50 protein-coding genes and 2 tRNA genes are annotated in these 48,421 nt (G+C 65.0%); 24 read left to right on the forward strand and 28 right to left on the reverse strand.

The features are described 5' to 3' along the window. From Q0082_RS11290 to Q0082_RS11310, 5 genes are all read left to right on the forward strand, one after another. The coding region (locus tag Q0082_RS11290) for a thiamine pyrophosphate-dependent enzyme (RefSeq protein WP_298192549.1) at window positions 1–318 on the forward strand (318 nt) is incomplete at its 5' end. Window positions 319–331: 13 nt separating this feature from the next. Beyond that, window positions 332–853, forward strand: a complete 522-nt coding sequence (gene ilvN / locus Q0082_RS11295; RefSeq protein ID WP_298192552.1) for an acetolactate synthase small subunit — start codon at window positions 332–334, stop codon at window positions 851–853. Between the two features lie 41 nt (window positions 854–894). Next, window positions 895–1,914 carry a ketol-acid reductoisomerase gene (gene ilvC / locus Q0082_RS11300; RefSeq protein ID WP_298192555.1) on the forward strand — a complete coding sequence of 340 codons (1,020 nt, stop codon included), beginning with the start codon at window positions 895–897 and terminating at the stop codon, window positions 1,912–1,914. A gap of 131 nt (window positions 1,915–2,045) precedes the next feature. Then, window positions 2,046–2,339 (forward strand): I78 family peptidase inhibitor, encoded by a 294-nt coding sequence (locus tag Q0082_RS11305; RefSeq protein WP_298192558.1) that lies wholly within the window; start codon window positions 2,046–2,048, stop codon window positions 2,337–2,339. A gap of 71 nt (window positions 2,340–2,410) precedes the next feature. Next, a complete protein-coding gene (locus tag Q0082_RS11310; protein ID WP_298192561.1) occupies window positions 2,411–3,076 on the forward strand; it encodes a YceI family protein in 666 nt (221 codons plus the stop codon). Between the two features lie 3 nt (window positions 3,077–3,079). On the opposite strand, the gene Q0082_RS11315 is transcribed toward Q0082_RS11310, so the two are convergent. After that, the gene (locus tag Q0082_RS11315; RefSeq protein WP_366522551.1) at window positions 3,080–4,222 is read right to left on the reverse strand and encodes an epoxide hydrolase; all 1,143 of its coding nucleotides are present in this window, start codon (window positions 4,220–4,222) and stop codon (window positions 3,080–3,082) included. A 190-nt stretch (window positions 4,223–4,412) separates the two neighbouring features. Between Q0082_RS11315 and leuA the strand changes: the two genes are divergently transcribed. The 3 genes from leuA to Q0082_RS11330 all read left to right on the forward strand — a co-directional run bounded on the left by leuA (window position 4,413) and on the right by Q0082_RS11330 (window position 8,520). Next, window positions 4,413–6,083, forward strand: a complete 1,671-nt coding sequence (gene leuA / locus Q0082_RS11320; protein ID WP_298192563.1) for a 2-isopropylmalate synthase — start codon at window positions 4,413–4,415, stop codon at window positions 6,081–6,083. A gap of 323 nt (window positions 6,084–6,406) precedes the next feature. Continuing rightward, on the forward strand, window positions 6,407–7,453 hold the full coding sequence (locus Q0082_RS11325; protein WP_298192565.1) for an amidohydrolase family protein: 1,047 nt from the start codon (window positions 6,407–6,409) through the stop codon (window positions 7,451–7,453). Window positions 7,454–7,542: 89 nt separating this feature from the next. After that, a complete protein-coding gene (locus Q0082_RS11330; RefSeq protein ID WP_298192567.1) occupies window positions 7,543–8,520 on the forward strand; it encodes a nitronate monooxygenase family protein in 978 nt (325 codons plus the stop codon). Here the strand turns inward: Q0082_RS11330 and Q0082_RS11335 are convergent. From Q0082_RS11335 to Q0082_RS11350, 4 genes are all read right to left on the reverse strand, one after another. After that, on the reverse strand, window positions 8,517–9,038 hold the full coding sequence (locus tag Q0082_RS11335) for an AHH domain-containing protein (protein ID WP_298192569.1): 522 nt from the start codon (window positions 9,036–9,038) through the stop codon (window positions 8,517–8,519). The two genes, Q0082_RS11330 and Q0082_RS11335, sit on opposite strands and share 4 nt — an antisense overlap. A 100-nt stretch (window positions 9,039–9,138) precedes the next feature. After that, entirely contained in the window at window positions 9,139–9,876 is a 738-nt protein-coding gene (locus tag Q0082_RS11340; RefSeq protein ID WP_298192572.1) for a hypothetical protein, read from the reverse strand. A gap of 110 nt (window positions 9,877–9,986) precedes the next feature. Beyond that, complete coding sequence (locus Q0082_RS11345; protein ID WP_298192575.1) at window positions 9,987–10,466, reverse strand: NAD(P)H-dependent oxidoreductase; 480 nt, start codon at window positions 10,464–10,466, stop codon at window positions 9,987–9,989. A gap of 7 nt (window positions 10,467–10,473) precedes the next feature. After that, window positions 10,474–11,757 carry a hypothetical protein gene (locus Q0082_RS11350; protein WP_298192577.1) on the reverse strand — a complete coding sequence of 428 codons (1,284 nt, stop codon included), beginning with the start codon at window positions 11,755–11,757 and terminating at the stop codon, window positions 10,474–10,476. 261 nt (window positions 11,758–12,018) lie between these two features. On the opposite strand from Q0082_RS11350, the gene recJ reads away from it, so the two are divergent. From recJ to Q0082_RS11410, 12 genes are all read left to right on the forward strand, one after another. Continuing rightward, complete coding sequence (recJ, locus tag Q0082_RS11355; protein WP_298192579.1) at window positions 12,019–13,806, forward strand: single-stranded-DNA-specific exonuclease RecJ; 1,788 nt, start codon at window positions 12,019–12,021, stop codon at window positions 13,804–13,806. A 103-nt stretch (window positions 13,807–13,909) separates the two neighbouring features. Continuing rightward, window positions 13,910–13,984 (forward strand) — tRNA-Glu (locus tag Q0082_RS11360). Window positions 13,985–14,058: 74 nt separating this feature from the next. After that, window positions 14,059–14,133: transfer RNA gene (locus Q0082_RS11365), tRNA-Glu, on the forward strand. 52 nt (window positions 14,134–14,185) lie between these two features. Next, the gene (locus Q0082_RS11370) at window positions 14,186–14,413 is read left to right on the forward strand and encodes a hypothetical protein (protein WP_298192581.1); all 228 of its coding nucleotides are present in this window, start codon (window positions 14,186–14,188) and stop codon (window positions 14,411–14,413) included. Window positions 14,414–14,592: 179 nt separating this feature from the next. After that, on the forward strand, window positions 14,593–15,777 hold the full coding sequence (locus Q0082_RS11375; protein ID WP_298192583.1) for an ATP-binding protein: 1,185 nt from the start codon (window positions 14,593–14,595) through the stop codon (window positions 15,775–15,777). Between the two features lie 56 nt (window positions 15,778–15,833). Then, on the forward strand, window positions 15,834–16,880 hold the full coding sequence (locus Q0082_RS11380; protein ID WP_298192585.1) for a substrate-binding domain-containing protein: 1,047 nt from the start codon (window positions 15,834–15,836) through the stop codon (window positions 16,878–16,880). Window positions 16,881–16,898: 18 nt separating this feature from the next. Then, window positions 16,899–18,281 carry a phosphate ABC transporter permease subunit PstC gene (pstC, locus tag Q0082_RS11385; RefSeq protein WP_298192587.1) on the forward strand — a complete coding sequence of 461 codons (1,383 nt, stop codon included), beginning with the start codon at window positions 16,899–16,901 and terminating at the stop codon, window positions 18,279–18,281. Between the two features lie 12 nt (window positions 18,282–18,293). Continuing rightward, window positions 18,294–19,562 (forward strand): phosphate ABC transporter permease PstA, encoded by a 1,269-nt coding sequence (gene pstA / locus Q0082_RS11390; RefSeq protein WP_298192649.1) that lies wholly within the window; start codon window positions 18,294–18,296, stop codon window positions 19,560–19,562. A 1-nt stretch (window position 19,563) separates the two neighbouring features. Further along, the gene (pstB, locus tag Q0082_RS11395; protein ID WP_298192589.1) at window positions 19,564–20,391 is read left to right on the forward strand and encodes a phosphate ABC transporter ATP-binding protein PstB; all 828 of its coding nucleotides are present in this window, start codon (window positions 19,564–19,566) and stop codon (window positions 20,389–20,391) included. Window positions 20,392–20,402: 11 nt separating this feature from the next. Further along, window positions 20,403–21,089: a phosphate signaling complex protein PhoU gene (phoU, locus tag Q0082_RS11400; protein WP_298192591.1), complete on the forward strand. Its 687-nt coding sequence runs from the start codon at window positions 20,403–20,405 to the stop codon at window positions 21,087–21,089. 122 nt (window positions 21,090–21,211) lie between these two features. Continuing rightward, entirely contained in the window at window positions 21,212–21,901 is a 690-nt protein-coding gene (gene phoB, locus Q0082_RS11405) for a phosphate regulon transcriptional regulator PhoB (protein WP_298192594.1), read from the forward strand. Between the two features lie 96 nt (window positions 21,902–21,997). After that, window positions 21,998–22,951, forward strand: coding sequence for a hypothetical protein (locus Q0082_RS11410; RefSeq protein ID WP_298192596.1), 954 nt, complete (start codon window positions 21,998–22,000; stop codon window positions 22,949–22,951). Window positions 22,952–22,960: 9 nt separating this feature from the next. On the opposite strand, the gene Q0082_RS11415 is transcribed toward Q0082_RS11410, so the two are convergent. From Q0082_RS11415 to Q0082_RS11520, 22 genes are all read right to left on the reverse strand, one after another. Then, a complete protein-coding gene (locus tag Q0082_RS11415) occupies window positions 22,961–23,233 on the reverse strand; it encodes a DUF1467 family protein (RefSeq protein ID WP_298192597.1) in 273 nt (90 codons plus the stop codon). 4 nt (window positions 23,234–23,237) lie between these two features. Next, complete coding sequence (locus Q0082_RS11420; RefSeq protein WP_298192600.1) at window positions 23,238–24,890, reverse strand: ribonuclease J; 1,653 nt, start codon at window positions 24,888–24,890, stop codon at window positions 23,238–23,240. Between the two features lie 39 nt (window positions 24,891–24,929). Continuing rightward, window positions 24,930–25,715, reverse strand: a complete 786-nt coding sequence (locus Q0082_RS11425) for a type III pantothenate kinase (protein WP_298192601.1) — start codon at window positions 25,713–25,715, stop codon at window positions 24,930–24,932. Next, window positions 25,699–26,454: a biotin--[acetyl-CoA-carboxylase] ligase gene (locus Q0082_RS11430; RefSeq protein ID WP_298192603.1), complete on the reverse strand. Its 756-nt coding sequence runs from the start codon at window positions 26,452–26,454 to the stop codon at window positions 25,699–25,701. Before Q0082_RS11430 ends, Q0082_RS11425 begins: the two co-directional genes overlap by 17 nt. 15 nt (window positions 26,455–26,469) lie before the next feature. Then, complete coding sequence (gene nuoN, locus Q0082_RS11435) at window positions 26,470–27,933, reverse strand: NADH-quinone oxidoreductase subunit NuoN (protein ID WP_298192605.1); 1,464 nt, start codon at window positions 27,931–27,933, stop codon at window positions 26,470–26,472. Further along, the gene (locus tag Q0082_RS11440) at window positions 27,933–29,513 is read right to left on the reverse strand and encodes an NADH-quinone oxidoreductase subunit M (RefSeq protein ID WP_298192607.1); all 1,581 of its coding nucleotides are present in this window, start codon (window positions 29,511–29,513) and stop codon (window positions 27,933–27,935) included. Before Q0082_RS11440 ends, nuoN begins: the two co-directional genes overlap by 1 nt. After that, window positions 29,510–31,558, reverse strand: a complete 2,049-nt coding sequence (nuoL, locus tag Q0082_RS11445; protein WP_298192608.1) for an NADH-quinone oxidoreductase subunit L — start codon at window positions 31,556–31,558, stop codon at window positions 29,510–29,512. Before nuoL ends, Q0082_RS11440 begins: the two co-directional genes overlap by 4 nt. A 7-nt stretch (window positions 31,559–31,565) precedes the next feature. Continuing rightward, entirely contained in the window at window positions 31,566–31,871 is a 306-nt protein-coding gene (gene nuoK / locus Q0082_RS11450) for an NADH-quinone oxidoreductase subunit NuoK (RefSeq protein WP_298192610.1), read from the reverse strand. Further along, on the reverse strand, window positions 31,868–32,485 hold the full coding sequence (locus Q0082_RS11455; protein WP_298192611.1) for an NADH-quinone oxidoreductase subunit J: 618 nt from the start codon (window positions 32,483–32,485) through the stop codon (window positions 31,868–31,870). Before Q0082_RS11455 ends, nuoK begins: the two co-directional genes overlap by 4 nt. A gap of 12 nt (window positions 32,486–32,497) precedes the next feature. Next, window positions 32,498–32,983 carry an NADH-quinone oxidoreductase subunit NuoI gene (nuoI, locus tag Q0082_RS11460; protein ID WP_054120871.1) on the reverse strand — a complete coding sequence of 162 codons (486 nt, stop codon included), beginning with the start codon at window positions 32,981–32,983 and terminating at the stop codon, window positions 32,498–32,500. Continuing rightward, the gene (gene nuoH, locus Q0082_RS11465) at window positions 32,980–34,023 is read right to left on the reverse strand and encodes an NADH-quinone oxidoreductase subunit NuoH (protein WP_298192614.1); all 1,044 of its coding nucleotides are present in this window, start codon (window positions 34,021–34,023) and stop codon (window positions 32,980–32,982) included. Before nuoH ends, nuoI begins: the two co-directional genes overlap by 4 nt. Continuing rightward, window positions 34,020–36,029: an NADH-quinone oxidoreductase subunit NuoG gene (nuoG, locus tag Q0082_RS11470; RefSeq protein ID WP_298192615.1), complete on the reverse strand. Its 2,010-nt coding sequence runs from the start codon at window positions 36,027–36,029 to the stop codon at window positions 34,020–34,022. Before nuoG ends, nuoH begins: the two co-directional genes overlap by 4 nt. Further along, window positions 36,022–36,666 (reverse strand): hypothetical protein, encoded by a 645-nt coding sequence (locus tag Q0082_RS11475; protein ID WP_298192617.1) that lies wholly within the window; start codon window positions 36,664–36,666, stop codon window positions 36,022–36,024. Before Q0082_RS11475 ends, nuoG begins: the two co-directional genes overlap by 8 nt. Next, window positions 36,663–37,949: an NADH-quinone oxidoreductase subunit NuoF gene (nuoF, locus tag Q0082_RS11480; protein WP_298192620.1), complete on the reverse strand. Its 1,287-nt coding sequence runs from the start codon at window positions 37,947–37,949 to the stop codon at window positions 36,663–36,665. The genes Q0082_RS11475 and nuoF overlap by 4 nt, the downstream gene beginning before the upstream one ends. After that, window positions 37,936–38,112, reverse strand: a complete 177-nt coding sequence (locus Q0082_RS11485; protein WP_298192622.1) for a hypothetical protein — start codon at window positions 38,110–38,112, stop codon at window positions 37,936–37,938. Before Q0082_RS11485 ends, nuoF begins: the two co-directional genes overlap by 14 nt. After that, complete coding sequence (locus Q0082_RS11490; protein WP_298192624.1) at window positions 38,112–38,780, reverse strand: NAD(P)H-dependent oxidoreductase subunit E; 669 nt, start codon at window positions 38,778–38,780, stop codon at window positions 38,112–38,114. Before Q0082_RS11490 ends, Q0082_RS11485 begins: the two co-directional genes overlap by 1 nt. Beyond that, window positions 38,780–39,112, reverse strand: coding sequence for a nuclear transport factor 2 family protein (locus Q0082_RS11495; protein ID WP_298192626.1), 333 nt, complete (start codon window positions 39,110–39,112; stop codon window positions 38,780–38,782). Before Q0082_RS11495 ends, Q0082_RS11490 begins: the two co-directional genes overlap by 1 nt. Continuing rightward, window positions 39,109–40,320: an NADH-quinone oxidoreductase subunit D gene (locus tag Q0082_RS11500; RefSeq protein WP_298192628.1), complete on the reverse strand. Its 1,212-nt coding sequence runs from the start codon at window positions 40,318–40,320 to the stop codon at window positions 39,109–39,111. The genes Q0082_RS11495 and Q0082_RS11500 overlap by 4 nt, the downstream gene beginning before the upstream one ends. Beyond that, window positions 40,317–41,246 carry an NADH-quinone oxidoreductase subunit C gene (locus Q0082_RS11505; RefSeq protein WP_298192630.1) on the reverse strand — a complete coding sequence of 310 codons (930 nt, stop codon included), beginning with the start codon at window positions 41,244–41,246 and terminating at the stop codon, window positions 40,317–40,319. Before Q0082_RS11505 ends, Q0082_RS11500 begins: the two co-directional genes overlap by 4 nt. Window positions 41,247–41,259: 13 nt before the next feature. Then, window positions 41,260–41,817, reverse strand: coding sequence for an NADH-quinone oxidoreductase subunit B (locus Q0082_RS11510; protein WP_298192632.1), 558 nt, complete (start codon window positions 41,815–41,817; stop codon window positions 41,260–41,262). Continuing rightward, window positions 41,814–42,188, reverse strand: a complete 375-nt coding sequence (locus tag Q0082_RS11515; RefSeq protein ID WP_298173075.1) for an NADH-quinone oxidoreductase subunit A — start codon at window positions 42,186–42,188, stop codon at window positions 41,814–41,816. Before Q0082_RS11515 ends, Q0082_RS11510 begins: the two co-directional genes overlap by 4 nt. Window positions 42,189–42,534: 346 nt before the next feature. Beyond that, a complete protein-coding gene (locus tag Q0082_RS11520) occupies window positions 42,535–43,278 on the reverse strand; it encodes an A24 family peptidase (protein ID WP_298192652.1) in 744 nt (247 codons plus the stop codon). Window positions 43,279–43,403: 125 nt separating this feature from the next. On the opposite strand from Q0082_RS11520, the gene Q0082_RS11525 reads away from it, so the two are divergent. Further along, window positions 43,404–44,600, forward strand: a complete 1,197-nt coding sequence (locus tag Q0082_RS11525; RefSeq protein ID WP_298192635.1) for an acetyl-CoA C-acyltransferase — start codon at window positions 43,404–43,406, stop codon at window positions 44,598–44,600. 34 nt (window positions 44,601–44,634) lie between these two features. On the opposite strand, the gene Q0082_RS11530 is transcribed toward Q0082_RS11525, so the two are convergent. After that, entirely contained in the window at window positions 44,635–45,084 is a 450-nt protein-coding gene (locus tag Q0082_RS11530) for an SH3 domain-containing protein (RefSeq protein ID WP_298192638.1), read from the reverse strand. A gap of 141 nt (window positions 45,085–45,225) precedes the next feature. Between Q0082_RS11530 and Q0082_RS11535 the strand changes: the two genes are divergently transcribed. From Q0082_RS11535 to Q0082_RS11545, 3 genes are read left to right on the forward strand one after another with little or no spacing between them, the layout of a single operon-like run. Next, window positions 45,226–46,260: a D-glycerate dehydrogenase gene (locus Q0082_RS11535; RefSeq protein WP_298192640.1), complete on the forward strand. Its 1,035-nt coding sequence runs from the start codon at window positions 45,226–45,228 to the stop codon at window positions 46,258–46,260. 32 nt (window positions 46,261–46,292) lie between these two features. Continuing rightward, window positions 46,293–47,600, forward strand: coding sequence for an ammonium transporter (locus Q0082_RS11540; protein ID WP_298192642.1), 1,308 nt, complete (start codon window positions 46,293–46,295; stop codon window positions 47,598–47,600). 1 nt (window position 47,601) lies between these two features. Then, window positions 47,602–48,027, forward strand: a complete 426-nt coding sequence (locus Q0082_RS11545; protein WP_298192643.1) for an ester cyclase — start codon at window positions 47,602–47,604, stop codon at window positions 48,025–48,027. The last annotated feature ends 394 nt before the right edge of the window (window positions 48,028–48,421 follow it).

The raw sequence follows: 48,421 nt of genomic DNA on the forward strand, positions 1-48,421 counted from the left end.
ATGGGCATGGTCCGCCAGTGGCAGGAACTGACCTACGAGAGCCGCTATTCGAACTCCTATTCGGACAGCCTCCCCGATTTCGTGAAGCTCGCCGAAGCCTACGGCTGGAAGGGCATCCGCATCACCGACGAGAGCGAGCTCGATGCCGGCATTCAGGCGATGATCGACCATCCCGGCCCGGTTTTCGTGGATTGCCTCGTCGCCAAGGAAGTGAACTGCTACCCGATGATCCCCTCCGGCGCCGCGCACACTGACATGATCCTCTACGGCGACAGCGTGTCCGGCACGATGGACGACGCCGCCAAGGCGCTGGTCTGAGGGGAGCCGAGCCATGACTGCCGAAACCACCATCGCCGCTGCCGAGCGCCATGTCCTCACCATCACCGTCGATAACGAAGCGGGCATCCTCGCCAAGATCGCGGGGCTTTTCACGGCGCGCGGCTACAATATCGACAGCCTGACCGTGGCCGACATCACCGATGGCCACGATGTCAGCCGCATCACCATCGTCACCCACGGCCCGCCCGAGGTGATCGACCAGATCCGTGCGCAGCTCGAACGCCTCGTGCCCGTGCACAAGGTCGTCGATCTCACCGAAGTAGGCCCTTACGTCGAGCGTGAGCTGGCCCTCATCAAGGTCGCCGGCAAGGGCGAGAACCGCGTCGAGGCGCTGCGCCTTGCCGATGTGTTCCGCGCCAAGGTCGTCGACACCACCACCGCCAGCTTCGTCTTCGAACTGACCGGCGCACCCGAGAAGATCGACAGCTTCGTCACCCTGATGAAGGAGCTCGGCCTCGTCGAGGTTGGCCGCACCGGCATAGTCGGCATGATCCGCGGCGCCCAAGCCGCCTGATACCCTATTCCTTTTCAACGACTTAGAGAACGGAACTGAGAATGAAGGTCTATTACGACGCCGATTGCGATCTGAACCTCATCAAGGACAAGAAGATCGCTGTCCTCGGCTATGGCTCGCAGGGCCACGCCCATGCCCAGAACCTGCGTGACAGCGGCGTCAAGGACGTCGCCATTGCGCTGCGCGCCGGCTCGGCCACCGCCAAGAAGGCCGAAGCTGCCGGCTTCAAGGTCCTCTCGAACGCCGAGGCCGCCTCGTGGGCCGACATTCTCATGATCCTCGCGCCCGACGAGCACCAGGCCGCGATCTACGCCGAGGACATCCACGCCAACATGAAGCCTGGCGCGGCGCTCGCCTTCGCCCACGGCCTCAACGTCCACTTCGGCCTGATCGAGCCGCGCGCCGATATCGACGTGATCATGATCGCGCCCAAGGGCCCGGGCCACACCGTCCGCAGCGAGTACGTGCGCGGCGGCGGCGTGCCATGCCTCATCGCCGTCCATCAGGACGCTACCGGCAACGCACATGATGTCGGCCTCGCCTATGCCTCGGGCGTCGGCGGCGGCCGTTCGGGCATTATCGAGACGAACTTCAAGGAAGAGTGCGAGACCGACCTGTTCGGCGAACAGGCTGTGCTTTGCGGCGGCATCACCCACCTCATCCAGGCCGGGTTCGAAACGCTGGTCGAAGCCGGCTACGCGCCGGAAATGGCCTACTTCGAGTGCCTCCACGAAACCAAGCTGATCGTCGACCTGCTCTATGAGGGCGGCATCGCCAACATGCGCTATTCGATCTCGAACACCGCCGAATACGGCGACATCAAGACCGGTCCGCGCATCATCACCGACGAGACCAAGAAGGAAATGAAGCGCGTTCTGGCCGACATCCAGTCGGGCCGCTTCGTCAAGGACTTCGTGCTCGACAACCGCGCCGGCCAGCCGGAACTCAAGGCTGCCCGCAAGGCCGCTGCCGCGCACCCGATCGAGAAGACCGGTGCCCAGCTGCGTGCGATGATGCCGTGGATCGGGGCCAACAAGCTGGTCGACAAGTCGAAGAACTGATCTGGCGTACAGGGGCGGGCCTTGCCGGGTCCGCCCCTCGACGAACGACATACGACAGCCGCTGACTGGCGGTTGTAGATTTACCGCGAACCCGATACCTCCATTTTCGAAGTATCGGGGAAGCAACACCAATGACATTCCGGTTTGGCGCGGCGGCGCTATCAGTTCTGCCGCTGTGCGCCGCATGGGCCGCACCGCTCGCGGCAGAGCCTGCTGCACCCGATACTTGCAGCCTCGCCCTCACTGCCCGCTTCATCGGCGCCCGCGCGGTACCCGAGGTGCGCCGCACGATCGGACAGGTCGCGCGGCCCCATCCGGTTCGCTGGATTACCCCTGGGCTGGCAATCACGCTCGATCACAACCCCGAGCGCCTCAACGTGATCATCGATGAGGACGGCCGCATAGCGGGCATGCGCTGCGGCTGATCGACACGCGCTTGCCATGCGGCGGCCTCCTGTGGCAGCCCCCCTCTCGCCCCCCAGATCGGAGACCGTCCATGATCCGCTTCCCCCGCGCTGCCCGAACCGCCCTGTCGCTTGCCCTGCCCGCCGCACTTGTCGCGCTGGCGGCGCCCTCGTTCTCGCAGATGCCGAGCACGCCGCCGGGCGCGCCCGACAAGTCGCGCGTCACGGCCGGCAACTACACCGTCGATGCCACCCACTCGATGATCGCCTGGCGGGTCAACCATCTCGGTTTCAACGATTATTTTGGCCTGTTTGGCCAGCTTGGCGGATCGATGTCGTTCGATCCGGCGAACCCCGCCGCTACGAAGCTGACCGCGACGATCCCCGTCTCGAAGGTCGTCACCGTCGATCAGGGGCTGACTGCGCACCTCCTCAAGCCCGGCGCTGATGGCGGGAAGGCCGATTTCTTCGGCGCCAACGCGGCGGACGCGGTATTCGTCTCGACCAAGGTTAGCCCCGGCGCAGACGGCACAAGCGCCACGGTCGATGGCAACCTGACCCTGAACGGCGTTACCAAGCCCGCCACCTTCACCGCGCAGTTCACCGGCGCTGGCGTCAATTTCTTCAACAAGGCGCAGACGATCGGCTTCCACGGCCAGTCCACGATCAAGCGCAGCGAATTCGGCCTCGGCTTCTTCGCCCCGCTGGTGGCGGACGAAGTGAAGCTCGACATCACCATTGCCTTCGAAAAGAAGTAAGCCTCACCGCATCAGGGCAAACGCAGTCCGCAGCTCTCCCACGAAAGCTGCGGGCTGCTCCCACGCGGCAAAGTGCCCGCCCTTGGCCATTTCGCCCCAGTGGACGATATTGGAGCAGTGCCGCTCCATCCACTTGCGCGGCGTCGGCAGCACTTCCTTCGGGAACGCGCTGACCGCCACCGGCATCGCGATATCCCCGCCACCCGCGCTGCCAAAGCTTTCCCAGTAGAGCCGCGCCGAAGATGCACCCGCCGCCGGCAGCCAATAGAGCATGATATTGTCGAGCATCGCATCGCGGCTCAGCGCGCTTTCGGGCATGCCATCATTATCGGTCCAGGCCCACATCTTCTCGTAGATCCAGCCCGCCAGCCCCACCGGCGAATCGACCAGCGAATAGCCGATAGTCTGCGGCCGCGTGGATTGCTCCTTGGAATAACCCGAATCCCAGTCCTGATAGTACTTCAGCGCCCCCAGCGCCTTGAGCTCGGCGGGCGAAGGGTTCGCCAGATCCTCCGGCAGCGGCCTCGATATCGGCATGTTGAGGTGGATGCCCGCACAGCCCTCGATGGCCTGAATGCCGATCTGCGTCGTCACGATCGAGCCCCAGTCGCCGCCTTGCGCAAACCACCGCGCATAGCCGAGACGCGCCATCAGCACGCCCCATGCCCGCGCGATCTTTTCAACGCCCCAGCCATGTTTCTCCGGCTTCCCCGATAGGCCAAAGCCCGGCAGGCACGGGATCACCAGATGGAAGGCATCCGCCGCACTGCCGCCATGCGCTTCAGGATCGGTCAGCGCATCGATCACACCGCGAAACTCGAGGATCGAGCCCGGCCAGCCATGCGTCATGATCAGCGGCACGGCACCCTCGTGCTTCGATTTCAAATGCAGGAACCGGATTGCAACCCCGTCGATGTCGGTGGTCCAGAGCCCGAGCCCGTTCAGCCACGCCTCGCACTTGCGCCAGTCATATGTATGCCGCCAATGGTGCACGAAATCCTGCAAGGCCGCCAGCGGCACACCTTGCGTCCAGTCGTCCACCGCCTCCTTTTCGGGCCAGCGCGCCATGTCAAGGCGCGTATTGAGGTCATCCAGCACCGCCTGCGGCACCCGGTAATCAAACGGCTCGACAGCTTCGGACATCATGCTCTCCTTTGCTTTCATTCTGGACAAGCGCGGCGTCCTTCACCATAGGCAAAAACATGATCCGCGCTCTGGACCTTACCCTGCGACTTATCCGCCCTTGGGCGTGAAGCAAGGCGGCTACCCGGCGCGCCTTTAGCGCCCAAGGGTTTCCCGTCACGAAGTCGCAATTGCCAGATCCGAAAGCAGTCCCATGTCCATGCTGAAGAATCCCTCGGTCAAGTACCGCCCTTTCCCGCAGGTCCCGCTGGAAAACCGCCAGTGGCCCAGCCGCACGATCACCCAGGCCCCGCGCTGGCTCTCCACCGATATGCGCGATGGCAACCAGTCGCTGATCGATCCGATGGACGCCGACAAGAAGGCCCGCTTCTTCGATCTGCTCGTCAGCCTCGGCCTCAAGGAAATCGAAGTCGGCTTCCCCAGCGCCGGCGCTACCGAGTACGATTTCATCCGCGGCCTCGTCGATAGCGGCAAGATCCCCGACGATGTGTTCATCCAGGTGCTGACACAGTCGCGCGAGGACCTGATCAAGACCTCGTTTGAGAGCCTCGCCGGCGCCAGGCAGGCCATAGTCCACGTCTACAACGCGGTCTCGCCGCTGTGGCGCAAGGTCGTCTTCGGCATGGAACCTGCCGAGATCAAGGAAATCGCCCGCGCCGGCGCCACTTACCTGCGCGATCAGGCCGCGCGCTTCCCGCAGACGGACTGGCACTTCGAATACAGCCCCGAGACTTTCTCTACCGCCGAACTCGATTTCAGCATCGAGTGCTGCGAGGCGGTGATGGAAGTCCTCCAGCCGACCGTGGACAAGCCGATCATCCTCAACCTCCCTGCGACGGTCGAGGCGGCAACGCCCAACATCTACGCCGACCAGATCGAATACTTCTCCCGCAACCTTCCGAACCGCGACCGCGCGGTGATCTCGCTGCACACTCACAACGACCGCGGCACCGGCGTCGCTGCCGCCGAGCTTGGCCTGATGGCCGGCGCGGACCGCGTCGAGGGCTGCCTCTTTGGCAACGGCGAGCGCACTGGCAACTGCTGCCTCGTTACCGTTGCTCTCAACATGTACACGCAGGGCGTCGATCCCGGCCTCGATTTCTCGGATATCGACAAGGTCATCCAGACGGTCGAGTACTGCAACCAGCTCCCCGTCCACCCGCGCCACCCCTACGGCGGCGAACTCGTCTTCACCGCCTTCTCCGGCAGCCATCAGGACGCGATCAAGAAGGGTTTTGCCGCGCGGGAAACGCAAAACGACGAGATGTGGGCGGTGCCCTACCTCCCTATCGATCCCGCCGATCTTGGCCGCAGCTACGAAGCGGTGATCCGCGTCAACTCGCAGTCCGGCAAGGGCGGTTTCGCCTGGGTGCTCGAACAGGACCAGGGCCTCAAGCTGCCCAAGAAGATGCAGGCGCACTTCTCGCGCCACGTGCAGGAACTCGCCGATGAACTGGGGCGTGAACTTCACGCCGGCGATATCTGGGCCGTCTTCCAGAAGACCTACCACCTCGGCGAAGACCAGCGCTTCACGCTCGTCGACTACGAGGAAGCCCGCGCGCCCGATGGCACCCGCGTCTTCGCCGGCAAGATCGCCGTCGATGGCGAAGTCCGCTCGGTCTCGGGCCGCGGCAACGGCCTGATCTCCTCGGTCGTCGCCACGCTCCGCGACGGCTTCGGCATCAGCATCGACGTGCGCGATTACGCCGAACACGCCCTGCAAGCCGGCAGCGACGCCCGCGCCGCCGCCTATGTCGAATGCACCGGCCCGGACGGCAAAGTCATCTGGGGTGTCGGTATCGACGAAGACGTCGCCACCGCCAGTGTCCGCGCAATCCTGAGCGCCGCCAACGCGGCGGGCTGAACCCGCTCCTCCCCATTTTCACGAAGTGCAAATGGGGAGGTGACCCGCCACAAGCGGGTCGGAGGGTTGATCAAAGAAATTAGCCTCCAGGATGCAAGGGCCATCGCCCTTGCATCCCGAAGCGCGACCTCACCAAAAGCCCTGCGTCTATCCCGCCCTTTGCGTGGTCATTCGCGCCCACCCCCCTCGTCATTCCCGCGAAGGCGGGAATGACGAGGACGGGGAATGAAGAGGGGGTAGTGAGGTCGCCCCCTTCCCTTTCCTACCCCATGCTGCATACTCCCTCGGCGCGCCCGCCAAGAGGCCGACCACGAGAGAGAGCCATGCCAGAAGAAATTCTCGAACCCGATCTGCCGATCATCGACCCGCACCATCACCTCTGGGATCTGCGCCCGCTGGTCGCCTCCTTCCCGCAGCCGCTGCATCCCTTTGTCGAGACGCTGGTGCCGGCGGCCTACTACACCTTCGATGCACTCCACGCCGATACGCACAGCGGGCATAACGTCGTCGGCACCGTGTTCATGGAATGCGGCGCGTTCTACCGCAGCGGCGCCGAACATGCGCTGAAGCCAGTGGGCGAGGTCGAGTTCGTGAACGGCGTCGCAGCCCAGGGCGCGAGCGGGCTCTATGGCGACTATCGCCCCTGCGCCGGGATCATCGGCCATGCCGACATGACGCTGGGCGATGACGCGGTTCCAGTTCTCGAAGCCCTGATCGCTGCCGGGAACGGGCGCTTCAAGGGCATCCGCCATCAGGCCGCGTGGGATGCCGATCCCGAAGTGCTCGGCCCCCCGTTTCACGCGCCTTCCGGTCTTTACACCAGCGACGCCTTCCGCGCCGGGTTCAAGCACCTCGGCACAATGGGCCTCACCTTCGACGCCTGGCTGCTTGAACCGCAGCTGCCCGATGTGATCAGCCTCGCCCGCGCCTTCCCCGATCAGCCGATCGTGCTCGATCACTGCGGTACCCCGCTCGGCACCGCGAGCTACAAGGGCAAGCTCCACGAACGCTTCGACGTCTGGCGCGACAACATCCGGGAGCTCGCCAAGTGCCCCAATGTCTCGGTGAAGCTCGGCGGCCTTGCCATGGCCTTCTGCGCCATGCCTGAGCAGGGACCAGCCGCCGGGATCGGCTCGGAAACGCTGGCGGCGATGTGGCGCCCTTATATCGAGACCTGCATCGATGCCTTCGGGCCGGAGCGGGGGATGTTCGAAAGCAACTATCCCGTGGACCGTTGGGGCGCGACCTATCCGGTACTGTGGAACACCTTCAAGCGCCTCGCCCACGGCGCCTCGGCGGCAGAAAAGCACGCGCTCTTTGCCGGCAACGCGGCGCGGGTCTACGGCATCGAGCACGTGCTCGCGGCCTAGCCTTTAAGGTAGCGGCGCTGTGGTTTGACAGCGCCGCTTCTCCTGCTAAAGCTCCGTTTAACCGCTCGCTTAAAACCGGAGCTTTCAGGATGCCGCTTCCCCCGCTGTTCAAGAACCTGCGCCTCCCCGTCATCGGTTCGCCGCTGTTCATCATTTCCGGCCCCGAACTCGTCATCGCGCAGTGCAAGGCGGGCATCGTCGGCAGCTTCCCCTCATTGAACGCCCGGCCGATCAGCCAACTCGACGAGTGGCTGCACGAGATCACCGAGACGCTGGCGGCGCACAACCGCGACAATCCAGACAGCCCCGCCGCGCCCTTCGCGGTCAACCAGATCGTCCACAAGACCAACAACCGCCTGGATGAGGACATGGCGCTTTGCGAAAAGTGGCAGGTGCCCATGCTCATCACCTCCTTGGGCGCGCGCGAGGATATCAACCAGGCCGCACACCGCTGGGGCGGCATCGTGCTGCACGACGTGATCAACGATCGCTTCGCCCGCAAGGCGATCGAAAAAGGCGCGGACGGACTCATTCCCGTAGCCGCCGGTGCAGGTGGCCATGCCGGCGCGCTCTCGCCCTTCGCGTTGATGCAGGAAATCCGCCAGTGGTTCGATGGGCTGGTCGCGCTTTCGGGCGCCATCGCGCATGGGCGCTCGATCCTCGCCGCGCAGGCCCTCGGTGCCGACTTCGCTTATATCGGCTCCGCCTGGATCGCCACCGCCGAAGCCCGCGCTGCCGAAGGCTACAAGCAGGAAATCGTCGAAAGCCGCGCGCAGGATATCGTCTATTCAAACCTCTTCACCGGCGTGCACGGGAATTACCTGCGCGGCTCGATCGTCAAGGCCGGGCTCGATCCGGACAACCTGCCCGTCAGCGATCCTTCGGCGATGAACTTCGGCTCGGGCGGGAACACCGAAGCCAAGGCTTGGAAGGACATCTGGGGCTCGGGCCAGGGCATCGGCGCGGTCGACAAGGTCGAGACGGTGGCCGAGCGTGTTGCCACGCTCACCGCGCAGTACCGCGAAGCCGCCGCCAGCCTTTCGGCCGACAGCGCGCCTTTCCTCTAAAGCCTGCTCTCCGTCGCTTCCCACAGCATCTCGGCCATCCGGTCGAGGTGGCTGTAATCGAGCGCCGGATCGTGCTTGTTGAGCACGATCTCCTCGCCCTTAGGCGGGCTCAGCAGGCGGCGGCGCAACGCGCGCTGCAGCAGGTCTAGCCGCATCAGTGCCTCCATCCCCGCCAGTTCAGGATCGTCGTTACGTGTGCGGCTCCAGCCGAGCTCGATCTGGCCGACCCGCTCGGTGACCATCTCCGAATAGGTCCCATGCGGCCCGCGGTGTAACGGGAGCCCGATCCGCAGCGCCCCGCTCTCGGTGGCCGGCAGCAGCAGCCCGTTGGCGCGAAAATCGTGAAAGCCGATCCGTTCCGGCGTCAAGGCGCCGATCATGCGGTGGAAAGCACGACGATGGAGCAGGGCGCGGGGCAGCAAATGATGACGCTGCAGGCCCGGCGTATAGCCGGCTTTTCCCGGTACATTCACCGAGCGGAAGGAAATGCGTCCCCGGGCCAATCCAGCAGATACCATGGCCCCATGCTCGCGCGCTGGCCTTAACGCGGCGCTCGCAAGCGTCCTTTCGGCCGGGCTGCCAAACGTGCTTTAATTCACTTTGGCAGGCATCCTTTACCTAGCGCGGCGTCACGTTAAGCCTGTCTTGGCCTTCCGGCTCGAGCCAGACCGCGCCGACCCCGGAGAGCACGACCTCGCGCGCGGTATCCACCCGCCCGTGCGTGACCAGCCAATCGGTCAGGCGCACAGCGATGCGGCTGTCTTCCCGGTTCGGCCCGCCGCTGCGCGCGTGCAGGCTGAATTCCTGCCCCGTCAGGAAGGCAAGGCCTTCGCTGCCGATGCCGCGTTCGCTTCGCGCCAGTGCGGTCAGTGCCAGTGCGGGGAACGGACCGCCCGCGAGCCAGACGCCGACCGCTTCGGCGAACCAGGCCGGAGACATCACGATCCGCGCCGGACGCCAAACGATGGCCTGCAATCCGGCAAGCCCGGTCATGTGGCGCAGGATCGTGGTGGCGACCCGCAGCACCGGCAGCAGGCTTTCCGCACCTGCGAGATGCGGGCCAACCATGAACCAGGCAGCTTCCAGCGCATCGAAACTGAAATCATTGGGTAAAGCCACGCGGTGCACCGCCGCGGGTACCCCACGCTGCGGTGCGGGAGCGAGACCGGAAAGATCGAAGGTCAGCCCGTCGCGCAGCAGTTCGGCGCTGCCGGGCGGTGCCGAACCCGGGTTCAGCAGCGAGAACCCGTCGGGACCCGCAGCGAGGTCGGCAATCGCATCCGCAGCCGGTCGACCTTCCCGGCCGAACAGCAGCGCGGCAAGCGGCTCACGCCCTGCTGCACGCTCGATTACCACCAGTTATGCTCCCTCAAGACGGGGCCATCAGAGACACCAATGTAGGGCAATCGTCGAGTCCTGTGCGCCCATTCCGGCACGGAATCGGACCATCCCGGCGTTTCGCCACCCTAGAACAGGCCCATCTCCAGCCCGGCGCCGAAGGACTGTCCCAAATCGTGGCACTTTTGCAGGGCCTGCTGCGGCACGATCTTGGGCGCAAGTATCGCCTCCGGCGTCTGCGCTTCCAGGTTCACGATAAGCCCTTCAGCGATTCGCCGCAGCCGCCAGCCGTTAACGATTCGCTCGATCTGCCGCTCTGCACCCGATCCATCCGATCCCGCCGCGATCGCTGTGGCAAACGGGCGGCCTTCGATCTGCCCGAGCAGCGCATAGTAGCACCGATCGAAGACGTCCTTCATGGCCCCGCTCATCGTGCCGAGGTTTTCAGGGCACACGAAGAGATAGCCTTGCGCGCCAAGCAGATCCTCAGCGCGCGCTTCTGAAGCAGCCAGCAGCCGCACCGGCCCCTCGCGCGCCGCGCCCTGCCGTGCTGCCTCCGCCATGGCGCGCGCTGCCCCGGTGCGGCTGTGCCAGATGATCAGCAGCATGTCCGGATCAGCAGCCGTCCCCGTTGCCGCCGACACCGCTCACCGCGCCGCCCAGAGCGCCGCCGATCAGGCCGCCAAGCCCGCCCAGCCCGCGCTTCTTGGGTTTGGGCTGACATTGCTGCTTGTCCTGCTGATCGCCGCGACTGCGCCCATTGTCCGATGCCGCCTCGTCCATTCCCGGCATGCCGAGCAGGAAACCGGTCATCGAGCGATGGCGGATATCGGCGGTCCATTCCGGCTTCCACGGCGTCTTGGGATTGGCCGGGCGCGGCGGATAGACGAAGGTTTCCTCCGGCCCGAAGGCATAGAGCGAGACCATCTGGAACTGCGGTGCGGCGGCCTTCACTTCGGCCGGAACCATGCAGGTCGTCGTCGCGGGCGCGAGCACCGTCTTGCTCGCCACCAGCTTCGCCACGGTTGCGGGCGAAAGCCAGTCCGAAAGCCCGCCGCCGAATTCGCGCGTCATGCTCGAAGACCACCACACCATGTCGGTCATGTCGCTGCCCTTGTCCATCTTCCCGCCGATCAGCGAGGCGTGATAGCCCGTCGCATCGGGCAGCGGGTTCCAGCGCAGCAGGGTTGCCCCGCTTGGCTGCGCAAAGGTCGATGTCCTCAGCGCGCCCATGAAGTCCTTGGTCAGGGTGAAGTTCATTTCGGGCGAGTAATTGCCTGCGACCTTGTGCGCGCCGATCAGCGAGCTGTCGGTCTTGACCGACGTCTTGCCCTCGTCATTGGGCCACGAACCATACGTCTTGCTGCTCGAATAGGAGACGCGGCGCTCCATCGGCACGCTGCTTGCCCACAGCCCCGGCGGCATCTGCCCGGCGGCAATCTTGGCGAAATCGAACACCACTGGCTGACCGGCAGGCGCGTGTTCGCCGCAGCCCCAGAAGATCAGGATGCGCCCCTTCGGCCGCTTGAAATCACGCCTCTCGGCCGGCTCCTCCGGGCCGGTCGGCACCTTGACCGGGGTCTTGAGCGGCACCGAAAGCCCGAGCTTGGCGCCTGCGGGCATGAAATGATCGGCCTTGGGCGGACTGCCGGCCGGAGCCCGGCTCGACCCCAGTTCCAGCCACAGCTCGTGCTGCGGCGCGTTGCGATTGCCGCCGCCGAAGGCCATGCTCATCGCGGCGCCCTTCATTCCCGCCATGCCGCCGAGCAGGCCCGACGTGGTCCCTGCGCGCATTTCATAGCGGGCGATCGGGGCCGCTGTCTGGGCGATACCCCACCCGGCGAGCACCACGCTCGCGCCGCCCGCCGCCACCATCAGACGCATGCTGTTCCTGGTCATGTGCTCAACCCCTTTTTGCAGCAGCGGCGCTTCAGCCCCACTCTGCCTGTTCGTATGGCGCGACCGGATATCTCTTTTGCCCGATGCGACCATATCCGGAGCCCTTCTGTCAATCGCGCTGCGCCAGTGCGATGATCTGGCGCACAGCAAGACCGCGAATGTGGGTAGCTGCCGCGCTGCCCTTCCCCGCGCCGCCGGTATCGGTTAGCGCCCGTCACCCCGGACTTGATCCGGGGTCCCGCTTCTTCGAAGACTCCGCCCATGATCCCGGTCACCGCCATCACCCGTTCGCTGTCCGGCCTCGCCTGGCGCTGGCGCGGCGGCAACATGGACCTTTCCACCGGCGGGTTTGGCAGCCATGCGGGCCAGCTAGAGAGTCTGGTCGATCAGCTGCTCATGGCCCGCGGCGTGGAACGCCACGATCTCGAACGCCACCGCCGCCCCACCTTGCGCGATTTCCTCCCCGATCCGTCAATCTTCAATGATATGGACGTGGCCGCCGAACGCTTCGCCGAAGCGATCACCCGGGGCGAGGCTATCGCGATCTACGGCGACTATGACGTCGACGGGGCGACCAGCGCAGCACTCCTGATCCGTTTCCTCGCCAGCCTCGGCGTCTCCGCACGGCCCTATATCCCCGATCGTCTGCTTGAAGGCTACGGCCCTTCCGCCGAAGGACTGGTCAAGCTGGCGCGCGAGGGGGCGCAGCTCATCGTCACGGTCGATTGCGGCGCGATGGCCTATGAAGCGCTCGCCGCCGCGCGCGCCGAGGGTGTCGACGTGATCGTCGTCGACCATCACAAGTGCAATCCCGAGCTTCCGCCCGCCAGCGCGCTGGTCAATCCCAACCGGCTGGATGAAAGCGACGAGGCGGCCAGCCACGGGCACATGGCCGCAGTGGGCGTCGCCTTCCTGCTCGCGGTCGCCACCTTGCGGACCTTGCGTGCGCAGGGGTTTGTGGATGGCAAGGCCGTGCCTGATCTCATGGGCCTGCTCGATCTCGTCGCGCTCGGCACGGTTGCGGATGTCGCGCAGATTCGCGGCGTCAACCGCGCGTTCGTGGCGCAGGGTCTCAAGATCATGGCGCGCCGCGCCAATGTAGGCCTTGCTGCGCTGATCGATGCCAGCCGCCTTACCCGCGCGCCCACCTGCAGCGATCTCGGCTTCGCGCTCGGCCCGCGCATCAATGCCGCGGGGCGTATCGGCGATTCGGGCCTCGGCGTGCGGCTCCTCACCACCGCTGATACGGAGGAGGCGCGCGCCATCGCCGCGCGCCTGTCCGAGCTCAACGACGAGCGCCGCGCGATCGAGCAGGCGGTGCAGGAAGCGGCTGAGGCGCAAGTCGAGGCGCAGCACAATCGCAGCGTCGTCGTTGTGCACGGCGCGGGCTGGCACCCCGGCGTGATCGGCATCGTTGCGGGCCGTATCAAGGAAAAGACCGGCCGGCCCGCGCTGGTCATTGCCGAGAATGGGGATGCGGAGGGCAACGGCAAGGGCTCGGGCCGCTCGATCCCGGGCGTCGATCTGGGCGCGGCGATCATCGCAGCGCGCGCAGCCGGCCTGCTGATCGCGGGCGGCGGCCATGCCATGGCCTGCGGCCTCACCGTGGCTGCAGGCGGTACCGAGCGATTGGCCGACTTCCTCGACGACCGGCTGGCGCGCGATGTAGCGGCGGCGCGGCAGTCGCAGTCGCTGCTGCTCGATCTCAGCCTCGCACCCGGCGGGCTCACCCCCGACCTCGTCGAGCGGCTGGAAGCCGCAGGCCCCTTCGGCATGGGCTGGCCCGGCCCGCGTGTCGCAGTGGGTCCGGTGCGCCTCATCAAGTGCGATATTGTCGGCGCTGATCACGTGCGCATGATCGCGGGTGGTGCGGACGGCCGCTCGTTCAAGGCGATGGCCTTCCGCGCTGCCGAAACCGAGATGGGCCAGGCCCTGCTCCATGGCGCCCGCGGCCGCCAGTTCTGGCTTGCCGGCCGCGCAAAGATCGATGACTGGGGCACGCGCCCGGCGGCCGAACTCCATGTCGAGGATGCCGCCTTTGCGGACTAGACCCTACCCCTTTGGCCATGCCCGCAAAGCGGGTCAGTCAGGGGGTTGACCTGATCCGCTTCTCGCCCTAGTTGCGCGGGCCTGCCACGCGGCCCAAGCCAGTGGCCCCTTCGTCTAGCGGTTAGGACGCGGCCCTTTCACGGCTGAAACACGGGTTCGATTCCCGTAGGGGTCACCAACTTGCAAGCCGGGCTTCGCTGCCGGGCAGGAACACGACAACCGGGGCGAAACCGCCGACCCGGTTCACGGCAAGGCCCCTTCGTCTAGCGGTCAGGACGCGGCCCTCTCACGGCTGAAACACGGGTTCGATTCCCGTAGGGGTCACCAGCCGCACCGCATCAGCCATCGCGGCTTGAAAGCACCTTCGGCCCGGAATGCGATGGACTTCGATTCGCTCAGCTACACCGCCGAATTTGCCGCAACGGGCGGGGCCGCGCTCGTCATCGGCCTGCTCGCCGGCCTGCACGAGCGCAAGGAACGCCGCCGACGCGATCTCGATCGCATCAGCACTGTGCCGTGGGGCATGATCTCGGCGCTCTTCACGCTTCTTGCCATCATCCTGATCGCCACGGCGGCCCGGACCTGGTTCCTCCCTGGCCCCGGCTGACCTGCGCCGATATGACACTGCTGTGTCAATCGCTCGTCCGGAGCCGAAAAATTGTTTCATCGATCGACACAAAAGCGCAGTCTTTTGCCGTAAAGAGATGAAGCTGCAGGGCGGCAAGGCCCTGCATTCGCAAAGGTTTGAAGCGGCTTTTCCATGCACCGCAGTTCGGCACTCCTGTCATGACCAAGTCCCCGCTTCCGTGGCCCAGCATGATCGTGGCGATCGGCACATGTCTTGCCATGATCATCGTCGGCGCCACCCCCGGCCTGGCCGTAGCCGTCCTGATCCTGTGGCTCGGCACGCTGTGGCTTTCGCGGCCCGAACCGGTCGTCGAGGTGCGCATGCCCGATGAAGGCTCCGTCTCGCGCCAGGCCATGGTGGAACTGGTCGAACCCTTCAGCGTGCCGGTCCTGATGCTCGACAACCAGCGTATCGCCGCCGCCAATGCCGCCGCGCGCGAGGCGCTGGGCCCGCACATCGTCGGCCAGGACGCGCGCGTCGCGCTGCGCCATCCCGAGGCGATCACTCTGCTGGACAAGCCGCAGGGCAGCGCCATGGTGCGCGGGCTCACCGGCGCGCGCAGCATCTGGCAGGTGCGCCGTGTCAGCATCGACCAGCGCTTCTCGCTGATCGAAATGGTGAACCGCACCGCAGAAGCTGACATCAGCCGCTCGCATACCGACTTCGTGGCCAATGCGAGCCACGAACTGCGCACGCCGCTCGCCTCGATTATCGGCTATATCGAGACGCTGGCCGATCCCGATGCGAAAGTCGATACCGCCACCGCGGCGCGCTTCCACAACACCGTGCTGCGCGAGGCACGGCGGCTGCAGAGCCTTGTCGAGGATCTCATGTCGCTTTCGCGCATCGAGGCGGAAAAGCACGATCTGCCGCGCGAACAGATTGACCTTGCCATGCTCGCGGCGAGCATCGGCTCCGAAGTGGCGGCGACGGTCGGCGAGGACCGCGTGATCGTGCGTGTGGCCGATGCCAAGGTCACCGGCGATCGCCAGCAGCTGGATCAGGTCATCCGCAACCTCATCGACAACGCCCTGAAATACGGTGATTCCAGCCAGCCTGTCCGCGTCGAAGTCGCGCGGGACGGCGCCGAAGCCGTGTTCTCGGTCACCGACCGGGGCGACGGCATCCATCCCGATCACCTGCCCTATCTCACTCGCCGCTTCTATCGCACCGATCCCGGCCGCAGCCGCGGCGTTGGCGGGACCGGGCTTGGCCTTGCCATCGTCAAGCACATCGTCGAAAGGCATCGCGGAAAGCTCGATATCACCAGCAAGCTTGGCGAGGGGACGACCGTCACCGTGCGCCTTGCGCTTGCGGTGACACCGGCGAAAGAACTGTCATAGGCCTGTCATTCCGTGGTCGCATTGCCCCGGCTAGAGGCGCGTAAGGGAAATTAACGATGCGTTCGAATCGTCTTGTTGCCGGATCGGTGCTGGTCTTTGCCACGCTTGGCCTTGGTGCGTGCGGCGGCGGGCAAAGCGCGACCCGCGATCAGGTCCGCGCCGTCGGCTCGTCCACGGTCTATCCCTTTGCCAAGGCGGTGGCGGAATCGCTCGCCAAGTCTGATGCCACGATCAAGGCCCCGATCATCGAATCGACGGGCACGGGCGCTGGCATGAAGCTGTTCTGCGCTGGCGTCGGCCCGCAGCACCCCGATATCGAGGATGCCTCGCGCCGCATGAAGAAGTCCGAATTCGACGAATGCGTGAAGAACGGCGTGAAGGAGATCGTCGAGATTCAGGTCGGTCTCGACGGCGTCGCCTTTGCCGAAGGCAGCAATGGCCCCGGCATCGCGCTGACCACTGAAGACGTCTACAAGGCGCTCGCCAAGAACCCGTTCGGCAAGCCCAACACTGCCAAGAGCTGGAAGGACATCAACCCGGCCCTCCCCGACGAGCCGATCGTCGTCTATGGCCCGCCCTCCACCTCGGGCACGCGCGATGCGCTCAAGGAATTGATCCTCACCAAGGGCTGCGAAAGCGATCCGGCGATGAAGGCGCTCAAGGAGAGCGACAAGTCCAGGCACGATGCCATCTGTGGCGAAGTGCGCGAAGACGGCGCCTATGTCGATGCGGGCGAGAACGACAACCTCATCGTTCAGAAGATCGAGGCGAACCCCAAGGCCATTGGCGTGTTCGGCTTCTCCTATCTTGAGGAGAACCGTGACCGGCTCAAGGGCCTGACGATGAGCGGGGTGCAGCCGACGTACGAGACGATCACCGACTTCTCCTATCCCGGCGCCCGCCCGCTTTACATTTACGTCAAGAAGGCACACCTCAAGGCGATCCCGGGTCTGCAGGCCTATGTGGGCGAATGGGCGAAGCTCTGGAGCAAGGGCGGCGTACTCGCCAAGGCCGGCATGGTAGTTGCGCCCGATGATGTGCTTGCCGCCAGCGCGAAGGCGGCCAGCGAGCTGCCCGTGCTCGATGGCGCGCAGCTGAAGTAAGGGACCGGGCAAAGGGCCATGTCGCCAGGCATTCTGTTCTTTCTGGCTTTCGGGCTGGGTCTGGTTGGCTGGCTGGCAGGGCGCTCGCGGGCCTGGACCTTTCGCAAGGCTGCGCCCGGTGGCCGCATCCATTCGCTCCCCGATTTCCACGCCTGGTACGTCGGGTTGTGGGTCGCGGTCCCCACCCTGCTGTTCGCGCTGCTGTGGGATGCGATCAGCCCCGCGCTGGTGCTCCAGCACGTGCTTGCCGATCCCGCAGCCGCTGCCCTCCCCGCCTTCGGCTTCGAGCGCGAGGCCATGATGGGCGAGGCCCGCGCCGTCGCCACCGGCGCCGCGCGCGCGGTGTTCAACAGCGAGGCCGAAGGGCTGGTCGAGCCCTACCGCATAGCGCTCACGCGCTACAACATGATCGGTCTCGTCGTGACGCTGGTGATCGCCTTTGCGGGCGGCGCCTTCTCGTTCCTGCGCCTGCGGCCCGATTTCACCGCACGCACGCGGGTCGAACGCGCGGTCATGGCTCTGCTGCTGCTCGCTTCGCTGGTGGCCATCCTCACAACGATCGGCATTGTCGCGAGCCTCGTGTTCGAGACGGTGCGCTTCTTCGGGATGGTCTCCCCGGTCGATTTCCTCTTCGGCACCCACTGGGCGCCCGATCCGATGAGCACCGGCACACCCAATGGCAGCGCCTTCGGGGCCATTCCGCTGTTCTGGGGAACAATCTACATCGGCGCGATCATCGCCATGGCTGTGGCGATCCCGCTCGGGCTGATGAGCGCGATCTACCTCACCCAGTATGCCGACAATTCGGTCCGCCGCATCGTCAAGCCGCTGCTCGAGATCCTCGCCGGTGTGCCGACCGTGGTCTACGGCTATTTCGCCGCGCTCACCGTTGCGCCGGCCGTGCGCGACGCGGCGCAGGCGATCGGCATTTCCAATGCCTCGACCGAAAGCGCGATGGCCGCCGGTCTCGTCATGGGGGTGATGATCATCCCCTTCGTCTCCTCGATGGCCGACGACAGCATTGCCGCTGTCCCACAGGCGATGCGCGACGGCAGCCTTGCGATGGGTGCCACCCGCTCCGAGACGATCCGCAAGGTGCTCATACCGGCAGCGCTTCCTGGTATTGTCGCAGGCATCATGCTCGCCATCAGCCGCGCGATCGGTGAAACGATGATCGTGGTCATGGCCGCCGGTGCCGCCGCGAATCTTTCGGCCAACCCGTTTGAATCGATGACGACGGTGACCTTCCAGATCGTCGCCATGCTCACCGGCGAGGGCAGCTTCGATCACCCCGCCACGCTGTCTGCCTTCGCACTTGGCATGGTGCTGTTCCTCGTCACGCTCACCCTCAATTTCATCGCGCTGCGCGTCGTCAAGCGCTACCGCGAAGCCTATGAGTAACCGGCCATGAGCATGACACGCGATCCTGCCGCGCTCGAGGCAATGCGCCAGACCCGCCAGGCCCGGATGCAGGCCGGCCTTGCCCGGCGCTATCGCTCCGATGCGCTGTTCCGCTGGGCAGGCTTCGGCGCCGTCAGCTTCTCCGCGCTCATTCTGGTCCTGCTGCTGGTCTCGATGGCGTCAAGCGGCTGGGCCGGCTTCCATCGCAGCGAAGTCCGGATGACGGTGCCGATCCGCGGGCACATGCAGATCGATCCGGCGCGCCTTGCCCAGCCCGATCCGCTCGGCGGGCTCGAAGTCGCCGGCCTTCCCGCGCTGGTCAAATCGGCGGCGACCAAGTCCTTCGGGCCGGAGGGCGATGCGCTGCTGGCCGATGGGGCCTGGCGCGAAGTCGGCCAGAAGCTGGTTGGGGATCCCACGCTGCTGATGGCCGGCGAGATCAAGGTCTCCGTCCCCGCCAGCGATGATCTTGCCAATGCCATGCGCGGTGGCGGTGATCCGGCGCTCCGGCAGCGCGCCGCCAATCTCGCACGCGAAGGCACACTGGTGCGCGCCTTCGATACCGGCTTCCTCGTCCGCGCCGATGCCACCAATCCGCAGAGCGTGGGCATCTGGGGCGCGCTCAAGGGCTCGATGATGACGATGTTCGTCACGCTCGTGCTCGCCTTCCCGGTCGGCGTGCTCTCGGCGCTCTACCTTGAGGAATACGCGACGCGGAACCGCTGGACCGACATCATCGAGATCTCGATCAACAATCTTGCCGCAGTGCCCTCGATCATCTTCGGCCTGCTCGGCCTCGCCGTGTTCCTCGCGGCATTTCCGAACTTCCGCTCGGCCCCGCTGATCGGCGGCATGACGCTGGCGCTGATGACGATGCCGGTCATCGTGATTTCGGGCCGCAATGCGATCAAGGCGGTGCCACCGTCGATCCGCGACGCCGCGCTCGCGATGGGGGCAAGTCCGGTGCAGGTCGTTTTCCACCACGTCCTCCCGCTTGCCCTGCCGGGCATCCTCACCGGCACGATCATCGGCATGGCGCGCGCATTGGGCGAAACCGCGCCGCTGCTGATGATCGGCATGCGCGCCTTCGTCGCCAGCCCGCCGAGCGATTTCACCTCGCCTGCTACGGTGCTGCCCGTACAGATCTTCCTGTGGTCCGACGAGATCGACCGAGGCTTCGTCGAACGCACCAGCGCGGCGATCGTCGTCCTGCTGATCTTCCTGCTCGTGATGAACGGCATCGCGATCTACCTGCGCAACCGCTTCGAGAAACGGTGGTAACATGAACGCTCCTGTCACGGCTGCTGAAGCGGCGAACCCATCTGCGGACCCCGTGTTCCCCGAACCGGTCGGCCCCTCCAAGATCAGCGCGCGAAGTGTTTCCGTCTTCTATGGCCAGAAGCGCGCGATCGACGATGTCTCGATCGAAATCCCGCAGAACTACGTGACGGCGTTCATCGGCCCTTCGGGCTGCGGCAAATCGACATTCCTGCGCAGCCTCAACCGCATGAACGACACGATCCCGAGCGCGCGCGTGGAAGGCGAGATCCTGCTCGACGGAGCCGATATCTACCGCTCGGGCATGGACGTGGTGCAGCTCCGCGCACGCGTCGGCATGGTGTTTCAGAAGCCGAACCCCTTCCCCAAGTCGATCTACGAAAACATCGCCTACGGGCCGCGCATCCACGGCATCACCGGCAGCAAAGGCGAGCTTGACGGCATCGTCGAGCTGTCGCTCCAGCGCGCGGGGCTGTGGGACGAGGTCAAGGACCGGCTGACCGACAGCGGCACCGCGCTCTCGGGCGGTCAGCAACAGCGCCTGTGCATCGCGCGCGCGATTGCGGTCGATCCCGAAGTGATCCTGATGGACGAGCCCTGCTCGGCGCTCGATCCCATCGCCACCGCGCGCATCGAGGAGCTGATCGACGAACTGCGCGGCCGCTATGCCATTGTGATCGTTACCCACTCGATGCAGCAGGCCGCACGTGTTTCGCAGCGGACCGCATTTTTCCATCTCGGCAAGATCGTCGAATACGGTACAACCTCGGATATCTTCACAAACCCTCGGGAAGAGAAGACCAAGGACTACATCACCGGCCGATACGGCTGAGGTAAGGAACGATGATGGCCGAACATACCGTCAAGGCGTTCGATGAGGACATCACCAGGCTGCGCGGTCTCGTTGCGGAAATGGGCGGCCTGGCCGAGCTTTCGGTGGCGGAGGCCATGGATGCGCTCGTCAGCGGCAACCAGGACCTCGCCGAAGGCGTGATCGCGCGCGACAAGCGGATCGACCATCTGGAGGGCGAGGTTGACCGCCTCGCGGTGCGCGTGCTCGCGTTGCGCGCGCCGATGGCGGATGATCTGCGTGAAGTGATCGCGGCGCTCAAGATCGCCGGCGTGATCGAGCGGATCGGCGATTATGCCAAGAACATCGCCAAGCGCGTCGGGCATATCGAAGGCCGCAAGCGCTTCGAGCCGCTTACCCTCCTCCCGGTGATGAACGAACTCGCGGGCGACATGGTCCACGATGTGCTCACCGCCTATGCCGCGCGCGATCCCGTCGCTGCCGCCGAGATCGTCAAGCGTGATGCCAAGGTAGATGCCTTCTACGACAGCGTGTTCCGCAACTTCGTCTCCTACATGGTCGAGAACCCGGCGACGATCAGCTCGGTCGCCCAGCTCATGTTCGTCGCCCGCAATATCGAGCGGATCGGCGATCACGCCACCAACATTGCCGAGATGGTGCATTATGCTGCCACCGGCACCTATATGCCCGAACGCGACGACGTGATCCCACCGGTCTGAGCGGGTTGGTCCTGCGCACGACAGCGCGCCATGACAGCGCGTCACGACGGCGTAACAATTGTCGTGCTTGCGCAATGTGACTGTCATGTCCGGCGGTCGGGAAGTTTCATCAGGGGTTTTCGATGTCCGCGCCGAAGCTGCTTCTGGTTGAGGATGATACCGCGCTGGCCGAACTGGTCGAATACCGGTTTCGCGGCGAAGGCTACGACGTTCGCACCACCGACGACGGCGACGAGGCCCTGCTCCTCGCGGCCGAGGACACGCCCGATCTGGTCCTGCTCGACTGGATGATCGGCGGTACCAGCGGCATTGAAGTCTGCCGCCGCCTGCGCCGCAGCAAGGCGACCGCGCATGTCCCCATCATCATCCTCACCGCCCGCAGCGATGAGGACGACCGCGTGCGCGGGCTCGAAACCGGCGCGGACGACTATGTCACCAAGCCGTTCTCCCCGCGCGAGCTGATCGCCCGCGTCGGCGCCGTGCTGCGCCGTGTGCGCCCCGCCCTTGCTGGTGAGACGATCACCGTGGGCGACCTTTCGCTCGATCCGACCGCGCACCGCGTCACCCGCCGCGGGCAGGCGATCAAGATCGGGCCGACCGAGTTCCGCCTGCTGCGCCATTTCATGGAGCATCCGGGCCGCGTCTTCTCGCGCGGGCAGCTGCTCGATGCTGTCTGGGGCAGCGGCAGCGATATCGAACTGCGCACGGTCGACGTCCACATTCGCCGCCTGCGTCAGGCCATCGCGATCCCCGGTGCCGCCGATCCGGTCCGCACCGTCCGCTCGGCGGGGTATGCGCTCGAAGGCGTGTAATCCGTCGCCTCGTCAGGCTTTGCTTGGCGGCCTTGCTTAATCCGGCTTAAAGTATACACTCCCCTTCTGAACAGAAGAATTGGGGGGACGGTTTCGATGGCTACAGCCACTATCAAAGGACTTGCCGGTACTTCGGCGAGCAACTTCTTCACCGATTCAACGCTGCAGATTCTCCTTTATGATCAGTCCTCTAATCCGACCTTCAGTCCTGACAACCTGAGTGTCACCTATACACTCAATTCGGACTACCTGACTTTCAAGTCCCTTGATGGCCTCAATCTCTTCACGCTTACCGGCACAGTAATCGGCGTTTCCAACCCGTTCTATACCGTTGAAGGGCTCAATATCGCTTTTCGCGATTTGGGCATTGCCGCTGGCAATGGTGATGTCGGCGCACTCAATGATCTGATCTGGGCCGGAAACGACAAGATCACCGGCGGCGCGAGCAACGATGAATTGCGCGGCTTTGCCGGAAACGATTACATCTTCGGCGGCGCGGGCAACGACAAGATCTATGGCGATGACGGCGCAGATCGTCTGTTCGGCAGTTTCGGCGATGATCGGCTCTACGGTGGTGCCGGAAATGACAGCCTCGACGGTGGCGGCGGAAACGACCGCATTCTGGGCGGCGCCGGAGATGATCGCATTATCGGCAGCAAGGGGCTCGATAACGTCTATGGCGGCCAGGGCGCCGATACCTTCGTTTTCAATTCCTTGGCTGATTTTGCTCCGTACAACCCGAAGGCAGCCATCTCGTTTGACATCATCCGCGATTTCAACCACGCGCAGGGCGACTTGATCGACCTGCAGCGGATCGACGCCGATGCAACGCGTGACGGCAATCAGGCCTTCCAGTTGATCGACGGTACCGCTTTCACGGAAAACGCGCCCGGAACAGTGCTGGTCGAAACCTTCGCCAGCAACATTTTTGTGGTGCGATTGAACACCGACAATGACGCTTCAGCTGAAGTGGTGCTCATTGTTGTCACACCATCGACGCTTGCAAATCCAACTGGACTTGCGCCAACCGCAGCAGACTTCATCCTCTGAGGCTGCCACTCAAATCCCCAGCAGGGGCGCGATATCAAGGTCCTGAATCGTGATCCAGCGGTTCACGTAGTTCGCGTAGTAGAGCCAGAACAGTACTGTCGAGAGCACCGTCGCGCGCAGCAGAATGCGGCGCGGGTTGAAGTTCGCCGGTGCGCTCGGCGCCTGTCCCGGCACCTTGTCCACGCCAAGCTCATCCGCCGTGCGCACGCCGAAGGGCATGACGAGGAACGCCGAAAGCACCCAGAACAGCGCCCAGATCGCGGCGATCGATGTCCACTTCATCGCCTCAGCCTTCCCGCAGCATGACCTGGACGACCGGCTTCTTGCCCGACCAGCGCTGCGCCGCGCGTCGCACTGTCAGCCGTACAGTCTCGGATATCGCTGCCCGGTCGCGCTTCTTGTCGCCCTTGATCGCGGCCACGGCCTTTTCGACGTCGCCCTGCGCCTCGGCGATGAACTCGTCCATGTCCTCCTCGAGCGGCAGGCCGACCGCAGCGATCTCCACCGCCGAGGTGAGCTTGCCCGCGGCCGAAACCGCCAGCGCGGCGACCACCAGTCCGCTTTCGGCAAGCTTGCGCCGCTGCCCCATTGCGCTGCCGTCAGCGGGCGCGATGATATCGCCGTCGAGGACCAGCCGGCCATTGCGCACTTCCGAAAGCTTGGCCGGCCCGTCCGGTGCCAGCCGCACCACATCACCGTTCTTCTGGACGATGGTGCGCGGGATGCCGCTCGCCTTGCCCAGCCGCGCCTGCTCGGCCATGTGGCGCATCTCGCCGTGCACCGGCACCAGGATTTCGGGCCGGATCCAGCTGTAGAGCGCCTCCAGCTCCGGCCGCCCCGGATGGCCTGAAACGTGGATCATGCCCTGCCGGTCCGTCAGGAGCTCGACCCCCTTTGCCGCCAGCTGGTTCTGCACGCGCCCGATCGCCAGCTCGTTGCCGGGGATCTGGCGGCTCGAAAAGATCACCGCATCGCCCTTCTCGAGCCGCACGGGATGCGAATCCGAAGCGATCCGCGCCAGTGCCGCACGCGCTTCGCCCTGCCCGCCGGTCGCCAGCACCAGCACCTGCCCGCGCGGCAGATCCATCGCCTCGTCCATGCTCACCGTGTCGGGAAAGTCCTTCAGGTATCCGCTCGCCTGCGCCACGCCGATGATCCGGTCGAGCGAGCGCCCCGCCACGCAGAGCTTGCGCCCGGTCGCGAGTGCCACTTCGCCCAGCGTCTGCAGCCGCGCCACGTTGGAGGCAAAAGTGGTGACGACCACCCGCTTGCCGTTGAGACCAGCGACCATCTCCATCAGCCCGGCGCGCACCGCGCCTTCGGAGCCGGAGGGCTTGGAATTGAACACGTTGGTCGAATCGCAAACGAGCGCCAGCACGCCCTCGTCGCCCAGTGCCCTCAATTCGCCCTCGGTTGCCGGCACGCCGATCAGCGGTTCGTCATCCAGCTTCCAGTCGCCGGTGTGGAACACGCGCCCGTGCGGCGTCTCGATCACCAGCGCGTTGCCCTCGGCAATCGAGTGCGCCAGCGGCACGTAGCGCACGTCGAACGGCCCGAGGCTCAGCGACGAATCGTTGGGAATGGTATTGAGCGTCACCTGCTTCGAGATGCCCGCCTCGGCCAGCTTCTCGGCCACCAGCCGCGCGGTGAACGGCGTCGCATAGAGCGGCACGCCCAGATCGAGCGCGAAATAGGGCACCGCGCCGATATGGTCCTCGTGCGCATGCGTCAGCACCACGCCCACCAGATCGTCGAGCCGCTCCTCGATGAAACTGAGGTCCGCAAACACGAGGTCGACCCCCGGATAGTACGGGTCGGCGAATGTCATGCCGAGATCGACCATCAGCCACTTGCCATTGCAGCCGTAGAGATTGACGTTCATGCCGATCTCGCCCGATCCGCCGAGCGCGAGAAACAGCAATTCCTTACCGGGTTTCACACAGATTCCAGTTCACTTGGGGCCCTCGAGCCCGAAAAATCAGGACTTGCCGACGCGCTCGGCCAGAATGGCAATGCCGTCCAGCGTCAGGTCGGTGTCGACGTGATCGAAGATCGTCGTGTGCTCGTCGAACAGGACGGCGAGCCCGCCGGTGGCAACCACCTTGGCGGGTCGGCCGATTTCGGCGCGCAGTCGGGATATCAGGCCTTCCATCATCGCCACATAGCCCCAGAACACCCCGATCTGCATCTGATCTTCGGTGTTACGGCCGATCACACTGCGATTGTTGCCCTGCGGCGGCGCGATGGCGATGCGCGGCAGCTTGGCCGCCGCCGTCACCAGAGCATCGAGCGAAAGATTGATGCCCGGCGCGATGATCCCGCCCTTGTAGGACCCGTCTGCGTCGACAACGTCGAAGGTCGTCGCCGTCCCGAAATCGACGACGATCAGATCGCCCTCATACTTCGCATGCGCCGCCACGGTATTGACCGCACGGTCTGCCCCCAGCGAGCGCGGCTGCTCGACATCGGCGACAAAGCCCCACTCCACCGGCGGCTGACCGGCGATCAGCGGATCGATGCCAAAGTACTTCTGCCCCAGCACCTGCAAGTTGTGCAGCGCGCGCGGCACCACGGTGGAAATCAGGATCTGCCGCACGCGTTCGGGATCGAAGCCCTGCAGCTTCATCAACTGGAGCAGCCAGACCGCATATTCATCCGCCGTGCGCCGCGGATCGGTCGCCACCCGCCAACGCGAGCGGATTTCGCGGCCATCGAACAGCGCGAACACGACATTGGTGTTGCCGACGTCAACCGCCAGAAGCATCGCTCTCTCCACTTGCGCCGATCAGTTCGACATCGCCGGCGTGGATGGCACGGACCGTGCCGTCCGCCAAGCGCAGAAGCACCGCGCCATCGGGCTCGAGCCCGGCGAAACCGCCGATCACGTGGCCTTCCTCGGTGAGGTTAACCCCCAGCAGCGTGCCCTTCGGCAGCGTGCGCGCCAGCCAGTCCTCGCGCAGTATCGGCCAGGACCCGGCGTGCCACGCGGTGAGATCCTCGGCCCACGTCGCCGCCAATGCCGAGGCAAATGCATCGCGGCTGACCGAATACCCCAGCGCAGCAAGCGAGACCGTCTTGCGCCCCGCCACCTCCGGCGCCCCCGCCAGATTGACCCCGATGCCGACAATCACCGCGTCGCGCTGCCGCTCGAGCAGAATGCCGCCCAGCTTGGCCTCACCCACCAGCAGGTCGTTGGGCCACTTCAGCGCAAGGCCCGAAAGCGCCGGCACGACCTGCATCAGCGCGCGGTGCACGCTCACCCCGGCCACCAGCGCCAGCGTCTGCGGCAGAGTCTCGCTGTCGCGCAGGGCAACCGCAGTCGAGCCCATGAAGTTGCCGAAGCCGTCGGACCAGGCGCGCCCGGCGCGCCCCCGCCCAGCGGTCTGCCGGTCGGCGACCAGCCAGTGCCCTTCCGCCGGAGCCTCGCCTTCAGCCAGCCGGGCCAGCAGGGCGGTGTTGGTCGAGGCAATCTCCGCGACGACCTTGATCAGCGGGTCCGGCACAGCCCGCTCAGCACATCATGCAATGTGGAACAGCGCGGCGGCGGCATGGCCGGCCAGCACGCCCAGCGACTTCGTCAGCAGGTAGCCCAGCGGCGAGATTGCAACGACCGACACGAACAGCAGCACGCGCTGCGCCATGTCACTCTGGCCCGTCACCACTTCAGCGGCCTCGTCGAAGTACATCACCTTGACGACCTTGATGTAGTAGAAAGCGCCGATCACTGAAGCCGCAATACCGATGGCCGCGAGTGAAAGCAGGTTCGCCTGCACCGCCGCCTGGAACACCACGAACTTGCCCCAGAACCCGAACAGCGGCGGAATACCCGCAAGGCTGAACATGACCGCCGCCAGCGCGAGCGCCAGCATCGGCCGGGTCTTGGAAAGGCCTGCCATCGCCGCGATCGATTCCACCGGCGCGCCGTCCGCATCGCGCAGCATCAGCACCGCGACGAAGCCGGCGACCGACATCGCGACATAGATCGCAAGGTAGACCAGCATCGCCGCTGCGCCCGCCTGATTGGCGCAAGCAAGGCCGATCAGCATGAAGCCGACGTTGTTGATCGACGAATAGGCCAGCAGACGCTTGATGTTGTCCTGCCCGATCGCGCCGAGTGCACCGATCACGATCGAGAGCAGCGCCACGAAGATGACGATCTGCTGCCACGCCCCTGGCTGCGCGCCGAAAGCAAACAAGCTCACGCGCATCAGCAGCGCGAGCGCGGCCACCTTGGGTGCGGTCGCGAAGAAGGTCGTCACCGGGGTCGGCGCGCCTTCATAGACGTCGGGTGTCCACATGTGGAACGGCGCGGCGCTCACCTTGAAAGCAAGGCCCGCGAGCACGAACACGATCCCGAAGGTCGCTCCCATCGAAAGCGGCCCGGCCAGCGCGGCGTGGATGCCGCCAAAGCTCGTGGCGCCGGTGAAGCCATAGGTCAGGCTGATGCCGTAAAGCAGAATGCCCGAAGCGAGCGATCCCAGCACGAAGTACTTGAGGCCCGCTTCTGCCGAGCGCTCGTCGCTGCGAAGGAACGAAGCCATGACGTAGGCGGCAAGGCTGTTGAGCTCGAGCCCGATATAGAGCGCAAGCGTGTCGGTCGCCGAAACCATCATGCCCATGCCCATCGAAGCGAGCAGCACGAGCAGCGGGAATTCGGCGCGCATCGCATTCTCGCGCTCGAAGAAGGCGGGTGCGACGATCAGCGTGACAGCAGCACCGACATAGATCAGCAGCTTGCCGAAGGCAGCAAAGGCATCGCCGCTGAACTGCCCGTTCCACGCACTGACGGCGGGGCCCATCGCAGCCCCGCTCAGCGCCGGCACGGTGAGCACGGCGCAGACGGTCAGCGCGGCCACCGCCGCAATCGAAATCGCGCGGCTCGCCTTGTCACCGCCCCATGCGGCGGCAAGCAGCAGGATCAGACCCGAGATGCTGAGGACTTCCTCGGTCCCGGTGATCGCCAGAGAGCGCAGCAGTTCCATCAGCGTGCTCCCTCGTGAACGGCCTGAGCCTCGGCCTTGGCGCCGTGTTCCATTGCATCCCCATGTTCATGTGTCGCCGCGGCCGGCGGGATCGCCGCCAGCTGCACATCGGCGTCGCCCTTGGGCCGCGCCTGCGCGAGCCGCGCTTCAAGGCCTGCGATATCCTTGCGCATCGGCGCGAGGAAGGTTTCCGGATAGACGCCCATCCACAGCACCGCGAGCCCAAGCGGGATCATCATGGCCCATTCGCGCGCATCGAGATCGGGCATCGCCGCCGCGTCCGCGTTCTTCTGCACCCCGAACACCACGCGGCGATAAAGGTAGAGCATGTAGGCCGCGCCAAGGATGATACCAGTGGTGCACACCAGTGCCACCCAGCTCGATTGCGCGTAGATGCCCATGAGCGAGAGGAACTCGCCGACGAAGCCGCTCGTGCCCGGCAGGCCGACCGAGGCCATCGTGAACAGCATGAAGAACAGCGCATAGGCTGGCATGTTGATCGCAAGGCCGCCGTAACGGTCGATCTCACGGGTGTGCAGCCGGTCGTAGATCACCCCGACGGCAAGGAACAGCGCGCCCGAGACAATGCCATGGCTCAGCATCACGATCATCGAGCCTTCCAGCCCCTGCCGGTTGAAGGCGAACAGCCCCACTGTCACGATCGCCATGTGCGCAACCGAAGAATAGGCTATCAGCTTCTTCATGTCGTGCTGCACCAGCGCGATCAGCGAGGTGATGACGACTGCCGCCATCGAAAGCCCATAGATCAGCGGCGCGAACTGCGCGGAGGCCTCTGGGAACATCGGCAGCGAGAAGCGGATGAAGCCGTAGCCGCCCATCTTGAGCAGCACGCCCGCAAGGATCACCGAGCCTGCGGTTGGCGCCTGCACGTGTGCGTCGGGCAGCCAGGTATGCGTCGGCCACATCGGCATCTTCACCGCAAAGCTGGCGAAGAATGCCAGCCACAGCCAGGTCTGCGCGTGCGGCGGAAAGTTGTACGACATCAGCGTCGGGATATCGGTCGTGCCCGCCTCGTTCGCCATCCACATCATCGCGATCAGCATCAGCACCGAGCCGAGCAGCGTGTAGAGGAAGAACTTGTAGCTGGCGTAGATGCGGTCTGCCCCGCCCCAGATGCCGATGATCAGATACATCGGGATCAGGCCAGCCTCGAACATGATGTAGAACAGGAACAGGTCCTGCGCTGCGAAGACGCCGATCATCAGCGTCTCCATGATCAGGAAGTTGGCATAATACTCGCCCGCGCGCTTCTCGATCGCGTTCCAGCTCGCGCCGATGCAAATAGGCATGAGGAACACGGTGAGTGCAATCAGCAGCAGCGCGATCCCATCGATGCCAAGCTTCCACTCGAAGCCGGCGAACACCGAGGCGTGTTCCTGGAACTGCCACTGCGGGCCGCCGATCTGGTAGTGCGACCACAGCACCGCGCCGAGCACCAGATCGATCAGCGTCGCCACCAGCGCGATCATGCGCGCCTGCTCGCGCCCTGCCATGAGGCAGGCCACCGCGCCGACCAGCGGCACGAGAAGCATGAGGCTCAGGATAGGAAAGCCGCTCATTTCGCAATCACCCAGCTGACCGCGCCGACAAGGCCGACGAGCATGACCAGCGCATAGCTGTTAAGGTATCCGGACTGCAGGCGCACCGCGATCCGGCTGCTGCGGGCGACCAGCGCGGCCGCGCCATTGGGGCCGAAGCGGTCGATGATCCCGATATCACCCTGCTTCCAGAACAGGCGGCCGAGCACCATCGCAGGCTTCACGAAGACCGCGTTGTAGAGTTCGTCGAAGTACCACTTGTTCAGCACGAAGCGGTACAGCGGCCCGATGGCGCCCGCAAACGCAGCAGGCAGGCCCGGATTGGCGATATAGGCGACATAGGCCGCGAGAAGGCCGGTGGCCATGACCGCGAACGGCGCCCACTTCACCCACTCCGGCACTTCATGCATCGCGTGGATCAGGTGCTCGCTGAACGCGACGCTGCCCTTCCAGAACTCCCCGCCGCCCTCGCTGATGAAGGCGTGGTGGAACACGAAGCCAGCCAGCACCGCGCCGACCGACAGCAGCGCCAGTGGCAACAGCATCGAAAGCGGGCTCTCGTGCGGGTGATAGCCCGCCGTGCCGTCGTGGCTATGGGCGTGGCTGTGCGCATGATCATCATGGCCATGCGCGTGATCGTCATGCCCATGCCCGTGCGCATCATGCACGGCATGCTGGATATGCTCGGACTGCTCCCAGCGCGGCTTGCCCCAGAAGGTCAGGAACATCAGGCGCCATGAATAGAAGCTCGTCAGCAGCGCAGCGGTGATCCCCATCCAGAAGCCGAAGTGGCCGCTGGCCGTGCCAGCGCCGTAGGCCGCCTCGAGGATCGAGTCCTTCGAATAGAAGCCCGCGAACCCGAACACATCGACAATGCCGACCCCGGTGATCGCCAGCGTGCCCATCATCATTGCCCAGAACGTGAGCGGGATGTGCTTCCGCAGGCCGCCGTAGTACCGCATGTCCTGCTCGTGGTGCATCGCATGGATCACCGAGCCCGCGCCAAGGAACAGTAGCGCCTTGAAGAACGCGTGGGTGAAGAGGTGGAACATCGCCGCTCCCGGCGCGCCCACGCCCGCCGCCACGAACATGTAGCCGAGCTGCGAGCAGGTCGAATAGGCGATGACGCGCTTGATATCCCATTGCGTCGTGCCGATGGTCGCCGCGAAAAACAGCGTCGCCGCGCCGACATAAGTCACCACATGCATCGCGGTTTCGCTCGCCTGGAACATCGGCGAAAGACGGCAGACCATGAACACCCCCGCAGTCACCATGGTCGCGGCGTGGATCAGCGCCGAAACCGGGGTCGGGCCTTCCATCGCGTCCGGCAGCCAGGTGTGGAGGCCCAGCTGCGCCGACTTGCCCATCGCGCCGATGAACAGAAGGATGCAGAGCACCGTCATCGTGTCGAACCGGTGGCCGAGGAACCCGATCGTGCTGCCCGCCATGCCCGGCGCTGCTGCCAGGATCGCCGGGATCGAAACGGTGCCGAACACCAGGAACGTGCCGAAAATGCCCATCATGAAGCCAAGGTCACCCACGCGGTTGACCACGAAGGCCTTCATCGCGGCGGCGTTGGCCGAGGGCTTCCTGAACCAGAACCCGATCAGGAGGTACGAGGCGAGGCCCACCCCTTCCCAGCCGAAGAACATCTGCACGAGGTTGTCTGCCGTCACCAGCAGCAGCATCGCGAAGGTGAACAGCGAAAGGTAGGCGAAGAACCGCGGCTGATCCGGGTCCTCGTCCATGTAGCCCCAAGAGTACAGGTGGACGAGCGCCGAGACGCTGGTGATAACCACCAGCATGATCGCGGTCAGCGTGTCGACCCGCAGCGCCCATGCAAAGTCGAGATCGCCCGAACGCACCCACTGCAGCACCGGCACGACCGAAGCCTCGGCGCTGCCAGACAGGAACGAAAGGAAGATCGGCCACGACAGCGCGCAGGATGCGAACAACGCCCCCGTCGTCACGAGCTTGGCCGGCACCTTGCCGATCAGCCGGGCGCCCAGCCCTGCGACCAACGCTGCCAGCAGCGGCAGGAAAACGATAAGTTGGATCGGATGCACGGTCCGCTTACCCCTTCATCCGATTGACGTCATCGACTGCGATCGTGCCGCGGCCGCGGAAGAAGATGACGAGGATGGCAAGGCCAATCGCCGCCTCGCCCGCCGCCACCGTCAGCACGAACATCGCGAAGATCTGGCCGACAAGGTCGTGCAGGAACGCGCTGAACGCGACGAAATTGATGTTCACCGCGAGCAGGATCAGCTCGATCGCCATGAGGATGACGATCACGTTCTTGCGGTTGAGGAAGATCCCCAGCACGCCGAGCACGAACAGGATCGAGCTCACCGCGACATAATGTTCAATGCCAATCACAGCGTCACCCCTTGGCCCACGGCGGGCTTGACGTTGACCGTCGCGTCCTCGGGACGCCGCGCGACCTGCCGGCCCACGTTCTGCCCGCGCGTGTCGCTGCGCTGGCGGTGCGTCAGCACGATGGCGCCAATCATCGCGACGAGCAGAATGATCCCCGCCGCCTCGAACAGGAACAGGTAGCGCGTGTAGAGCAGCGCGCCGATCGCGGCCGTATTGGAAAGCCCGTCCGGCGTCGCCGCAGCGCCGCTCGCGGTGCCCAGCTGCAGCGCGCCGGTCTTCCACGCGCCAAGGCCCATGCCAAGCTCGGCCAGCAAGACCACCGCAATCAGCAGCCCCAGCGGCGCATTCCTGATGAAACCCGCGCGCATTTCCGAAAAGTCGATGTCGAGCATCATCACGACGAACAGGAACAGCACCGCGACCGCGCCAACGTAGACGATGACCAGCAGCATCGCGATGAATTCCGCGCCGACCAGCACCATCAGCCCCGCCGCGTTGAAGAACGCGAGGATCAGCCAGAGCACCGAATGGACCGGATTGCGGGCGAAGATCACGGAAACCGCGCTGAACAGCATGATCGCCGTAAACAGATAAAAGGCAAAGGCCTGGATCATGTTGCGGGGCCCCTAGCGGTACGGTGCATCGGCTTCAAGGTTCGCGGCCAGTGCCCGCTCCCACTTGTCCCCGTTGGCGAGCAGCTTGGCCTTGTCGTACAAGAGCTCCTCGCGCGTTTCGGTGGCGTATTCGAAGTTCGGACCCTCGACGATGGCATCGACCGGGCAGGCTTCCTGGCAGAAGCCGCAGAAGATGCACTTGGTCATGTCGATGTCATAGCGCGTGGTGCGGCGGCTGCCGTCCTCGCGGGGCTCCGCCTCGATGGTGATCGCCTGCGCCGGGCACACCGCCTCGCACAGCTTGCACGCGATGCAGCGCTCTTCGCCGTTGGGATAACGGCGCAGCGCGTGTTCGCCGCGAAAGCGCGGGGAGAGCGGGTTCTTCTCGAACGGGTAGTTGATCGTCGCCTTGGGCTTGAAGAGGTACTTCAAGGTCAGCCAGTGCGCCTTGACGAACTCCCACAGCGTGAAGCTCTTGATGATCTGCGAGACGGTCATGCGAAATGTCCGGTGGCCATGAGGTATCCGCTGATCGCGAACACGAAGAACAGCGAGAGCGGCAGGAAGATCTTCCAGCCCAGCCGCATCAGCTGGTCATAGCGGTAGCGCGGCACCGTCGCCTTGACCCAGCTGAAGATGAAGAAGAAAAACAGGATCTTGAGCAGCAGCCAGACAAGGCCGGGCACCAGATAGAGCACCGGAATGTCGAGCGGCGGCAGCCATCCGCCCCAGAACAGCGTGGCGTTGAGCGCGCACATCAGCAGCACGTTGGCATATTCGCCCAGCCAGTAGAGCGCGAAGGCCATCGACGAGTATTCGGTCTGATAGCCCGCCACGAGCTCGCTTTCCGCCTCGGTCAGGTCGAACGGCGCGCGCGCGGTTTCGGCCATGCCCGAGATCAGGAACATCACCCAGACCGGGAACAGCAGCGGGTTCGCCACGAAGCCGTTGATGATCCAGACGTGGTCCTTCTGCGCCTTGACGATCTCGTTCAAGTTGAACGAGCCCGCCCACAGCACCACGCAGATGAGGATGAAGCCGATCGAGACTTCATAGGAAATCATCTGAGCCGAGGCGCGCATCGCACTGAAAAACGGGTATTTCGAGTTCGACGACCAACCCGCGATCACCACCCCGTAAACCCCCAGCGACGATATCGCGAGGACATAGAGCAGGCCGACATTGATATCCGCCAGCACCGCGCCCGAATTGAACGGGATCACCGCCCAGGCCATCAGCGCGACCGTGAACGTGATGATCGGCGCGATCAGGAACAGGCCCTTGTTCGCCGCCGAAGGGATGATGGTTTCCTGCAGGAAGACCTTGAGGCCGTCCGCGAACGACTGGAGGATGCCGAACGGCCCCACCACATTCGGCCCGCGCCGCAGCGCCATCGAAGCCCAGATCTTGCGGTCGGCATAGATGACGAGCGCCACCGCCAGCATCACCGGCAAGGCGATCAGCAGGATTTCCGCAATCGTCGAGACGGTCCAAGCCGCCTCGAACGAGAGGCCCCGCGCTTCAAAAAACGGGATCATTCCGCGGCCTCCGCAAAGCTTTCACCGTGGAGCAATTCCGCCGAACAGCGCTGCAAAGTCGGGCTAGACCGCGCGATGGCGTTCGTCAGGTAGTGATCCTTGATCGGGTACCCTGCAATCAGCCCTTCCGCCTTTGCCCCCTTCGGAGCCGCCGGCAGCGCGCCATAATCGGCCAGCCCTTCAACGCCCAAAGCCGGCACCTCGGCAATCATCGCCGCGCGCAATTGCTCGAAGCTGTCGAACCCGACCGAAACGCCCAGCGCATCCGCCATCGCGCGCAGGATCGTCCAGTCCTCCCGCGCGTCTCCGGGCGCATAGACCGCACGCTCCGAATACTGCACCCGGCCCTCGGTATTGACGTAAGTGCCGTCCTTCTCGGTAAACGCCGCCGCGGGCAGGATCACGTCTGCCGCATGCGCCGCCTTGTCGCCGTGATGGCCGATATGCACGATCATCGAGCCTGCAAACCTGGTGTAATCCACCTCGTCCGCGCCCAGCGAAATCACCATCTTCGGCTTGGCGGCCACCAGATCACCCAGCCCGCCCGGCTGCGCATAGCCCAGCATCAGCCCGCCCATGCGGCTAGCCGCCATATGCAGCACGTTGAAGCCGTTCCATTCGTCCGTCACCAGCTTGAAGCGCTCGGCAAAGGCGAGACCGGCCTCCAGCGCGCCCTTGGCAAGGCCAGCGCCGCCAATGATGATCGCAGGCTTCTTGGCACCCTCGAACGCGGCGACAACTTCGGCCGGCACGTCATTGAGAAGGCCCGCATCTTCGCCAAGGAAGGTCGCCGGATACGTCGGCTCCCACGCCGCGCCGAGCACGAAGACCTTCGCGCCCTTCTTGGCCGCCTTGCGCAGCCGCGTGTTCACCAGCGGCGCTTCGTCGCGCACGTGGCTGCCCACGATCACGATCGCGTCGGCCTCTTCGATACCAGCGAAGGTCGAGTTGAACGCCACCGCGGCCATGTTGGTCGCGGTATAGGCAAGGCCCGTCTGCCGGCCTTCGAGCAGGCTCGAACCCAGCGCGCGCGCCAAGGCCTTGGCCGCAAACATCGTCTCACAATCGACCTGATCGCCGGAGATCACCGCCACCGAAGCGCCCGGATTGATTTTGGCGACCGCATCAAACGCCTCAGCCCAGCTCGCCGCCGTCAGCTTGCCGTCCTTGCGCAGCCACGGCTTGTCCAAGCGGCGGCGCGTCAGGCCGTCGACCACGTAACGCGCACGGTCGGAAAGCCATTCCTCGTTCACGTCATCGTTGACGCGCGGGAGGATGCGCAGCACCTCGCGCCCGCGGCTGTCGATGCGGATGTTAGAGCCGACCGCGTCCGAAACGTCGATGCCCAGCGTCTTCTTCAGCTCCCACGGCCGCGCCTCGAACGCATAAGGCTTGGACGTCAGCGCGCCGACCGGACACAGGTCGATCACGTTCGCCGAAAGCTCATGCTTCGCCGCGCCTTCAAGGTACGTCGAAATCTGCATCACCTCGCCGCGATAGAGCGCGCCGATCTCGTCCACGCCCGCGATCTCTTCCGAGAAGCGCACGCAGCGGGTGCAGTGGATGCACCGTGTCATCGTCGTCTTGATCAGCGGGCCCATGTACTTGTCGGTCACCGCGCGCTTGTTCTCGTCATAGCGCGAGGCGCCGCGGCCATAGGCTACCGACTGGTCCTGCAGGTCGCACTCGCCGCCCTGATCGCAGATCGGGCAATCGAGCGGGTGGTTGATGAGGAGGAACTCCATCACCCCTTCCCGCGCCTTCTTGACCATCTCGCTGTCGGTGCGGATTTCCTGGCCTTCCGAGGCCGGAAGCGCACACGAAGCCTGCGGCTTGGGCGGCCCGGGCTTCACTTCGACCAGACACATGCGGCAGTTGCCCGCGATGCTGAGCCGCTCGTGATAGCAGAACCGGGGGATTTCCTTGCCGGCGAGCTCGCACGCCTGCAGCACCGTCGCGCCTGCGGGGACTTCGAGCTCTACGCCGTCGACTTTGAGTTTAGGCATTAGCAAAAATTCCCGGCCCAATTGCTGACTTGAGATACGGTGCGCATTCAGCACGAGAGAACAATTTAAACGTCCCGAGATGCGGTAATACTATGATCTGACCACCATAAGATGTCTCGCCGACGGATAGAGTGATGTTACCCCAACCCGTCATCTTCTTTACCATTCGCTTCACGCCAAAAAGTGCGGGAATGTACTCACCAACCTTCGTCCCGAGGCAAACCACGTACTTAGGCGTCATTCCCGAGATGAAATCGGCCCACAAAGTTTTGGAAAAGGCCACTGCTTCACTCGATCGCATTAAATCAGCCCATCGTTCACTGCGAAATGGGACGAAATGAGCCGAAGCGACCTTATCAAACGAAACCCCGAGGTGGGCGACAAGTCTCTGAATTTGGATCTGAAGCGTGTCTTTGCCTACCGCTTGTCCGTCCCAGCTTTCGTCCACATATGCGCTGCCACCTTCTTGGGACCAACTCGGGCCATGCTCGACACGTCCACTCGGATTCAATGACACGAGCAAGACTTCCGGGTCGTCAAACTGCCGTGCAGGGCAAGTCATGAACCGCCAACCGATCTGGTACCCCAGTCGGCGGTATTCGGCCTCAATGCGTTCTGGAGTAACAGCCAACCTCACTCCGCCGCCTCCCGCTGGTTCTCCGCAATCCGGCGCTCGATCTCGGGCCGGAAGTGGCGGATCAAGCCCTGGATCGGCCAGGCCGCCGCGTCGCCCAGCGCGCAGATCGTGTGGCCTTCGACCTGCTTGGTCACCTGCTGCAGCATGTCGATTTCCTCGACCGCGGCGTCGCCGGTGCGCAGGCGCTCCATCACGCGCCACATCCAGCCAGTGCCTTCGCGGCACGGGGTGCACTGGCCGCAGCTTTCGTGCTTGTAGAAGTAGGAAAGCCGGCTGATCGCGCGGACGATGTCGGTGGACTTGTCCATCACGATCACCGCCGCCGTGCCGAGGCCCGAACCGACAGCGCGGAGGCCGTCGAAGTCCATCGGCGCGTCCCAGATCTCCGCCGCCGGCACCAGCGGCACCGAAGACCCGCCGGGGATCACCGCGAGGAGGTTGTCGCGCCCGCCGCGAATGCCGCCGCAGTGCTTCTCGATCAGCTCGCTGAACGGGATGCTCATCGCCTCTTCCACCACGCAGGGCTTGTTCACATGCCCGCTGATCTGGAAGAGCTTGGTGCCCTTGTTGTTGTCGCGCCCGAAGCTCGAGAACCACGCCGCGCCGCGCCGCAGGATCGTCGGCGCAACCGCGATGCTCTCGACATTGTTCACCGTCGTCGGGCAGCCATAAAGACCTGCGCCTGCCGGGAACGGCGGCTTGAGGCGCGGCTGGCCCTTCTTGCCCTCGAGGCTCTCGATCATCGCGGTTTCTTCGCCGCAGATGTAGGCGCCCGCACCGCGGTGGACGAAGACGTCGAAGTCATAGCCCGAACCGCAGGCGTTCTTGCCCAGGAGACCCGCCTCATAGGCTTCGGCCACGGCGGCAAACAGCGTCTCCGCCTCGCGGATGTACTCACCGCGAATGTAGATATAGGCGGCCCGCGCGCGCATCGCATAGCCCGCGACGAGCGCGCCTTCGATCAGCTTGTGCGGATCGTGGCGGATGATCTCGCGGTCCTTGCACGAACCGGGTTCGGACTCGTCGGCATTGATGACGAGGAAGCTTGGACGGCCATCCTTGCTCTCCTTGGGCATGAACGACCACTTCATGCCGGTCGGGAAACCCGCCCCGCCGCGCCCACGCAGGCCCGAAGCCTTGATTTCCTCGATGATCGCGTCCTGCCCGCGCTCCATCAGGGCCTTGGTATTGTCCCAATCCCCGCGGCCTCTCGCCGCCTTCAGGTTCCACGGCTGATAGCCGTAGAGGTTGGTGAAAATGCGGTCCTTGTCAGCGAGCATCATTCGCTCCGTTGTTCTTCGGCGCATCGCCGCGCGTGCTGAGCGCAATGAACACCGCGCCAAGCGCAATGAAGGCGGACCCGATTGACCCGTCACGCGCCAGATCGACCATACCGATCACCATGAATGCAATGCCGACCGCCAAGAGCCCTTTCGCGCGCGCCATCACCATTCCCCCCGGTAATCATGGTTCGCACCAACCATCGCGGTCAGGCTCGTCGGCCCGCCGATCGGCTCGACGGTGTGGCGGCCCGGCAGCTGCGTACCCGTCTTCGGCTGCTTGCCCGCTGCCAGCTCATCGAGGATGCGCGTCATGTCCGCCGCGGTCAGATCCTCGTAGTTGTCATCGTTTATCTGGACCATCGGCGCGGAGGCGCAGTTGCCCATGCATTCCACTTCGGTCAGCGTGAACACGCCGTCGTCCGTCGTGTGGCCCTTCTTGAGCCCGCGCGCCTTGCACGCCGCCATGATGTCGTCAGACCCGCGCAGCATGCACGGCGTCGTCCCGCAGACCTGCACGTGGAACCGGCCGATCGGCGCGATGTTGTACATCGTGTAGAACGTCGCGACCTCGACCACGCGGATGATCGGCATGTCGAGCTGCTTGGCCACATATTCCATCACCGGAATCGGCAGCCAGCCTTGCGTGTTCTCTTCCGCGCCGACCTGGCGCTGCGCGAGATCAAGCAGCGGCATCACCGCCGAGCGCTGCCGCCCCGCTGGATAGCGTGCGATGATTTCCTTCGCCTTTTCAGCGTTTTCCGCCGTCCAGGCAAAGCTGCCCCAACGCGCCCGAAGCTCGGGGGTATCGGGTTCGATATGACGGTCAGCCATCAGCGAATGAACTCCACGCGGGCGCACTTGTCGCCCTCGAAACTGTAGATCGTGAGCACCTCGAACGGCTCCGCCGCCGCCGAACGCCGCACCAGTTCATGCAGCACGACGTATTCGCCCAGCGCATAGGCCTTGACGATCTCGGCGCGGTTCTCCGGGAACTCAGCGAACATCTTCTTGAGACCTTCGCGCGTGCCTTCCTTGCCTTCACGCACCACCGTCCCGCGATAGCCCGCCTCGCAGGCATCGTCGGTCATGTAGGACACGTAGAGGTCCGCATCCTGCGCGTTGTAGGCCTCGATCATGGCCGTTGCGGTGGCGAGCTTGCTCACCGGTCGCACTCCCCGAACACCACATCGATCGCGCCCAGAATGGCGGTCGCGTCGGGCAGCATGTGGCCCTTCGACATGAAGTCCATCGCCTGCAGGTGCGAAAACGCGGTCGGGCGGATCTTGCAGCGGTAGGGTTTGTTCGAACCGTCCGACACCAGATAGACGCCGAACTCGCCTTTGGGGCTTTCGGTCGCGACGTAGACTTCGCCCGCCGGCACGTGGAAGCCTTCGGTGTAGAGCTTGAAGTGATGGATCAGCGCTTCCATCGATTGCTTCATCTCGCCGCGCTTGGGCGGCACCACCTTGCGGTCACTGCTCGAAACCGGGCCTTCGGGCATTTCAGCGAGGCACTGCTTCATGATCCGCGCGGACTGGCGGACCTCTTCCACACGCACCATGAACCGGTCGTAGCAATCCGAACGCGTGCCCACTGGAATCTCGAAGTCCATGCGGTCATAGACGTCGTAGGGCTGGCTCTTCCTGAGGTCCCACGGAATGCCCGCCGCGCGGATCATCGGGCCGGAAAAGCCCCAGGCAATCGCATCATCGCGGCTCACCACCGCGATATCGACATTGCGCTGCTTGAAGATGCGGTTGTCGACGACGAGGCTCATCGCGTCCTCGAAAAGCTGCGGCAGGCGCGTATCGAGCCAATCCGCAATGTCGGTCAGCAGCTTGAGCGGCACGTCCTGATGCACGCCGCCGGGGCGGAACCACGCCGCATGCATCCGCGCGCCCGAAGCGCGTTCGAAGAAGTTGAGGCAATCCTCGCGGATCTCGAACAGCCACAGGTTCGGCGTCATCGCGCCGACGTCCATGACGTGCGAACCCAGGTTCAGCATGTGGTTGCAGATGCGCGTCAGCTCGGCAAACAGCACCCGCAGATACTGCGCGCGCAGCGGCACCTCGATGTTGAGCAACTTCTCGATCGCCAGCACATAGGAGTGCTCCATCGCGAGCGGCGAGCAGTAATCCAGCCGGTCGAAGTAGGGCAGCGCCTGCAGATAGGTCTTGTGCTCGATCAGCTTTTCCGTGCCGCGGTGGAGCAGGCCGACATGCGGATCGATGCGCTCGATAATCTCGCCGTCGAGCTCCATCACCATGCGCAGCACGCCGTGCGCCGCCGGGTGCTGCGGGCCGAAGTTGATGGTGTAGTTCGAAATGACCTCGTCGCCGGTAGTGGGCGACTGTTCAAGGCTGAGGCTCATGCGCCTTCTCCCTCGGTCTTCTTCTTGCGGGTACGCTTGGGCTTCTCGGCCTCACCCTCGGCAGGAACCGTCGGTTCCTTCTTCGCGCGGGGCTTGCGCGCGGGCCGGTCCTCGGTCGGATCAGGGGCGCCCGGTTCCGGCGTCGCGGTGGCAACGGGCGCCCCCGGCGAAACCGGCTTCGCGGCCTCGGCATTGGCCTTCTCGCCAGCACCAGTGTCGGCGGGCTTGTCGGTCGTCTTGGGCACGTCGGCCTTGGCCTCACCCTTGGTGTCCGGCGCGGTGGCAACCGGTGCCGGCGCGGGCGGAACGGGCGCACCCTTCTCGTCACCCGGTAGTACGTAGTCCGCGCCTTCCCACGGGCTCATGAAATCGAACTGGCGCAGATCCTGCGCGAGCTCGACCTTCTCGTAGACAACGCGCTTGTCCTCTTCCGAATAGCGCAGCTCGACATAGCCCGTCAGCGGGAAGTCCTTGCGGAACGGATGGCCCTGGAAACCGTAGTCGGTGAGGATGCGGCGCAGGTCCGGGTGCCCGGCAAACAGCACGCCATACATGTCGTAGACTTCGCGCTCATACCAGCCGGCATTGGGCCAGAGCACCGTCGCGGTCGGCACCGGCGTCGCCTCGTCGGTCGCGACCTTGACGATCAGGCGGTGGTTCTTCGTCAGCGAAAGCAGGCAGTAGACCACCTCGAACCGCTCAGGCCGCGAGGGGTAGTCGGCGCCCGCGATGTCCATCAACTGCTGGTACTCATGCGTATCGCGCAGCGCGCGCAGCGCCTCAACGATGCGCTCGCGCACCACATGGATCACGATCTCGCCATGCTGTTCGCGCGCGGAGACGATCATGTCGCCCAGCGCGGCGGACAGCGTTTCCAGCACGCCATCAAACGGGGCGTAGCGCGGGGCGGAATGAAGGACGGTCATCTCAGCAGCCCTCTCAGCGCTCGATCGTGCCGGCGCGGCGGATCTTCCGCTGCAGCTGCATCACGCCATAGAGCAGTGCTTCGGCAGTCGGCGGGCAGCCGGGTACATAGATGTCGACCGGCACGATGCGGTCGCAGCCACGCACCACCGAATAGCTGTAGTGATAATAGCCGCCGCCATTGGCACAGCTGCCCATCGAGATGACGTACTTGGGGTCCGACATCTGATCGTAGACCTTGCGCAGCGCCGGGGCCATCTTGTTGCACAGCGTGCCGGCCACGATCATCACGTCCGACTGGCGCGGCGAAGCGCGCGGGGCGACGCCGAAGCGCTCCATGTCATAACGCGGCATGTTCACGTGGATCATCTCGACCGCGCAGCAGGCAAGGCCGAAGGTCATCCACCACAGCGAGCCGGTACGCGCCCACTGGAACAGCTCCTCGGTCGAAGTCACGAGGAAGCCCTTGTCCGAAACTTCGGCATTCAGGCTGTCGAAGAAGGCGGCATCAGGCGCCGCAGGCAGGTCGGCCGCAGTTGCCGGGATGATCGATGAGGTCGTCATGGTGCTCATTCCCAATCCAGCGCGCCCTTCTTCCAGGCGTATATGAAGCCGATGATCAGCTCGAACAGGAACACCATCATCGTGCCCCAACCGGCCCAGCCGCTTTCCTTGAGGCTCACCGCCCAGGGAAACAGGAACGCCGCTTCGAGGTCGAAGATGATGAACAGGATCGCCACAAGGTAGAAGCGCACGTCGAACTGGCTGCGCGGATCCTCGAACGCAGGGAAGCCGCATTCATACTCGCTGAGCTTCTCGGCATTGGGGTTGTGTGCACCGGTGAGCCGCGAAACGCCCATCGGCAGGAACACGAACACGCACGAAAGCGCGAGTGCGATGCCGAGGAAGATCAGGATCGGCAGATATTGCGCGAGATAGGGCATTTGCTCGGCCAAGGGATTGACTCGCCTGTTTCTATGTCGCCCCGCGCCCTAGTCCCGGGAGGCACCATGTGCAAGTGCGGCATGACCCGATGAGGCTCAAAATCCTAGCTTTTGTCTGTGGATGACCCTGCTTTCCGCAGTTTTCCGCGCCCTTTGGCACTGCATACGAATGATTGCTGAATGCTACTGATTTGCAGTATCAGAAACCACGCGACGCGTAGGTTCTGTTACCCCGGACTTGATCCGTGGTCGCGCTTCCATCCCCCGTTCCGTTGCTCTCGAGCGGCTCTACCATGTTCAGCATGGACTTCCGACCGGATGGGCGCGGAAGGCCAGACACCGCCCGCTAGAAACCTTGCCAGAGAAACACGGGCCAGGCAGCCACGGCCAGCAAGGTCCCCAATGGCAGCATCGTGTCCGACGTGATCTTCTGCCCCGCCCGCCACAACACGAACGCCACCGCCAGCCCCAGCAGGCTTGCCGCGAGCAAGGTATGGATCACCCCGAGTGGCCCCAGCCACAGCCCGATCGCGCCGAGCAGCGGCGGGTCGCCTCCGCCCAGCCCTTCCTGACCGCGCCACATCTGATAGCCCTGCCCCAGCATCCACAGCGCGGCAAACCCGAACGCCCCGCCCACCAGCGACAGCGCGATGCCCATCATGTCATCGGCCCAATAGCCCATCACCAGCGCAAAGAGCGCGCCGCTCGCGCCCAGCAGCGCCGAAAGCTGGCGCGGCAGCCACATGTGCCTGAGGTCGAGCATGGCGAGCAGCAGCAGCTGCCAGCCCAGCAGCATCGCCCAGACCGGAAAGGTGCCGAGCATCACGGCGAGCGCGCCGATGGCCGCACCGCCCAGCTCCGCCGCCAGTTGCCAGCAGTCGATCGCCGAGCCGCACTCGCGGCACTTCCCGCCCTGCACCGCCCACGAAAGGATCGGCACAAGCTCGAAGGGCTCCAGTTCCTTGTCACAGGTATCACAGGCCGAACGCGCCATGACCAGCGGGCGTCCATCGGGCAGGCGGATCAGCACCACACCCATGAAGCTGCCGACCACCGCGCCCAGCACCAGACCGGCCAGGATGAACACCACTGTCAAGCCGCCGGTCCCCGCATACCTTTGTGTCCTGCGCGCGAATTGAAATCATCACCCCCGGCGGCTACATCAACCGTATCCCCGGGGCCTGGCGCGGTCCCTTAGCACAGGAATGGTTTCCAATGGCCCAATTCTCCGCAGCCGATCCCGTCGTGATCCTCTCCTTCGCCCGCACCCCGATGGGCGCCATGCAGGGCTCGCTCGCCGATGTTCCCGCAACCCAGCTCGGCGCCACCGCCGTGAAGGCCGCGGTCGAGCGCGCCGGGATTGCCGCTGAGAAGGTCGAGCGCATCTACATGGGCTGCGTGCTCCCCGCCGGGCTGGGCCAGGCCCCTGCGCGGCAGGCCGCGATCCATGCCGGCCTGCCGACCTCGGTGCAGGCGACCACCGTCAACAAGGTCTGCGGCTCGGGCATGCAGGCCATGATTATGGGCGCCGAGGCGCTCGCCTCGGGCAGCATCGACATGGTCGTCGCGGGCGGCATGGAAAGCATGACGAACGCACCCTATCTGCTCAAGAAGCACCGCTCGGGCGCGCGCATCGGCCACGATACCGCTTACGATCACATGTTCCTCGATGGCCTCGAAGACGCTTACGAGCCCGGCCGTGCCATGGGCACCTTCGCGCAGGACACCGCCAACGAATACCAGCTGACCCGCGAGCAGCAGGATGCCTACGCCATCGAATCGCTCCGCCGCGCGCAGGCCGCGATCGCCGAGGGCGCCTTCACCGCAGAGATCGCGCCGGTAAAGGTTGTCAGCCGCAACGGCGAAACCGTGGTCGATACCGATGAGGCCCCGGGCAAGGGCAAGCCGGACAAGATCCCGGCCCTCAAGCCGGCCTTCTCCAAGGACGGCACGATCACCGCCGCCACCTCGTCCTCGATCTCCGACGGCGCCGCCGCGCTGGTCCTCACTCGGACAAGCGTCGCCGCCGCCGATGGCCTCACCCCCGTTGCCCGCGTCGTTGCCATGGCCGCGCATGCGCAGGCGCCGAAGGACTTCACCACCGCTCCCGTCGGCGCGATCACCAAGCTGCTCGACCGCGCCGGGTGGAGCGTGGCCGATGTCGACCTCTTCGAAGTCAACGAAGCCTTCGCCTGCGTCGCGATGTTCGCGATGCACGATCTCGGCATCCCCCATGAAAAGATCAACGTCCACGGCGGCGCCACTGCGCTCGGCCACCCCATCGGCGCCTCGGGCGCGCGCATCGTCACCACGCTGATCGGGGCGCTCCAGCGTCACGGCAAGAAGCGGGGCGTCGCCAGCCTGTGCATCGGCGGCGGCGAGGCCACCGCGGTCGCCATCGAACTGGTCTAAGCAAGAATCCCGAGGGGCCTGCTTCGGCGGGCCCCTATTCGGCGCCCCAGACGGCAGCCTTGGCCACGAACCCGCGCCGACCATCGATATCGAACTTGCACCAGGCCGGGCCGCACTCGCCCAGCTTGCCCGTCACGCCCGGCTCGGCGCGCCAGAGCAGGCGGCCGCTGCCATCGGAATTTTCGCGGATCTCGGCAATCGCGCCTTTCACTGTCGCCGTGCGATTGCGCGTCAGGAACTGCGCCAGCATCCATCCGCGCGCGCCATCGATATCCTCGACCAGTCGCCATCCGCCGATCATGCGCAGCACCTTCAGTGGCAGCCCCGCGCGCACATAGACCCAGCTGATGCGATATTCGCGCCCCGGCCCGACGCGCAGATTGGCAGGCTGGTCGCGCAGCGAGGCCCAGTAGGGGCCATTTTCGCCGTCCGCCGCGCGCAAGGGCGCCGCCATCGTCAGGCCCAGTACGAACAGGCCCAGCACAAGCAAGAATGCAAACCGGGGTCCGCCACGCCTCACGATCAACTATCCTCCATGCTCGCCGCCCCTCCCGCGATACAGCATTCGCGGCTTCGGGCAACCGGATGCTTGACCGCAGGGCGCGAGGCGGCATAGCGATACGCCATGTCCGCAACCTCCTCTTCGCCCAGCACCGCTTACCGGCCCACCCGCCGGATCGAAGGCCGCCCCCGCGTCTTCGTCACCCGCCGCCTGCTGCCCGAAACCGAGGCGCGGATGGCCGAACTCTTTGACGTCACGCTCAATCCCGATGACCGCCCGCTTACGCAGGACGAGATCCGCGCCGCGATGCAGACGGCGCACGTTCTCGTCCCCACCGTCACCGACCGCATCGATGCCGAACTCATCGCCGCTGCCGGCCCGCAACTCGGTCTCATCGCCAGCTTCGGCGCCGGCACCGATCATATCGACCTCGCCGCCGCCCGCGCGCGCAAGATCCTCGTCACCAACACCCCCGGCGTGTTCACCGATGATACGGCGGACATGACGATGGGCCTCATCATCGCGGTCTCGCGCCGCCTCGCCGAAGGCGGCCGCGTGATCCGTTCGGGCGATTGGGCCGGCTGGGCGCCATCCACACTGCTGGGCCACCGCATATCAGGCAAGCGCCTCGGCATCATCGGCATGGGGCGCATCGGCCAGGCCGTCGCCCACCGCGCGCGCGCCTTCGGGCTCGAGGTCGTCTACCACAACCGCCAGCGCCTCCCCGAAGCGTTCGAGCGCATGGTCGGCGCGCGCTACGAACCCGATATCGATGCGCTGGTGCGCGAGGCGGATATCGTCACCCTCCACTGCCCCTCCACGCCTGAGACGCACTTCCTAATGGACGCGCGACGCATCGCGCTGATGAAGCCCGATGCCTACCTGGTGAACACCGCGCGCGGCGACGTGGTCGACGAGAACGCGCTGATCGAGGCGCTGCAGGAAGGCCGCATCGGCGGCGCCGGGCTCGATGTCTTCCTGCACGAGCCGAAGATCGATCCGCGCCTGCTCGCGCTGAGCAACGTTTCGCTGCTGCCGCACATGGGCAGCGCCACGTTCGAGGGGCGCACCGCCTCCGGCGACAAGATCATTGCCAACATCCGCTTTTGGGCTGATGGCCACCGCCCGCCCGATCAGGTACTCGAAGGCTGGGCATAGAACACAACGGGCCGCGTGGGGGAGACAAGCCAATGAAGAAAATCATCGCAGCGGCGCTTGCCGTCTGCGTCCTTGCGCTGCCCGCGCTTGGCCATGCCCAGCCTGTCGAAGCGCTCGATGCGGCCGACAGCGGCGATACCGCCTGGGTCCTCGCCTCCTGCGGGCTCGTCTTCCTGATGACGCTCCCCGGGCTTACGCTGTTTTATGGCGGCCTCGTCCGCGCCAAGGGCTTCCTTGCCGTCGCGATCCAGATCGGCGCCATCGCCGCGATCACATCGCTACTGTGGATCGTGGTCGGCTACACGCTGGCCTTCGGTCCCGTGTCGAACGGCTGGCTCGGCGGCGGTTCGGCCTGGATGCTCACCCAGCTCGGCAATGTGCGCGAAGGCACGCTCGTGCCCGAAAGCGCCTACGCGCTGTTCCAGATGATGTTCGCCGCGATCACCCCCGCCCTCATGGTCGGCGCATGGGTGGACCGCGCCCGCTTCGGCTGGGTCGTCGCCTTCTCCGCACTGTGGAGCCTCATCGTCTACGCCCCGGCTGCCCACTGGATCTGGGGCGGCGGCTGGCTGGCAAGCCGCCTCGGTACGATGGATTTCGCAGGCGGCATCGTCGTTCACACCACCGCGGGCGTCTCCGCGCTCGTCGCCGCGCTGCTGCTCGGCAAGCGCACCGGCTTTCCGCGCACACAGATGCTCCCGCATTCGCCCGCGCTTACCATGATCGGCGCGGCCATGCTGTGGGTCGGCTGGTTCGGCTTCAACGGCGGCTCGGCGCTCACCGCCACGGACGATGCAGCCTCCGCCATCATCAACACCCACGCCGCCGCCTGCGCCGCCGCGCTCGCGTGGCTCGCCATCGAAAAGATCAGCATCGGCAAGCCAACCTCGGTGGGCTTCGCGACCGGCGCCATCGCGGGCCTCGCCACGGTGACACCCGCCGCCGGCTTCATCGCGCCGGGCGCCGCGATCCTCTTCGGCATCGCCGCCGCGCTGGTCTGCTATCCGATGATCCTGCTGGTCAAGCGCCGCCTCGAAATCGACGATTCACTCGATGTCTTTGCCGTCCACGGCATGGGCGGGATTGTCGGCTCGCTGCTCCTCGCCGTGTTCCTCGAACCCGCTCTCGGCGGTGTCGGCTACAACGAAGGCATGGGCCTCATCCGCCAGCTCTTCGCGCAAGCCGCCGGTGTCGGCGTGGTCGCCGGCTGGAGCGCGCTCGGCACCGTGATCTGCGCCCTCGCCGTCGCCATGGTCATCCCGATGCGCGTGACCGAGGACGAGGAACGCGAAGGCCTCGACCTCACCAGCCACGGCGAACGCGCCTGGGAGTTCGAGTAAGGTGAGCTGCCGCAAAGCCCGCCTGACGGCCTTCATCGAGGCCGTCTGGAACCGGGGCGAAGCCACATCCGTGATCGACTATCTCGCTCCGGCCTACACCATTCACCACGATCCCGGCGATCCGTGGGAAGGCCGCACGCTCGACCCTCCCGGTTTTGCCGAGCGCCTGATCCAGTCCCGCGCGCCTTTTCCCGATCAGCGCTTCACCGTGCTGCGCATGGCCGAAGATACGGATGCGGTGATCATGACGTGGACGTGGGAAGCCACGCATCTCAGCGATTTCCCCGGCTTCCCCGCCAGCGGCAAGGTGATCCGCATGTCGGGCGCCACGGCATACGGCTTCGACAGTGATGACCGACTCACCGGCCACTGGCAGATCGCCGACCGCCTTGGCGTGTTTCAGCAATTGCAGGCGAACAGAGGCTAGGAGAAAGGGAGAATCCCATCCTCTCATCCTTCCCAATTTTATGGGGAGAAGGCCCGCCACAACGCGGGTCGGCGGGGTAACACCCTAGCACCTTCTTCTCGTCGCCCCGGACTTGATCCGGGGGCCCGCTTCCTTGAATTGATCACAGCGGAGAAACGGGTGCCTGCGCCACAGCGTCAGCACACCCGAACAATCAACAGTGCCAGCTTCCGACCTTGCGACGACCACAGCCTGCTTTGCGGAGACGACCACACAGCAGTCAAAAAGCACATTGCTTAGGCTCAGGACCTATTAAAATGCTTGCGTAGCGTGCGATCAGTTGATTCAATGACGGCGCTGAGGAGGCGTTGTCATGAGCGATTTGATCTGGTTGTCAGAGGCGCAGATGCGCCGG

It is taken from the genome of Novosphingobium sp., assembly GCF_027489515.1.
GTDB lineage: Bacteria > Pseudomonadota > Alphaproteobacteria > Sphingomonadales > Sphingomonadaceae > Novosphingobium.

Excerpts from the sequence above, each read along its gene's own strand:
- Q0082_RS11500 (WP_298192628.1), bottom strand. The coding sequence starts at position 40,320 with ATGAGCCTCAGCCTTGAACAGTCGCCCACTACCGGCGACGAGGTCATT.
- Q0082_RS11525 (WP_298192635.1), top strand. The coding sequence starts at position 43,404 with ATGGCCCAATTCTCCGCAGCCGATCCCGTCGTGATCCTCTCCTTCGCC.
- Q0082_RS11305 (WP_298192558.1), top strand. The coding sequence starts at position 2,046 with ATGACATTCCGGTTTGGCGCGGCGGCGCTATCAGTTCTGCCGCTGTGC.
- Q0082_RS11380 (WP_298192585.1), top strand. The coding sequence starts at position 15,834 with ATGCGTTCGAATCGTCTTGTTGCCGGATCGGTGCTGGTCTTTGCCACG.
- nuoF (WP_298192620.1), bottom strand. The coding sequence starts at position 37,949 with ATGATGCTCGCTGACAAGGACCGCATTTTCACCAACCTCTACGGCTAT.
- Q0082_RS11370 (WP_298192581.1), top strand. The coding sequence starts at position 14,186 with ATGGACTTCGATTCGCTCAGCTACACCGCCGAATTTGCCGCAACGGGC.
- leuA (WP_298192563.1), top strand. The coding sequence starts at position 4,413 with ATGTCCATGCTGAAGAATCCCTCGGTCAAGTACCGCCCTTTCCCGCAG.
- nuoN (WP_298192605.1), bottom strand. The coding sequence starts at position 27,933 with ATGGAACTGCTGCGCTCTCTGGCGATCACCGGGACCGAGGAAGTCCTC.
- ilvC (WP_298192555.1), top strand. The coding sequence starts at position 895 with ATGAAGGTCTATTACGACGCCGATTGCGATCTGAACCTCATCAAGGAC.
- ilvN (WP_298192552.1), top strand. The coding sequence starts at position 332 with ATGACTGCCGAAACCACCATCGCCGCTGCCGAGCGCCATGTCCTCACC.
- Q0082_RS11415 (WP_298192597.1), bottom strand. The coding sequence starts at position 23,233 with ATGAAGTGGACATCGATCGCCGCGATCTGGGCGCTGTTCTGGGTGCTT.
- Q0082_RS11540 (WP_298192642.1), top strand. The coding sequence starts at position 46,293 with ATGAAGAAAATCATCGCAGCGGCGCTTGCCGTCTGCGTCCTTGCGCTG.
- pstC (WP_298192587.1), top strand. The coding sequence starts at position 16,899 with ATGTCGCCAGGCATTCTGTTCTTTCTGGCTTTCGGGCTGGGTCTGGTT.
- phoU (WP_298192591.1), top strand. The coding sequence starts at position 20,403 with ATGATGGCCGAACATACCGTCAAGGCGTTCGATGAGGACATCACCAGG.
- Q0082_RS11485 (WP_298192622.1), bottom strand. The coding sequence starts at position 38,112 with ATGGCGCGCGCGAAAGGGCTCTTGGCGGTCGGCATTGCATTCATGGTG.
- recJ (WP_298192579.1), top strand. The coding sequence starts at position 12,019 with ATGATCCCGGTCACCGCCATCACCCGTTCGCTGTCCGGCCTCGCCTGG.
- Q0082_RS11490 (WP_298192624.1), bottom strand. The coding sequence starts at position 38,780 with ATGGCTGACCGTCATATCGAACCCGATACCCCCGAGCTTCGGGCGCGT.
- pstA (WP_298192649.1), top strand. The coding sequence starts at position 18,294 with ATGACACGCGATCCTGCCGCGCTCGAGGCAATGCGCCAGACCCGCCAG.
- Q0082_RS11505 (WP_298192630.1), bottom strand. The coding sequence starts at position 41,246 with ATGACCGTCCTTCATTCCGCCCCGCGCTACGCCCCGTTTGATGGCGTG.
- nuoH (WP_298192614.1), bottom strand. The coding sequence starts at position 34,023 with ATGATCCCGTTTTTTGAAGCGCGGGGCCTCTCGTTCGAGGCGGCTTGG.
- Q0082_RS11455 (WP_298192611.1), bottom strand. The coding sequence starts at position 32,485 with ATGATCCAGGCCTTTGCCTTTTATCTGTTTACGGCGATCATGCTGTTC.
- Q0082_RS11510 (WP_298192632.1), bottom strand. The coding sequence starts at position 41,817 with ATGAGCACCATGACGACCTCATCGATCATCCCGGCAACTGCGGCCGAC.
- Q0082_RS11325 (WP_298192565.1), top strand. The coding sequence starts at position 6,407 with ATGCCAGAAGAAATTCTCGAACCCGATCTGCCGATCATCGACCCGCAC.
- nuoG (WP_298192615.1), bottom strand. The coding sequence starts at position 36,029 with ATGCCTAAACTCAAAGTCGACGGCGTAGAGCTCGAAGTCCCCGCAGGC.
- Q0082_RS11350 (WP_298192577.1), bottom strand. The coding sequence starts at position 11,757 with ATGACCAGGAACAGCATGCGTCTGATGGTGGCGGCGGGCGGCGCGAGC.
- Q0082_RS11345 (WP_298192575.1), bottom strand. The coding sequence starts at position 10,466 with ATGCTGCTGATCATCTGGCACAGCCGCACCGGGGCAGCGCGCGCCATG.
- Q0082_RS11375 (WP_298192583.1), top strand. The coding sequence starts at position 14,593 with ATGACCAAGTCCCCGCTTCCGTGGCCCAGCATGATCGTGGCGATCGGC.
- Q0082_RS11335 (WP_298192569.1), bottom strand. The coding sequence starts at position 9,038 with ATGGTATCTGCTGGATTGGCCCGGGGACGCATTTCCTTCCGCTCGGTG.
- Q0082_RS11440 (WP_298192607.1), bottom strand. The coding sequence starts at position 29,513 with ATGAGCGGCTTTCCTATCCTGAGCCTCATGCTTCTCGTGCCGCTGGTC.
- Q0082_RS11410 (WP_298192596.1), top strand. The coding sequence starts at position 21,998 with ATGGCTACAGCCACTATCAAAGGACTTGCCGGTACTTCGGCGAGCAAC.
- Q0082_RS11425 (WP_298192601.1), bottom strand. The coding sequence starts at position 25,715 with ATGCTTCTGGCGGTTGACGTCGGCAACACCAATGTCGTGTTCGCGCTG.
- Q0082_RS11535 (WP_298192640.1), top strand. The coding sequence starts at position 45,226 with ATGTCCGCAACCTCCTCTTCGCCCAGCACCGCTTACCGGCCCACCCGC.
- Q0082_RS11310 (WP_298192561.1), top strand. The coding sequence starts at position 2,411 with ATGATCCGCTTCCCCCGCGCTGCCCGAACCGCCCTGTCGCTTGCCCTG.
- Q0082_RS11330 (WP_298192567.1), top strand. The coding sequence starts at position 7,543 with ATGCCGCTTCCCCCGCTGTTCAAGAACCTGCGCCTCCCCGTCATCGGT.
- Q0082_RS11315 (WP_366522551.1), bottom strand. The coding sequence starts at position 4,222 with ATGATGTCCGAAGCTGTCGAGCCGTTTGATTACCGGGTGCCGCAGGCG.
- phoB (WP_298192594.1), top strand. The coding sequence starts at position 21,212 with ATGTCCGCGCCGAAGCTGCTTCTGGTTGAGGATGATACCGCGCTGGCC.
- Q0082_RS11515 (WP_298173075.1), bottom strand. The coding sequence starts at position 42,188 with ATGCCCTATCTCGCGCAATATCTGCCGATCCTGATCTTCCTCGGCATC.
- pstB (WP_298192589.1), top strand. The coding sequence starts at position 19,564 with ATGAACGCTCCTGTCACGGCTGCTGAAGCGGCGAACCCATCTGCGGAC.
- nuoI (WP_054120871.1), bottom strand. The coding sequence starts at position 32,983 with ATGACCGTCTCGCAGATCATCAAGAGCTTCACGCTGTGGGAGTTCGTC.